This window comes from Massilia genomosp. 1 (assembly GCF_011682185.1).
Taxonomy (GTDB): Bacteria; Pseudomonadota; Gammaproteobacteria; order Burkholderiales; family Burkholderiaceae_D; genus Telluria_A; species Telluria_A rubra.
Genome location: NZ_WHJF01000009.1, coordinates 1 through 57,671, shown reverse-complemented (window position 1 = coordinate 57,671; position 57,671 = coordinate 1). Strand labels below are relative to the sequence as shown.

The window sequence follows — 57,671 nt, the reverse complement described above, 5'->3', positions numbered from 1 at the left end:
GCGTTGGTGATCATCCCTTTGAACGGGCTTCGATCAGTTCCCATTTTTCCAGCGCATCGCTCAGAAGCTGATCGATGTCGGCAAAGCGCGTATTGAGGCGCTTGGCGTCGGCTGGGTTGGTCCTGTAAAAGTCCGGTGCATTGAGTTGCTGCGTGATGGCCGATTGCTCGTCCTCCAGGCTGGCTATCAATAATGGCAGCTCTTCGAGCTCGCGCTGTTCCTTGTTACTTAATTTTACCTTTTTGGCAACGGGAATGCCAGGAATTGTTGCAGTAACTTTAACAGGGGCCTTGGCCGCCGCGGCCGGGCTCTGGGATTTCACGCGTTCCCAGTCGGTATAGCCGCCGACGAACTCGCGCCACATGCCCTCGCCTTCGGCGACGACCACCTGGGTGACGACATTGTCGAGGAAGGTACGATCGTGACTGACCAGGAACACGGTGCCGGTGTAGTCTTCCAACAACTCTTCGAGCAATTCGAGGGTGTCGATGTCCAGATCGTTGGTCGGCTCATCGAGCACCAGGCAGTTGGCCGGCTTGGCAAACAGGCGCGCCAGCAGCAGGCGGTTGCGCTCGCCGCCGGAGAGCGACTTGACCGGCGAACGGGCGCGTTCCGGCGCGAACAGGAAGTCGTTCAGGTAGGTCATGACGTGCTTGCGCGCGCCGTTGACCTCGACCCAGTCGCTGCCCGGGGCGATGGTTTCCATCAGGTTCGCTTCCTCGTTGAGCTGGGCGCGCATCTGGTCGAAATACGCGACCTGCAGCTTGGTGCCGAGGCGTACCGAGCCGCTGTCGGCCTGTTCTTCGCCGAGGATCATTTTCAGCAAGGTGGTCTTGCCGGCGCCGTTGGCGCCGATCAGGCCGACCTTGTCGCCGCGCATGATGGTGCCGCTGAAGTCCTTGACGATGACTTTGTCGCCGTAGGACTTGTTGACGTTTTCCAGGTCCGCCACGATCTTGCCCGAGCGTTCGCCCGAGGACACTTCGAGCTTGACCTGGCCTTGCTGGTCGCGGCGGGCGGCGCGCAAGAGACGCAACGCTTCCAGGCGGCGCACGCGGCCTTCGTCGCGCACGCGGCGCGCCTTGACGCCCTTGCGGATCCAGACTTCTTCCTGGGCCAGGAATTTATCGAACTTGGCCGCTTCGACTTCTTCGACTTCCAGCTGTTCGGCCTTGCGCGTCTGGTAGGCGGTGAAATTGCCCGGGTAAGAGAGCAGCTTGCCGCGGTCGAGTTCGATGATGCGGGTGGCGACGTTGTCGAGGAAACTGCGATCGTGGGTGATGAACAGGACCGAGCCCTTGAAGTCGCGCAGCAGGCTTTCCAGCCACAGGATGGAGCGGAAGTCGAGGTGATTGGTCGGCTCGTCGAGCAGCAGCACGTCGGGCGCGGAAACCAGCGCCACGGCCAGGGCGACGCGCTTTTGCATCCCGCCCGACAAGGTGCCCATGAGCGACTCGCCTGCCAGGCTGAGGCGGTCGAGGGTGGTGTCGACCTTGTTTTGCATGCTCCAGCCATCGGTCGCATCGAGCTGCACTTGCAGTTCGTGCATGCGTTCCATCAGCGCATCATCGTCGCCCTGGCCGAACTGGCCGGTCAATTCTTCGTATTCGGCCAGCATGGCGGCCTGGCCGCCCATGCCGGCGGCGACGGCGTCGAACACCGACATGGCGGGATCGAAGGTCGGCTCCTGCTCGACATAGGCGATTTTGATGCCTTGTTGCATGACCAACAGGCCATCATCGAGCTTGAACTTGCCCGAGATGGTTTTCAGCAGCGAGGACTTGCCGGTGCCGTTACGCCCGATCAAGCCGACGCGCTCGGTGGTTTCAAGGGAAAATTCCGCGTGATCGAGCAACGCGACGTGGCCGAACGCAAGTTGCGCCGACGAGAGAGAAATGACAGCCATAGAGGATAAGTGCGCAGGCAGGAAAACCGGCCGGATGAATGAATGAAGCACGCATTGTACCGACTTGGGACAGCGATCACCCAATTTGCGCCATTTAGGGCACAAACCTCGGCTATAATTGCGGTCGATTCACGACACCGGGCCGGCCAAGGCGGGCGCCGATCGCCGAATCACAGCGTCCTCTCCGTAGCACAATGGATAGTGCACATGCCTCCTAAGCGTGGGATACAAGTTCGATTCTTGTCGGAGGGACCATTTTTCAGCCCGTCCATTCCCGCCTGGCTTTTTCAGCCCGCCTTAAACACACTTGAATGCAATCTCGGCCGATGAGGTGCGCGCGAACGGAATGGCGTTCTTGCCCTCGCCGCTGATCAGTTCGAGCGTTTTGCCGTTTTTGGCGCAGAAAGCCACACCCTCCTGTATCAGGTCGGCCTTGACCGTGGCGCCCGAAACGAACATGCCGCCGCCACTTGTTTTGGCAATCATATAGGTATCCTTGCCGGTTTGAACCGGACCGGAGGAGGCGCAACCGCCCAGGAAGGCAGCCGTTACGATGAAAATCAGGGATGTGCGCATGACGTCTTTCGAAAGAACATCGATGGCCTCGCGGCCAAGCGATTGGATGTAGGGCGCTGGAAACTGCGGGCAAGCACACCCACACCCCCAACAATATTTCATTTAGGAAATATGTATTATATCTTAAGATAGCCGCTGGTGGCAGACGCGCTGGCTCGCTTGAAACCATGCAAGCCGGGCCCAGGCAAGCCATGCAATCAAGTTTCGACGCCGTTCGAACAACACGCTGCGCGAACGTAGCGCTAAGCACCTGTCCACGTAGCCGCTCCGGCAGTACGCCGGCTTGTCAGGTGCCGGGCCCAGGCCGTTCCCCCTCAACCAGGCGCGCGTAAAGGGACAAAGCGCTTCCACAGCTTGCGCAACTTGGCGCCACCCTGCCCGCCGCGCCCGGCCAGGTAGCCACGTACAAATGCGCTGCCGTCCCTGAGACTGGCATCGACCTCGCTCAACTGCGCCAGCAAGCCGCCGGCCACGCTGGCATCGTTCATCAAGCCCAGTTCATCCTGCAAGCTGGCCAGCGCCCTGAGGTACGGGCGCACGGTGTTGCGCGGATAGAGCGAAGCGAAAAATTCGGCGGCGTAGCGGGTTTTCTTGGCGGCGATACGGACCCGGTGGCGCGCCTCGGGATCGGCATGCTTCAGTTTGCGGCCGCGCTTGAGCAGGCGTTGCTGGTCCTTTTCGAGGATAGCTTTGGCAAAGTCGGCGATGCGCATCTTGAGTCGCACCCGGTCCGCCGGCAACTGCATGGCGCGCCAGCCGCGCTCGTCCAGCCAGCGCTCCAGGTGGCCGATCAGGTCTTGATAGCGTTCGGACGCGACCGCTTCGGCAGCGACGGCATGCAGCGCGTTGGCCCTGTCGGCGGCGGCCAGTTGCACCGGCACCAGCGGCGCCAGCGCATCGACGCTGCCGCGAATCGCCGGCAAGGTCGAGCCGGCCAACACGTCCCAGTCGCGCGCCGGTCCCAGTTGCGCCACCAGCCAGTCGAGCTCCTGGCGCAGCGCCATCGGCAGGCTGAGCACGTCATCGAACATGCCGAGCGCCGAGCGCAGGCGGCGCAGGCCGACCCGCATCTGGTGCAGGCTCTCGATATCGTGGTATTTGATGACCCCGGCTTCATTGGCTTCGATCTGGTCGAGGCAGTTGCGCATGATGGCCTGGAAGGCTTTCTCGACATTCATGCGCGGCGACAGCGTGAGCGCATGCGCCTTGACCGCCTTGGGCGTGGTGGGAAATCTGACTGCGGTATCCATATGGGACGTTCCTCCTTCAGGACATTGTGCGCGCAAACGCCATGCGATGCCATTTCGTTACCGCAGCAAAAAACTATTCAGGACGGCTGCTTGCGCGGCGACACAATATTGTGCAACGCCGCCGCCGGCTTGGCGGGCGCGGCCGGCTTGCCGCTGTCGGGGCGTGGCATCCGTTCGATCAGTACATGGCGCGAGGCGCCGACCGTGGACACGCCCAGTTCCTCGAAAGCCTCCATCGCGGCCAGCAAAATGGCCTGCTGGATATCCATGTAGCGACCGTAGGAAGGATCGAGCACATGGAACACCACATCGAACTCGAGCGCTTCCTGGGTCACGCTTTTCAGGTGGACGCGGTCGTAGCGCACGCCTTCCTGGCGTTCGATAATGGCGCGCAGCACGCCCGGCACCTGGGCCGCCTGGGCCCGGGTGGTCGAGGGATTGGCGCGCAGCGAAAACTGTACGCGCCGGGTCGACATGCGCTTAAAGTTGCGCAAGGTGTTTTTCAGCAGCTCGGCGTTGGCGATCACGATCTGCTCGCCGCTGTCGGAGCGGATGCGGGTCGTCTTCAGGCCCACGTGTTCGACATTGCCGGAGAACCCGGCCACGCTGATCGCATCGCCCACTTCGAAGGGCTTGTCGACGGCGATCGACAGCGAGGCGAACAGGTCGCCCAGCACATTTTGCACCGCCAGCGCGACGGCAATGCCGCCGATGCCCAGGCTGGCCACCAGGGTCGACACATCGATGCCCACATTCGACAGCACCGCCAGTAAAAACACCACCCACAGCACGGTTTTCAGCACCCACACCATGAGCGTATTGGCCACGGTGGCGGGCGCGTCCGGCGCGCTGGCGCGGCTGCGGAAATAGCGCTGCGCGCCGACGCTGAGCGCGCGGTCCAGATACAGCGCCAACTGGGCGCCAAGGGCGATGAACCACAAGTGGCGCACGCGCCCGTCCCACGGCGCGCCGAGGTCGAGCACGGTCAGCCCCAGCAACAGGGCGGTGACCATCAGCGCCAGCTTGCTGGTGCGCGCCAGGGTCGCCTTGAGCAATTCGGCGGCGGGCCGGTCGGCCCTTCCCTGCTCGCTCAGCCTGGCCAGGTGGCGGCGGAACAGGACCACGGCCCCGTGCAGGATGACATAGCTGCCCACGGCCACGGCTGCCGCCAGCAGCCAGTTGGTGGGGTCGATCCCGGCCAGCGGGGAGGTAAAGGTGCGCATATCCAAATCTGGTCTCCTTCGAATGCGATGGTCGGCTGTTAAGTAAGTGCGCAAGCCGCCCGAAAGCCGCAGCCTACAAGCTCAGCATGAATGTTGTCGCACATTTCGATAAAGAAACCCCCAGCAGCGGCATGCTTTGCGCTCCGGCGCAATCACGCGTGCTCGCACTCCCCCACCCTGATTTTCCCACGGAACAGGCGGTACGCTGGCATCATGCGGCCAGAACAGCGATGACTGCGGACGGTCAGGCGCGCGCCGCGCCACCAGGCTCAGGCCGGAACGATCGCCGTCACCTCGATTTCCACGCGCGCCCGGTCCTCGATCAAGCCGGCCACCTGCACCGCCGTCATGGCCGGAAAATGCCTGCCGATCACCTCGCGATACGCCGCCCCGACTTCCTTGTGCGCACCCAGATATTCATGCTTGTCGAGCACATACCACGTCATGCGCACGATATGCTCCGGCCGCGCACCGGCCTCGGCCAGCACATCGGCCACATTCTGCAGCGCTTGCCTGACCTGTCCGGCGAAGTCATCCGTGTGAAACACGCCCTGCCCGTCCCAGCCGATCATGCCGCTCACGCACACCGTGCGTCCGCTGGCCGCCACCCCGTTCGAATAGCCGCGCGCGCGCGCCCAGCCCGGCGGTTGTAGAAATTTCATGCTATGCCTTCCCTTCCAGCGCCGGCGCCGCGTCGCGCAGCAGCTCGCGCGCAATGATCAACTGCTGCACTTCGGTGGCGCCCTCGTAAATGCGCAACGCCCGGATTTCGCGGTACAGCCGCTCCACCGGATGTTCGCTGACCACGCCCATCGCGCCGAACATCTGCAGCGCCGCGTCGATGACTTTCTGCGCCGTTTCAGTGGCCGTCATCTTGGCCATCGCTGCCTCTTTGGTAACCTTGCGGCCCTGGTCGCGCTGCCACGCCGCCCGGTATGTCAGCAGCGCCGCCGCGTCGATCCCGGTCGCCATCTCGGCCAGCTTGGCCTGCGTGAGCTGGAAGTCGGCCAGCGTTTGCCCGAACATCCTGCGCGTGCTGGCATGCGCGATCGCCTCGTCGAACGCGCGCCGCGCAAAGCCCAGCGCCGCCGCCGCGACCGAGGTGCGGAACACATCGAGCGTCGCCATCGCCACCTTGAAGCCCTGCCCCGCTTCGCCAAGGCGCTGCGAGCCTGGTACGCGGCAGCCATCGAAGCGCAAGCGCGCCAGCGGATGCGGGGCGATCACCTCGATCCGTTCGGCCACCGACAAGCCCGGCGTATCGGCATCGACGATAAACGCGCTGATGCCGCGCGCGCCGGGCGCCTCGCCGGTGCGCGCAAACACCACGTAAAAGTCGGCGATGCCGCCGTTCGAGATCCAGGTCTTCTCGCCAGTCAAGACATACCCGTCGCCGTCCGGCACGGCCGCGCACTGCAGCGCCGCCACGTCCGAACCGGCCTGCGGCTCGGACAACGCGAAAGCCGCAATCGCCTCGCCCCGGGCCACGCGCGGCAGGTAGCGCTCCTTGTTGGCGGCGCTGCCGAACAGCGAAATCGCGCCCGATCCCAGGCCCTGCATGGCGAACGCAAAGTCGGCCAGGCCATCGTGGCGGGCCAGCGTTTCGCGGATCAGGCAAATGGCGCGCGTGTCGATCGCGCCCACCGCATGATCGAGCCAGCCGCCGTCGCCCAACTGGCGCACCAGCGTGCGGCAGGCGCCGTCGACATCGCGTCCGTGGGTGGCATTGATGTTGGCGCCGGCCCAGGCATCGAGCGCCTGCTCCAGCGCGCCGTGCGCGGGTTCGAAAAACGGCCAGTCCAGGTAGGTTTTGTCAGCCATCTCAATCTCCCTCGAACACAGGCCGCTGTTTGGCCACGAAAGCGTGATAGGCGCGATGAAAGTCGTTGGTCGCCATGCAGATGGCCTGGGCCTGCGCTTCCGCCTCGATGGCTTCGTCCACGCCCATGTTCCACTCCTGTTGCAGCATTTTCTTGGTCATGCCATGCGCGAAGGTCGGCCCGGTAGCGAGCGATGCGGCCAGCGCCTGCGCGTCGGCCAGCAGCGTTGCGGGCTCGCTGACGCTGTTGAAAAAGCCCCAGCGTTCGGCCTCGATGCCCGACATCGAGCGCCCCGTGTACAGCAGTTCGGCGGCGCGGCCCTGCCCGATCACGCGCGGCAGCAGCGCGCAGGCGCCCATGTCGCAGCCGGCCAGGCCGACCCGTGTGAACAAGAACGCCGTCTTGCTGCGCGCAGTCCCCAGCCGCAGGTCCGACGACAGCGCCAGGATCGCGCCGGCGCCGGCGCAGATGCCATCGACCGCGCTGATCACCGGCTGCGGGCAGGCGCGCATCGCCTTGACCAGGTCGCCCGTCATGCGCGTGAACGCCAGCAGGCCGGGCATGTCGAGCTGCGTCAACGGCCCGATGATGTCATGCACATCGCCGCCCGAACAAAAATTCTCGCCCGCCCCGGTGATGACCACCGCCTTCACATCGTCGGCATGCGCCAGTGCGCGAAACAGGTCGCGCAGCTCGGCGTAGGAGTCGAAGGTGAGCGGATTTTTGCGCTCCGGGCGGTTCAGGGTCAGGGTCGCCACCGCGCCCTCGACCTCGAAACGGAAATGACTGGCCTGGTACGACGCCAGCGCGCTGCGGTTGCCGGGCAGTTGCTGTGCCTGGCCTGGGAGGTAACGCATGGTATTCCTTATTGAAGATGCTGTTTCATTTGCGAGAGCAGCGCGATGAGCCGCCCTTTATCGTCGGGCGATATATCCTTGAGCAGGTCGGCGATCCACTCCTCATGCACCACCGCCATCCTGGCGAAGGCGATATGCCCTTCGCGCGTGAGTTTGACGCTGTAGGCGCGCCGGTCTTTCGGGTCGGGCACGCGCACTACCAGCGCTTCCTGTTCCAGCTGGTCGGTGATGCCGGTGATGTTCCCGCCGGTGACCATCATGCGCTTGGACAGCTCGCCCATGCGCAGCCCGTCCGGATGGCGCTCGAGCTGCGCCATCAAGTCGAAGCGCGGCAGGGTGATGTCGAAGGTCGTGCGCAGGCGGCTGCGGATTTCGTTCTCGATGCGCACCGTGCATGAGAGCATGCGCAGCCACAGCTTGAGCGACTGGTGATGGTCTTGCGTCAGGCGGCTGGCCAGGTCCAGCCTTGCACCGTCGTCGTGGGTAATCTCGTCCATCAGCCCTCCAACAGCTTGGCCGCGACCTGCTGCGGGCTCAGGCCGGCGCCTGCGGCGACCAGCTGGCGTTCGCGTTCCAGGTTGCGTTCCAGCTGCTGCTTGGCCGGCCGGTACGGCTTGGGCCACGCGATCGCCGAAAAACCGATTCTCGCCGTCTCGCTCAATGTCCACGCCGGGTTGGCCAGGTGCGGCCGCCCCACCGCGCACAAGTCGGCGCGGCCGGCGGCGATGATGCTGTTGGCGTGATCGGCCTCGAAAATCGAGCCGACCGCCATCGTCGGGATCTTCGCTTCATTGCGCACGCGGTCCGCAAACGGGGTCTGGAACATGCGACCGTACACCGGCTTTTCGCGCTTGCTCACCTGCCCCGACGAGCAGTCGATCATGTCGGCGCCGGCTTCCTTGAACAGGCGCGCGATCAACACCGCGTCAATGGGCGTGATGCCGCCTTCGACCCAGTCGTGCGCCGAGATGCGCACGCTGATCGGTTTGTCCACCGGCCAGGCGGCGCGCACCGCCCGGAACACCCGCAGCGGATAGCGGCAGCGGTTTTCCAGCGTGCCGCCGAAGTCGTCGTCACGCCGGTTGGTCAGCGGGGAAATGAACGACGACAGCAGGTAGCCGTGCGCGCAGTGCAGCTCGAGCCAATCGAAACCCGCGTCGGCTGCCGCCCGCGTGGCGCGCACAAAATCGGCTTCGATGCGGTCCATGTCGGCCATCGTGGCGGCGCGCGCGGTCTGCGAGACGCCCTCCAGATACTGTTCATCGGACGCCGCCACCAGCGGCCAGTTGCCGTTCTCGAGCGGCTGGTCGATCCCGTCCCACATGGCGCGGGTCGATCCTTTCGGGCCCGCGTGGCCCAGTTGCAGCGCGATTTTGGCGTCCGAACCGGCATGCACGAAGTCGACGATGCGCTTCCACGCCGCCGTGTGCTCCGGGGCGTACATGCCGGGGCAGTTCGGGGTAATGCGCGCATCGGCCGACACGCACGTCATCTCGGCAAACACCAGCGCCGCGCCACCCAGGGCGCGCGCGCCCAGATGCACCAGGTGATAGTCGCCGGCCACGCCGTCAATCGCCGAATACTGCGCCATGGGCGAGACCACGATGCGGTTCTTCAGCGTCACGCCGCGCAGCTTGAAGGGGGTGAGCATCGGCGGCACGCGCGCGCAAAGCGGGGCCTCGACGCCCGCCTGCTCGCAGGCACGGCGCGCGATCCAGGCTTCGAAACCGGCGATGTACTCCGGGTCGCGCAAGCGCAGGTTTTCGTGCGACAGGCGCTGGCTGCGCGTGAGCATCGAATACGCGAACTGCGGCGCCTCCATGGCGGTGTAGCGCTCCACGTTCTCGAACCATTCCATCGAATTGCGCGCCGCGCTTTGCAGCTTGAGCACTTCGACCGCGCGCACTTCCTGGTAGGCCGCCAGCGCCTGCGCCGCATCGGCGTGCGCGCCGAAACAGCGCGCCAGCTCGATCGCGTCTTCCAGCGCCAGCTTGGTGCCGGAACCGATCGAGTAGTGCGCCGAGTGGGCGGCGTCGCCCATCAGCACAACGGGTACAGCCCCATTCCAATGCACCCACTGCGCGCACACCACGCGCGGAAAAGTGATCCACATGGCCGAACCACGCAGGTGCGGCGAATTGGACATCAGCGCATGCCCGTCCAGCTGGTCGGCGAACAGGCGCTCGCAGTAGGCAATGCTCTCTTCCTGCGTCATCTGGTCAAGGCCGGCGCGGCGCCACACCTCTTGCGGCGTTTCGATAATGAAGGTCGAGGTATCGCCATCGTACTGATAGATATGCGCCTGGAACCAGCCGTGCTCCGTCTCCTTGAAAGCGAAGGTGAACGCATCGAACTTCTTGCGCGTGCCGAGCCACACGAAGCGGCAGCGGCGCGCCTCGATCTCTGGTTGATAGGTGGCGGCGTAGCGCTTGCGGGTACGGCTGTTCAAGCCGTCCGAGGCGATCACCAGGTCGGCGCCATATTGGGCGGCCAGCGCCTGGTCGTCATCGACGTCGCTCTCGAACACCAGGCGCACGCCCAGCTCCTCGCAGCGCTGCTGCAGGATGTTGAGCAGGCGCTTGCGCCCGATCCCGCAAAAGCCATGCCCGCCCGAAGTGATTTTTTCGCCCTTGAAGAAGATGTCGATATCGTCCCAGTGATTGAACGACTGAAGGATCGCGCGCGCGGTCAGTTCATCGGCGTTCACCAGGTTGCCCAGGGTCTGGTCCGAAAACACCACGCCCCAGCCGAAGGTATCGTACGGGCGGTTGCGTTCGACCACGGTGATCTGGTGCGAGGGGTCCTGCTTTTTCATGAGCAGGCTGAAATACAGTCCGGCGGGGCCGCCGCCGATACATACAATATTCATGGGCTTGGTCTTGTGTTTAGATAGCGAGCCAGGCGAGGCGCCAGGCGAGGCGCTAGGCGAGGCGCAGCTTGAAGCGCTGCAGCTTGCCGGTTTCGGTACGCGGCAGTTTGTCGATGAACCTGAGCGAACGGGGATACTTATATGGCGCGATCTGCAGCTTGACGAAGTCCTGCAACTGCGCGGCCAGCTCCTCGCTCGGATCGAAGCCGGGTTTGAGCACCACATGCGCCTCCACCACCTGCCCGCGTTCCTCGCACGGGCGCCCGACCACGCCGCATTCGGCCACCGCCTCGTGGCGCAGCAGGGCCTCTTCGACTTCGGCGCCGGCGATGTTGTAGCCGGCCGAGATGATCATGTCGTCGGTGCGCGAGCGGTAGTAAAAATAGCCGTCGGCGTCCATCTCGTAGGCGTCGCCGGTGAGGTTCCAGCCATCGATCACATAATCGTTCTGGCGTTCGTCGGCCAGGTAGCGGCAGCCGGTCGGGCCTTTTACCGCCAGCCGGCCGATCACGCCCGGCCCCACCTGGCGGCCGCCCGCATCGAGAATGCAGGCCTGGTAGCCCGGCACCGGTTTACCGGTCGCACCTGGCCGGATCGCGTCGCCCGCGGCCGAAATGAAGATGTGCAGCAGTTCGGTCGCGCCGATGCCGTCGATCATGCGCAGCCCGGTCGCCGCCTGCCACGAGTCGCGCGTGGCCAGCGGCAGCGCTTCGCCGGCCGACACGGTGCGGGTCAGGCTCGTCAAATCGTAATTGGCGGCCAGCGGCGCCATCTGGCGATAAAAGGTCGGCGCGGTAAAGCACACCGTGGCGCGGTATTTGTCGATGGCGGCCAGCAGCGTGTCGGGCGTGAGCTTTTCGAGCAGCACGCCGGCCGCGCCAAAGCGCATCGGGAACAGCAGCAGCCCGCCCAGGCCGAAGGTGAACGCCAGCGGTGGCGTGCCGATGAAAACATCGTCCTGGCGCGCTTGCAAGACATGACGCGGGAAGCAGTCGCAAATGGCCAGCACGTCGCGGTGGAAATGCATCGTGCCCTTCGGGACGCCGGTCGTGCCCGAGGTAAAACTGATCAGGCATACATCGTCGGCGGCGCTGGCATGCGCGGCGAACGGCACCGGGTGGCGCGCCATCATGGCCTCGATGGAGGCCGGGTTACCGGGATCGTTGAACGTCACCACATGGCGCGGCAAGGCGGAAACGGCGTCGATCTCGCCGCGCAAGGTGGCGGCGCACAGCACCGCGTCCACATTGGCCTTGTCGACGATGGCGCTCAGTTCGCGCGCGCGCAGCAGCGGCATGGTGGGCACGGCGATCAGGCCGGCTTTTAACACCGCCAGCAGGCAGGCCGCCATCATCGGGTTGTTCGCGCCGCGCAGCAGCACACGGTTGCCGGTGACCAGTCCCAGGTCGGCGCGCAGCACGTAGGCGATGCGGTCGACCCGGCGCTGCAGTTGCGCGTAGGTCCAGCTTTCGTGCTGGCCGACGATGGCGATGCGCTCGCCCGCCCCGCGCGCCACCGCCGCGTCGAGCAGTTCGGCGGCGCAGTTCAGGCGTTGCGGGTACTGGAGTTCGGGCAGGTCGAACAGGAAGGCGGGCCACTGGCCCGGCGGCGGCAGGTGTTCGCGCGCAAAGCCGTCCTGGTAGGCCGAAGCGCTCAATGCCGATGCCGTCGAATGTGTCATGGTCGTCCCGGGAAAGTGTCAGTCGTTCGCCGAGAGGTACTTTAGACCTAAACTATCGCAACATCAAGCGCTTTCGCGCAGCGCCGTCAGGAAGATGCGCCGCTCCGTTTCAGCGCTTCGCTCTGGTGCATCGCCGAGCGCACCACCTCGGCCAGCGCCAGCTTGACCTGGGCCGGATCGAGCGCGCCGGGCGGCAGCGACTTGAGGGTGTCGGCCGCGCCGTTCAGGCCCAGGGTGAGGCAGCCGGCGCGCAGGCGTTCGATGCGCACGCGGGCCGCGCCATCGTCGCCGCGTTCGAGCAGGTCGGCGATGTCGGCGCCGGCCGCGGCCACCTGCGATTGCAGCCCGCCCAGGTAGACCATCAGGCGCTCGGCCCCGATCCCCAGGCGCAGCAGGGTCGCCTGCACTTTTTCGGCGCGCGGCGCCACCGCGATCGGATCGCGCCCGGTCAGGCCGGCCATGTGCTCGCGCACCTGCTCGCCCTGGAACGGCTTGACGATATAGCCCGACGCGCCAAGGCCGCTGGCCTGGTCGACCGTATCGCGGTCGGTGGCCGAGGAAACCAGCACGAACGGCATCGTGCCCAGGGCGCCGTCGGCGCGCACGCGCTGCAGCAGATCCATGCCGGACAGGCGCGGCATGCGCAGGTCGCAAAAACAGATCGCCGGGCGCAAGCCCTGTTCCAGCTGGTCCCAGGCGTCGGCGCCGTCTTCCGCTTCGAGGATTTCGTATTTACCGCAGGCGTCGATCAGGTGCATCAGCACCATGCGCGATACGATGTCGTCATCCACCACCAGAACCTTCATTTGGCCACCTCCCGTACGCAGCAACGCCACAAAACCTCCCCGATCACGTTCAGGCGAATATTACAGCATATGCATGACGGGTCGGCGCTTGACCGGCTACAAGTTGTCGTAGGCGGACAGCAGTTCGCGCAGGCGCGGCATGGCCGCCGCGATCGCGTCCCAGCGGCGCGCGTCGGCCGCTTCTTCCATTTCGCCCGACAACTGGTGCAGTTCGGCCGCTTCCAGGTAGGACGAGCTGCCCTTGAAACCGTGCAGCAGGCGTCCCGCCGTGTCGGCGTCGTGCCGGGCGATGGCTTGTTCCAGCTCGGCGCGGCGGCCCGGCAGGTCGCTGGCAAAGGCGGCCCGCATGCGCGCTTTCAGGTCGCTGGCGCGCCGTCCGGCGTTGTGCGCGGCCGGCCCCGCCAGCGGCGCCGGCCCCGTGTCGACCCCGAACATGGCGTCCAGCTCCGAGGTGCTCGGCGCGCGCTCCACGCGCGGCTGCGGCATCGGCGCCAGGCTGATGCCGCGCTGGAGCTGGCGCTCGATGGCGCGACTCAGGTGATGATGCAGGGCCGCTTCGTCGATCGGCTTGGTCAGGAAGTCGTCCATGCCGCACGCGAGGTAGCGGCTGCGGTCTTCCTCGCTGGCGTTGGCGGTCAGGGCCACGATCATCAGTTCCTGGTCGCGCACCGGCGCTTCGGGCGGACCGCCGGCGCGGATCAGGCGCGTGGCCGACGCGCCGTCCATCTCGGGCATGCGCCCGTCCATCAGGATCAGGTCGTAGCGGGTACGCGCGCACGCCGCCACCGCCAGCAAGCCATTGTCGGCGATATCGACCTTGTGCCCCAGGTCTTCCAGCATCATGCGGATGATGATCTGGTTGGTCGGGAAGTCTTCCGCGCACAGCACCTTCAGGCGGTGGCTGTGCGGCTCGCGCGGCACGTGCGGCACCATCGGCGGGGCCACGCCGTCGGCCAGCGGCAGCAGCACGCTGAAGGTGCTGCCCACGCCCTCAAGGCTCTCGACGCTGATCGAGCCGCCCATCAGATCGACCAGCTGGCGGCAGATCGCCAGCCCCAAGCCGGTGCCGCCGTAGCGTCGCGTGGTGGTGCTGTCGGCCTGCTCGAACTTCTGGAACAAGCGCTCGAGCGCGTCCGGGGCGATGCCGATGCCGGTGTCGCTGACCGAGAAGCGGATGACGTTCACCCCCGCCGCGCCGCCCTCGCCCGGGGCCGCCCGTTCGACCGCCAGGCGCACCGCGCCGTCGTTGGTGAACTTGAAGGCATTGCCGACCAGGTTGACCAGCACCTGGCGCAGGCGGGTCGGGTCGCCCACCACGAAGCGCGGCAGGTCCTCGGCCAGCGCCACGTTAAAGCCCACGCTCTGGGCGGCGGCCTGCTCCTCGAACAGGCTGACCACGTTCTCGACGGCGGCGGTGAGCGCGAAATCGATGTTTTCGATGGTCAGCTTGCCCGCCTCGATCTTGGAAAAATCGAGCAGGTCGTTGATGATGGTCAGCAGCGACTGGGCGTTGGCCTGCCCGCGCAGGATCTGCTCGCGCGTGCTTTCCTGCAGGTGGCCGTCGCGCAGGGCAAACCCCAGCATGCCGATCACGCCGGCCAGCGGGGTGCGCATTTCGTGGCTCATATTGGCCAAAAATTCGGACTTCTGGCGCGTGGCGTCTTCGGCCTTTTGCTTGGCCAGGCGCAGCCGTTCATCGTTTTCCTGGAGCGCGCGGTTGGCCAGCGCCAGTTCGTCCGTGTTCAGGCGCACCTGGCGTTCCTGCTCGACCAGGCGCGCCTGGGTTTCTTCCAGCTCGCGGTAGGCGCGCGCGTTATCGAGCGCCACCGCCGCGTGCGCGGCCAGCGTCTTGAGCATGTCCAGGTGTACGCGGTGATACGCATTGACCTCCACGCTCTGCACGCACAGTACGCCCATCATGCGTTCCTTGACGATCAGGGGCACGTACATCATCGCCACCGGCAGCGAGCGCGGCGTGCCGTCCACCCGCAGCGGCGGGATCGGCACGGCGCTCTGCTCGGCGTCCAGGTAGCGCATGTATTCGACCTCGAGGTTGTTGATGAACACTTCGCGCCGGTGCTTCAGGCACCACACCGCAAACTGGTGCGGATCGTCCAGCGGGCGCGTATAAAACTGGCTGCGCACGCCCTGGTCCATCGCGAACGGAAACTCGATCACGCCCGCATCCTCGCGGTAAAAGCCGATGCCGAAGATGCGCGCATCCATCAGGTGATGCACGTGGCGGTACACCGTACTCATGATGGTTTCCATGTCGAGCGTGGCGGTCAGCTCGCGCCCGATCTCCGACAGCACCGAGATGTTGCGGTGCGCCAGCTCCACGTTCTCTTTCTGGCGCTCGACTTCTTCCTTCTGGCGTTCGGCGTCGAAGCGGCGCTGCTCGGCCTCGGCGCGCTGGTTGTCGGCGTCCAGGCGCTGCGCTTCGAGCTCGCGCTTCTGGCGCTCCAGCAGGCGGTTCTGCTGCTCGACTTCGACCGTGCGCGCGCCGACCTGGGTTTCCAGCAGATCCTTCTGGCGCCGCAGTCCCGACAGGCGCGCGCGGTAGGCCCAGTAGGCGCTGCCCAGCACCAGCAGCGCCGACAGGGTGCGGAACCACCAGGTCTTCCACAGCGGCGGCAGGATCGTGATGACCATGCTGGCGCTGTCGTCGCTCCACACGCCATCCTTGTTGGCGGCGCGCACGCGGAAGGTGTAGGTGCCCGGATCGAGGTTGGTGTAGGTGGCGAAGCGGCGGCTGGCGTCGGTGTTGACCCAGTTCTGGTCGAAGCCCTCGAGCCGGTACGAAAACAGGTTGCGCTGCGGGGCGGCGTAATGCAGGGCCGAGAACTCGAGCGAAAACACCGAATCGGCCGCGCCCAGGGTGACTGCGCGGGTCGACTCGATCGGCCCCTTGAACAGGCCGGGACGCGCCAGCGCGGCCGGCTTGTTGAAGATCTGGAAACCGGTGATGACCGGGCGCGGGGCGATCAGGTTGTCGCTGATGGCCTTGGGATTGAAGGCGGTGACGCCATTGAAGCCGCCGAAGTACATGGTGCCGTCCGGCGCGCGCAGGGCCGAGCCGTCGAAGTAGGCGCCTTCGATGGTGCCGTCGCCGGCGCTGTAGTTGCGGAAGGTGCCGGTGGCCGGATCGAAGCGCGCGATGCCGGTGTTGGTGCTCACCCACAGTTTGCCCTCGTTGTCTTCCAGGATGGCGGCAATCGCATCGTCGGCCACGCCGTCGGCCACGGTGTAGCGGCGGAAGGTCACCGCGCCGGCGGCGCCCGGGCCGATCGTCATCTTGTTCAGCCCGGCTGCGGTGCCGACCCACAGCGTGCCCTTCTTGTCTTCGTGCAGATAATGCACTTCGTCGTGACTGAGGCTGGCCGGGTTGGCCGGATCGTGGCGGAAGTGGCGGAATTTGCCGCTCGCGCGATCAAGCATGTCGAGCCCATCGAAGGTGCCGATCCACAGCTGGCCGCGCCGGTCTTCGAGCAGCGGGCGCACCACGTTGTCGGCCAGGCTGGAACTGTCGGCCGCGTCGTGGCGGTAGGTGACGACGGCGCGCGTGGCCGGGTCGAGCCGGTGCAGGCCGCCGCGCGAGGCGATCCACATCATGCCGGCGCGGTCGGACAGCATGCCGCGGATATGGTTGCCGTCCGGGTCGCCCTCGGCGAACGACTGGCGCGTGAAATTGCCGCTGGCGGCATCGAAACGCGCCACCCCCGAATGGCTGCCGATCCACAGCATGCCGTCCTGGTCGTGCGCCAGCGCGCTGGCCGGGATGCCGGCCAGGCTGTTCGGATTATCGGGATCGTGGCGGTACAGGCGCGCCTGGCCGCTCTCGGGGTCGAGCCGGTTCAAGCCGCTGTTGGCGCCGATCCACAGGTCGCCCCCGGGCGCGGCGGCGATCGCGCGCACCTTGTTGTCGGACAGGGTATCGGCAATTTCGGCGTGGCGCGCAATGCGCGCAAAGCCGCCGCTGTTCAAGTCGACCCGGCTCACGCCGGCGTACCAGGTGCCGACCCAGAAGGTGCCGACGCGGTCGCGGTACATGGCCGAAATCTGGTTGTCGGCCACACTGTGCTGGTCGCCCGGCAGGTGACGGTAGTTGGCGAAACGGCGCGTGGACGGCTGCCAGCGATACAGGCCGTCGGTATGGCTGCCGACCCACAGGTTGCGGTCCTGGTCCTGGTACAGGGTGGTGATGTAGCCCGAACGCAGTCCGTCCGGCGCGCCCAGGCGCCGCCGCTGTGCGCCAGCGCTGCCGATCTTCCAGTTTTCCAGGCCGCCCAGGCTGCCGATCCAGAGGGTCTGGTCGGCGTCGACCAGCAAGGCCTGCACCATATTGTTCTTGTGGTCCAGGCCAGGGGCCGGATGGTGCTCGAAGGCGCGCGCGCCGACCGCCAGGCTGTCCACGCCGGACGAGGTGCCGACCCAGACGCGCCCGCCGGCATCGACCGCCAGCGCGTTGACCTGGTCGTCGGCCAGGCTGCCTTCCTCGCCCGCCACGTGGTGCCACACCTTGAAGCGCCCGCTCACCATGTCGAAGTGCTGCAGGCCGTCGCTGGTGCCCAGCCACAGGCCCTGGCGGCCGTCGCCGGCGATCGCGCGCACGTGCAGGTTGCCGTTGCCGCGCTTGACCGGTTCATCCGGCGCGTAATGGATGAAGGTCTGGGTGACCGGATCGAAGCGGTCAAGCCCGCCGTCGGTGCCGATCCACAGGCGCCCGCCGTGGTCCACGTGCAGCACGCGCACCCAGTTGTTGACCAGGCTGCGCGGATTGCTGACCATATTGCGCCAGGTGGTGACACGGTAGCCGTCGAAGCGCGACAGGCCGGCCTGGCTGCCGAACCACATGAAGCCGTCGGCGTCCTGGGCCACCGCCAGCACCGATTCCTGGGCCAGCCCCTGTTCCACGCTCAGGTGCTCGAAGCGCAAGGTGCGCGCGGGTGCGGCCTGGCTGCCGGCGAAAGGCAGGCAGCACAGCACCAGGAACAGCGCACACAGGGCGCGCAGGCGGCGGATCGGGTTCAGGCAAGCACTCCTTCATCGGGCATGCCGGCGCGCAGGCGGCTCAACTGGAGCCGCACCGACTCGCTCACTTCGCCCAGCACCAGGGCCACGGTGCGGGCGTCGGGCAAGCCGCGGCGCGCGCTGTCGAGCTGCGAAGCCACGTGCCACAGGCCGAGCGTCATGCAGCCGGTATGCACCGAATCGATGCGCAGGCGGGCGTCGGCGCCCTCGCCGGCGTCGAGCAGCGCAACGATGTCGACGCGCCCGGCCAGCAACTGCTCGGCGAACGCGGCCAGGTAGGCGGCCAGCCGGTCCGGCCCGATGTTCAGGCGGCGCATGGTGGTGGCCGGGTCTTCGGCCAGTTTGTCGAGCGTGATGCGGAAGATTTTCTCCAGGTGCGCGCGCGCTTCGGCCGCGTGCAGCGGTTTGAGGATGTAGCCGACCGCGCCCAGGGTCACCGCCTGCAGCACGGTGTCGCGGTCGGAAGCCGACGACACCAGCACGAACGGCACCTGGGCCAGGTGCGGGTCGCCCTTCATGCGCTCCAACAAGGCGATGCCGGACATGCGCGGCATGCGCACATCGCAAAACACGATCACCGGATGCAGGCCCGCTGCCAGCAGGTCCCAGGCGGCGGCGCCGTCTTCGGCTTCGACCAGGTCGAAAATGCCGTACACCGACAGCAGGTCCATCAGGGCAATGCGCGAGACGACGTCGTCGTCGACAATCAGTGCTTTCATGACGTTCTCCGTGGCAGTGGGCCGCATCAACGGCTCAGGAGCCAAAAAAGGCCAGCACATCGGCGCGGCGCGCGTGCGTGTCGCGCTGGCCGAGCTGGATCAGTTCACAGGTGTAGCTCGATTCGAACAGCAGGTACGAGGCCAGCGCCGAGCCGCGCGCCTCGGTCGCGCCGATCCCCGAGAGCATGGTGCGGATCGGCGCCGGCAGGCTGGCCGTGTGGCGGCTGGCGATCACGTCGAGCCGTTCGGACGGGGCGATCACCAGCAGCTCCACCGGTTTCAACGGCATCTTGCTGCGGTACTCCTCGGGCAGCAGCGACAGGGTCAGGTTGATGCGGTTCAGGCGCTCGATGTCGACCGCCAGGCTGTCGAGGAAAATCGAGGACATGGCGTGGCCGGCGATCTGCGCCAGGCTCGGATAGCGCGCCTGGCCGGGCGTGTCGCGGTTCGGCTCGGACAGGCGACCGGCGCCCACCACCAGCACCTTCGACGCCCCCAGGTGGATCGCCGGCGAAATCGGCGCGAGCTGGCGCATCGAGCCGTCGCCGCAAAACTCGCGGTGGCTGCCCAGGTACAGCGGCACGGCCGGAAAGATGAAGGGAATCGCCGACGACGCCAGCAAATGCTCGACCCCGATCTGGTCCTGCAAGGCGATGCGCTGCATGCGCACCCACGGCGCGATGTCGGCGGCGGTCTGGTAAAAGGTGATGTGGTTGCCGGCGGTGTAGGACGAGGCGGTCACCGCCAGCGCATGCAGCAGGCCGTCGGACATGGCCGCGTCCAGGCGCGGCAGGTCGAGCATGCGGTGCAACAGGCCCACCAGCGGGGTGTTGTCCAGCAGCGAGGCGGGCGGCGCGGCGCGCCATTTGCGCAGCAGCCAGCCGAACGAGAGCAGCGAGAGCCAGCGCGCGCCCGAGCGCAGCACACCCAGCGAATCGGCGCGGTAGACCTGCTCGACGCGGAAGTTTTCCCACACGTCGAGCAGCTTTTGGACGCCCTCGCCGAAATTATCGGCGCGGCAGGCCAGGGCCACGGCGTTGATCGCGCCGGCCGAGGTGCCGCAGATGATATCGAAGGGATTGCGCGCGGGACGCCAGCCGGCCTCCCACAAAATGTGCGAGATCGCCTGCAGCACCCCCACCTGGTAGGCGGCGCGCGCGCCACCGCCGGTGAGGATCAAGCCCGTTTTTGGTTCTGTTTCCATCCGCCAAGCGTATCAGGGTCTGCCCGCCTTGCGGGAGAAACTTCGGGCTTGTACACTTTTTACAATAGCTTGACTTTCACCCTCAGTCGCCCTTGGCCACGCCTTCGCGGCGCGGATCGGCCCCGCCGAACCACCACGGTTCGCCGTGGATCAGGATGCGCTGCACGCCGTGCAGGCCGGACGTCATCTCGTAGCTGCGCAGGGTATGGCCGCGCACCTTGAGTTGCTCCTGGACGGCGGGAGAAAAACGCCCGGTTTCCAGCTCGGTCGGGCCGTTGCGGCTGCCGAAGTTCGGCAGGCTGATGGCCTGCTGCACGTTCAGGCCCCAGTCCAGGGTGCCGACCAGGGTCTTGGCCACGTAGTTGATGATGGCCGGCCCGCCGGGCGAGCCGATCGCCAGCACCAGTTTGCCGCTCTGGCGGTCGAATACGACGGTGGGCGACATGGCGCTGCGCGGGCGTTTTCCGGCCTGCACCCGGTTCGCCACCGGCCCGCTCGCGTCGACCGAATCGAAGGAAAAATCGGTGAGCTGGTTATTCAGGATGAAGCCATCGACCATCTGGCGCGACCCGAAGGCGTCTTCCACCGTGGTCGTCATCGACAGGCCGGCGCCTTTGCCGTCCACCACCACGAAGTGCGAGGTCGAGGGCGTTTCGATCGCGTTGTCCAGCCCCCACGCCACGTCCATGCCCGGCGGCGTGCCGGCACTAGCGGTGCCCATCGATTTGTCGCCGATCAGCGAGGCGCGCTGGCGCAGGTAGGCTTTGTCGATCAGGCTGGGAATGCCGCGTCCCGGCAGCGGCACGAAATCGGTGTCGGCCGCGTAGCGATTGCGGTCGGCGTAGGCCAGGCGCCCGGCTTCGGTGAACACATGCACGGCCTCAGACCCGAGCACCCCGTCAACCGGCGCGTAGGCGCGCATGTCGCGGGTTTCCAGCATGCCCAGCATCTGCGCCACGGCAATGCCGCCCGACGATGGCGGCGGCATGCCGCACACCGTGTAGGCGCGGTAGTCGCTGCACACCGGCGCGCGCACCTTGGGCTGGTAGCCGGCGATATCGGCCGCCGTCAACAGGCCGGGATTGGTCGGGTGCCCCGCCACCTTGGCCGCGATGTCTTTGGCGATGCGGCCCTTGTAGAAAGCATCGGCGCCGCCGGCGGCGATCTCGCGCAAGGTGGCCGCCAGCGCCGGGTTGCGCAGATGGTGGCCGATCGGCCAGGGCTTGCCATCCTTGTCATAGAAATAGGCGGCCGCCACCGGGTCCTTGCGCAGGTGCTGATCGAACATCAGCATGCCATTCAAGCGCTGGCTGACCGGAAAACCCTTGTCGGCCATGGCAATGGCCGGCGCGAACAGCGCCTTCCAGGGCAGCTTGCCGTGCTGGCGGTGCGCCATCTCGAGCATGCGCAGCACGCCGGGGGCGCCGACCGAACGGCCGCCCACCACGCCGGCGGTGCGCGCGAGCGGCGTGCCATCCTTGTTCTGGAACAGGTGCTCGTCGGCGGCGGCGGGCGCGGTTTCGCGGCCGTCGAAGGCTTGCACGTTCTTGCCGTCGTAGTGCATCAAAAAGGCGCCGCCGCCGATGCCGGACGATTGCGGCTCGACCAGGGTGAGCATCAACTGGGTGGCAATCGCCGCGTCGATGGCGCTGCCGCCACGGCGCAATATCTGGTAGCCGGCGTCGACCGCCAGCGGATTGGCTGCGGCGACCATGAATTTCCTGGCGGCCCAGCCGGCCTTGTCGGCATAGCCGGTGTGGATTTCGGGCGCCTCGGCCGGGCGCACGGCGCCGTCCTGGGCGAATACGGGGGCGCCGGACAACAGCAGCGCGAACGGAAGGTACTTCAAGCTGAGCATGGATTCTCCAATGAGAAACGCGCGACTCCTGCACTGGAGCCGCGCGTTCGATCCCGCTATCGTACAGTAAATGAATTACTTGGGCTGCATGCGGATCGCGCCGTCAAGACGGATGGTTTCGCCATTGAGCATGGTGTTTTCGATGATGGCGCGGGCCAGGTGCGCGTATTCGGCGGGACGGCCGAGACGCTGCGGGAACGGCACCATGTTGCCCAGCGCGCCGCGCACCTCGTCCGGCATCCCCATCAGCATCGGGGTTTCGAAAATGCCGGGGGCGATGGTCATCACGCGCACGCCGCTGCGGGCCAGGTCGCGCGCCATCGGCAAGGTCATGCCGGCCACCGCCGCCTTGGACGAGGCGTAGGCCGCCTGGCCGATCTGGCCGTCGAACGCCGCCACCGACGCGGTATTGATGATGATGCCGCGCTCGCCCGAATCGAGCGCTTCGGTCTTGCCCATGGCGTCAGCGGCCAGGCGCGCCATATTGAAGGTGCCGACCAGGTTGATGTTGACGGTGCGCTGGAACACTTCCAGCGGATGCGGGCCGTCCTTGCCCACGGTCTTGACCGCGGGGGCGACGCCGGCGCAGTTGACCAGGCCACGCAGGGTGCCCATGGCGAGCGCGGCGGCGACGACAGCCTGGCCGTCGGCCTCCAGCGTGACGTCGCACTTGACGAACTTGCCCTTCAGTTCAGCGGCCAGCGCTTCGCCCGCCTCGACCTGCACGTCGGCCAGCACTACTTTGCCGCCGGCCTCGGTGATCATGCGCGCCGTCGCCGCGCCCAGACCCGATGCGCCGCCCGTGATGATGAATACATTGTCCTGAATTTGCATGGTGTCCTCTTTCTCTTATCGGTTCTTTTGACGTTTACGTAAACGTCAAGTACCCGGATTGTAGCGAACTTTTCGCGCAAAACACCAGTCGCGCCGCATTAAAAGCACTGAACCACAACGCCATTGTTGGTGCAGGAGCGTCCTTGCGGACCGATCACGCTGTTGCCGGCGGCGCCGTTGTAGCGGACCCCATTCACATCGGTGCAGCCGCCGGCGTCGCAGCCGCTGATGACGGCCGGCGGCGGCGCGATGGCCGGCGGCGCCAGCGTCGACGGCAGCGGCCGGGGGCCCGGCGGCAGCGCCGGCGGCGCATCCAGGCGCGGGCCGTGGGCGGGCATGCCGTCGACGATCTGGCGCACGGCGCGTCGCTTGGGCGGCGCAGGCCTGGGCAGCGCGCTCTTGCCCGGGTGAGCCTTGATCCGGGCCGCGGGCGAGAGCGGCGCGACATCTTTCTGCGCCACCGCGTCGCCGGCGGCCAGGAATGCCGCCAGCAGCACGGCAATTTTCAGCATAAACATGATGTCACCTCGCATGAGGTTCATTGATGCGGCCAGACTACCATTTTTGACAGGATCATGGCGCCCGCCGGGCGTGCCGGCGCCGGCACGCTTTATGTATATCGAAGCAATATTTATTATTGACCAGTAGTGTTATTAAGACGATAATTGACGGTTCCCTTCCGACCGCACAACCGGCATACCACACATGAATATCCTCAGCGCCAGCCAGCTCGACGCCTACCTCGACCAGACCGAAGCCGCCCTCGAACAGCAGGTGGAGGCCGAGCTCGACCCGGAATTGATCGGCGCCGGCCTGAAAACCGCGCTCGAGAGCCAGCACTTCCATGCCGACACCATGGGTGGCGTGCGCCGCCTGTTCCGCTTGTGGATACGCGCGCGCGACCCGGCGGCCGGCCTGCGCCTGCTCGACGGCGACGGCCGCGCGGTGCTGGCCGCCCTGCCGGGCGCCGAACGGCCCGCATGGCAGGTCAGCGCGGCCATCTGGCGCGTGGAAGCGCGGATCGCGCAGGGCGATCGCGGCGCCGTCCAGGCCGCCTTCGAGGATGTGCTGGCGCTGCTGGTATCGTTGCCGGAATCGCTAGCATACGACCGCGCCTGGGCATACCTGGAAGAGGAAAGCGCGGGCTTCGGCGTACACGCCGTCACGCGCCGCTGCGCCGAAGCGCGCAACGCCTTGCAGCGCGCCGACCCGGAGCGCGCGGCTTACCGCGCCTGGGACGATGCGCAACTGGCCATCCGCCAGTCGCACAGCTTCGCGCTGGAAGGCGACGCGACCTTGGCGCGGCAGGCCGGCGAACGCGCCATCGGCATCCTGGCCGGGGCCGCGCCGGACCAGGATATCGACCATCACGACTGGCTGCGCGCCGGCAATGCGCTGGTGGGGGTCCTGCCCGACGCGGTCGCGGGCATCGTGGCGCAGGTGCGCGCGCGCATCCCGGCGGCGACCGTGTTTTTCCCGCGCCGCAATATCGATGTGCGCATCGCGCGCCTGGAAGCGCGCGCCCTGCACCAGCAAGGCGCGCTCGACCAGGCGCTGGCCAGGCTGGAACTGGGGCGTGTCACCCTGCTCGACGATGAGGGCGATCACATCGGCGCCCTCATGCTCGACTGGCTGCTGGAAGCGGGGCGGCACGACGTGGCGGCGCGCCTGGCCTTCGAATCGGTCTTGTACGAGCGCCGGATATCAGCGCCGCATGCGGCAGGCGCGGCGCTGCGCGCCGCCGCCGACGGCACGCCGCACCAGCCATACTGGCATCTGGCACTGGCCTGCGCCGCCATGTCCGACGCCACCAGCGGGGTGCGCGGCAACGAAGACCAGGGCGGCTACATCGGCCGCCATCTGGCGCTGGCACGCGCCGGGGGCGGCGCGCCCCCCGCCGCCGACGCGGTCGAAGCACTGTGGCTGATCGCATCGGCGCAAGACTACCCGCGCGCCTTGCCCTTGCTGGAATCGGCGGCGCGCGACCCGTCGCTGATGCAGTCGAGCGTCGTCTTCAAGCTCATCGTGGCGCGCATCCGCGTGCATGGCGTCCAGGCCGCGCTGGCCATGCCGTTCGTGCCGGCGTCGAACGGCCTGTCCTGCTACAACATCGGCGTGATGCTCGGCTCCGAGCTCGACGATGCGCTGCCCGAGGACCTGACGGTACCGCAACAACAGGCGAAGGCGCTCGGCGCGCGCTACTACCAGGCCGGCCTGGCATGCTTCGAAGCGTTTGTCGCCAGCGGCCAAGGCCATCCGGGCGACGGGGACGCGCACGTCTACTCGATGTTGTGCAATAACCTGGCGATCCACTACCGCTACCACAAATCCGATGCCGCCGCGGCGCTGGCCCTGCACCACAAAGGCATCGCCGCCAGCCCGTTTTCGGAACACTTCGAGGGCGTGATGCGCAGCCACCAGAAGCTCGGCAACGACAGCGCCGTGGTCGACAGCGCCGAGCATCTGTGGCACTTCTCGGCGGACCACGGCTACAGCCGGCACGATCCGACCGACTACGTGGACGATGCCGCCGCCGCCCTGCACCGGCTCGGGCGCGACACCGACATCGCCATCTGGCTGCAGCGCCTGGACGACTGGTGGGCCGGCGTCGGCCAGGACGAGCGCGCGGACAACCAGAACAACTACACGCGCGCGCTGGTCTCGGTGCTGTACTACATGGCGCAGACGCAGCCGGACGACGCCGTGCTGCGCCTGGAAAGCGTGCTGCCGTCGGTGCCTGGCGCCGGCTCGCCCTACACCAGCCGCATCGCGGCCGACACGCTGCGCAGCCTGGGCCAGTTCGAACGCTCGCAAGCGATGTACCGGGATGGCCTGCGCTACATCAAGTCGGGCGACGACTGGCATGAGTCGCAGCGCGCGGCGATCCTCCAGAACCTCGAAGAATGCAAGCGCCTGCAACGCGAGGCCAAGCCCTGGTGGAAGCTCTGGTAAGCTGACACATGACCATTCTCAGCGCCACCGGGCTCGACGCCTACCTCGACCAGACCGAAGCCGCCCTCGAACAGCAGGCCAGGGCCGGACCCGGCCCGGAACTGATCGACGCGGGCCTCAAGAGCGCCATGCGGCGCCAGCGCTTGCGCGCCGACAGCATGGGCAGCGTCCACCGCCTGTTCCAGCTGTGGCTGCGCGCGCGCAACCCGCTTGCCGGACTGCGCCTGCTTGAAGGCGACGGGCGCGATGTGGTCGCCGCGATGCCGCAGGCCGAACAGGCGCAATGGCATATCAGCCTGGCCATGTGGGGCATCGATGCGCACATCGCGCAGGGTGACGCCGCCGCCCTGCACGCGGCGCTCGACGCCGCCGTGACCTTGCTGGCGTCACTGCCGGACTCGCCGAATCACGTCAGCGCCTGGGCACATCTCGACGAGAAAATACGGGAAGCGGGCGCGTACGCGCTGGTGCGCCGCAGTGCCGAGGCCTGGCACGCCCGCGTCGCCGCCGACCCCACACGGGCTACCCAGCACGCCTGGAACGACGCCAGGCTTGCACGGCGCCAGGCCGTCAGCTTCTGGCACGAAGGCGGCCAGGCGCGCGCCAGGCTGGCCGCGCGGCGCGCCATCGACAGCCGCGCCGGCGCCGACCAGCATATCGACCACGATGAATGGATCCGGCTCGGCTACCTGCTCGCAGAGATCGTACCGGACGCCGTCGCCGGCATCGTGGCGCAGGCGCGCGCGCGCATTCCGGCAGACAGTGGGGTGTTCAGGCTGCGCGAGATCGACGTGCTCATCGCGCGCCTCGACGCACTGGGCCTGCACCACCTGGGCCAGTTCGCCCAGGCGCTTGCCAGGATGCGGCTGGGACGGATCGTCCTGGCCGAGGACACGGATGACCGTTGCAACGCCGCCCTGCTCGACTGGCTGCAGAAGGCGCAACGCCGATATCGCCATCTGGCTGCAGCGGCTCGACGAGTGGTGGGCCCGCCTGGACCACAAGCAGCGCTCCACGCATCAGCAGACCTGCATGGGGGCCCTGGTATCGGTGCTCTCTTTCATGGCGCATACGCAGCCGGGCGACGCCATGCTGCGCCTTGACCCCATGCTGCCGGCAGTGGCGGCGGCCTGTCCGATCATGTGCGGCACAGCGGCGCATGCCCTGCGCAGCGCCGGCCAGCTCGCGCGCGCCGAACCGCTGTACCTGGAGGCGCTCGCTCACGTGGTCGCGGGCAATGCCTGGCACGAAGCGCAGCGCGCGTCGATCCTCGCGGGACTCGACCAGTGCCGGCGCCCGGACGGCCAGGCCAAGCCCTGGTGGAAGGTGTGGTGATGGCGACGCCCCAATCGAAAACCAGCGCCTACGGCGCGCGCGACGTGGTCAACGCCCCGGCGCTCAAAGACGCCATCGCCCGACGCAGCGCGCAGCGCGGCGATACGCCCGAGGTGGCCGAGTGGCTGGCCAATCACTTCTTCCGCTACGCGGTCGGCAATCTGGAGGCGCCCGAACCGGCGCTGGCGCGCATCGCTTCAAGCGAGCAGGCGCGCGCCCTGTTCGCACCGGCCGCCGTGCCCCAATGGGTGACGGCGCGCCTGGGCAAGGACGCGGGCGAGGCCATGTGGTGGCTCGCGCCCGACGGCCCCGAGCTGCTTGCGATGGAAGCGAAGCTGGTCGAATTTTTGGGTGCGCGCCAGGGCACCGCGCTCGAGGGCAAGCTACAGCGCGTCAACTGCCGCCAGGCCTTGGCGCTGTGGAGCGCCGAACACGCCGCGTTCGAAGCGAAGAGCGCGGCCGGCTGGCGCGAACACCAGCCGGCCGCGGTGGCCACGCGCTGGCAGGGCGAAGCCGGCAGCGTGGTCGAGCTGCTGCCATCGAGCCCGCAGTTGCGCGAAGAGATGGCCTTCGAAAGCCAGGTGATGCGCCACTGCCTGGGCCAGTTCAGCGACCGGCGCAGCCTGCGCGGCGGCTACGGCGAACACTACGCGGCGGCCTGCGAAGCGGGCCAGATGCGCCTGTTCAGCTACCGCAGCGGCAACGGCCATGCGCATATCACCATCAGCGCCCACGTCGTCGATGACGGCCGCCTGCGCTTCGACCAGATCAAGGGCAAGCTCAATCGGCCGCCGGTGGAGCGTTTCCACGGCGAGCTGCTGGCGTTTTTGCGTGGTGTCGACAGCGACATCCATACGCCGCCGGACGCGCTCTCGATGGGCATGGTGCGCCTGCCCTCGGGCTGGGCGATGGTGGACGATGCGCGCGACGAGGCCGACCAGTTGTTCGTCGCCCAGCACTTCCCCGCCCTGTTCCCGCGCCTGGCGGCGCCGTCGGTGCTGGCCCAGTGGATCGCCGCCGCGCGCGCGCCCGAGCAATTGCAGGGTCTCGCGCTGCACCCGGGCGTGGCGCACGCGCTCAGGAGCGCGCGATGATCACGCTGGCCTTCGTTGCCCTGTTCGGGTGGGCGATCTACGCCGGGATCGCACACCTGTTTACAAGCCGCCCGCCCAAAAAACCGGGCAGCGTCAAGCTGCGCTACAAGTTCGACGCGCGCCAGAACCGCGCGCTGGCGCTGGCGCACCCGATTGCGCAGGCGCGCGACATGGCCGCCTACGCCAACCCGAAAGCGCCGGCGCCCACGCCGCAGCAGGCGCAAGTACTGCGCGCCAGCCTGCTGCACATCCTCGGCCTGCGCGCCAACATCGACGACGCCACGATCCGCGCCGCGCTGCCCGACCTGCTGCGGCGGCAGTGGTTCCGCATCGATCTCGATCGCCTGCGCCTCGATGACGATCCGCGCGCGGCGATGGCGTTCGCCTCGGCACGGGTGGCCTTTGCGGTGCGCAGCGCAACCTTGCTCGGCTGGCTCGACCCGGCGCTGCAATGGGAAGTGCTGTACCAGAACGCGCAGCGCGCCAGCGATTGCTTCGGCAGCTGGCAGGAGTTCGGCGTCGCACTCGCGCGCGGGCGCCAGCAATGGATCGCCGGCGCGCGCGCCGACAGTCTCGGCGTGGCATTCGACGAGGCCAAACTCGCGCAGTGGCTGGGCTCGCGCAGCCACCCGTGGCGCCGCATGCCTTGGCACGGCCCGGTGCTGTTCGAGGCGCCGGCCACGCCATGACCATCTATTACAATCCGATGAAATGCACCGGCTGCGCGCAGGAGTTTGCGTTTCCGCCGCTCGCGCGCTCGTACACCGATTTGCCGGAGGCCGGGGGGCGTTCCACCATCCATTTCAGCGAGATGCTGCTGCTGCCCGCCTGGTGTCACGACTGCAATAGCGCGTCCTGGATCGAGCGCATTCCCAGTCGACGCGAGTTCGATACGGCCGCCAGCTTGCGGCGCAGGGCCAATCGCAGCGGCTCCCTGGGCATCGAGGACGACTTGCTGGACATCGAAGAAGACGATTTCCGCTGGCTTTACCATAAGCTCTCCAATCGCAAAACACCACCCCGATGCCTGGTATGCGCAAGCACCCGGTTTACGCCGATCGACCCGAATCAATGGCAAACGCCGATCGTGCACGACGCCTGTTGGGACAGCCCGATTGAATTTCAGGGCTTTCCGATCGGCAGCGGCTGGCATTCCGGGCGCTCCCACGTATATCGATTTCACAATGCGGAGGGTGATTTCGCATGGGCCGAACTGTGGACCCTGAACTCTCGCATGGCAGCGCTTTACGCCATGCTTCACGCCAGGCGGCAGGATCCCGATCATGCCACGCTCGCTGCAGCCATCGATCTGATCATCAACCGGGCAATCGACAAAGCACTCGCCGTGCTGACGCCCCTGGCTGCGGCACACAGCGCTGCCGCGCTCGGACTTCTGGGCGCGCTGCATTACCTCGGCCAAGGCGTGCAACACAGCGGCAACGAGGCCGTCATTTTGCTGGAAAAAGCCAAAGTCCTCGGCGACGCCTGCGCGGCGCACAACCTGGCGTCGGTGTACGCCACCGGTGCGCCGGGCGTCGCCAAAGACATCGCGCGCGCCCGCCAGTTGTTCGCCGAAGCCCGCGCAATGGGCGGGCAGTACGAGCGCGACGACTTCTATGCGCAGGACGATTTTACCGTGGCGAACGGTGCCTTTTATCATCCAATCTGATGTCGATACCATGAGCAGTCATCCCGATGCCATCAGCGCCAGCCGTCTGGACGCTTTCCTGGACCAGGCCGAAGCCGCGCTCGCGCAGCAGCAGGAAGCCGGGATCGATCCCGCGCTGATCCGCGCCAGCCTCAAGTCCATGATGGACGCGGGGCGCTACCGCGCCGACACGCTGTCCAACGTACGCCGCCTGTACAGCCTGTGGCTGGGCGCGGGCGAACCGCTCGCGGCCCTGCGCGTGATCGACACCGATGGCGTCCAGCTGGCCGAAGCGCTGCCCGAGGACGAACGTGGCAGATGGCCGCTGAACCTGGCTTTCTTTCGCATGGAGCCGCTGCACGCGCTGGGCGAGCATGCCGCGTTTTGCGCCGGCCTGGAAGCCGCGTATGCGCTGCTGTCCGCCCTGCCCGCCGGCCTGCAGTACGAACAGGCCTGGGGACAGCTGGCCGACCAAAGCGTGGACGCCGGCGCATACGAGCTGGCGCGCCGCTGCGCGCTGGGACGTCATGCGCTGGCGCGGGCCAACCCGGCACGTGCGCGCTTGCAGGCCTGGGACGACACGCTGCTGGCCATCAGCACCGCGCACAGCTTCACGCTGGAAGGTCGTGAGGAGGAGGCCAGGCAGTTCGGTACGCGCGCCATCGAGGTCCTGGCCAGCGCCGGCGCCGACCAGGAGATCGCTCATGGTGATTGGCTAAGCCTCGGTCACTCACTGGTCGAGATCGTACCCGAGGCGATCGACGCCATCGTGCGCCAGGCGCGCGCGCGCATTCCCGCTGACCTGGTGATGTTCGCCCGGCGCGACATCGATGTGCGCGTCGCCCGGCTCGAAGCACTGGCACTGCGGCGCCAGGGTGCGCTAGCGCAGGCGCTCGACAAGATGGCCCTGGCGCGCACCGTCATCACGGGCGACAAGGACGACCGCTACAGCGGCCTCATGCTCGAATGGCTGTTCGAGGCGGGCCGCCACGCCGACGCCGCCAGGCTCGCTTTCGATATCGTCTACCATGAACTAGAGAGCACCGGGACGCACGCCCTGGGCGCGACCAGGCAGGCGCTCGCCGAAGGCCTGGACGGCCAGCCTTACTGGCAGCTTGCGCTGGCCTGCGCCGGCATGACCGAGGCCGGCGCCGGCGTGCGCGAAGGCGAGGACGAGGCCCCGTATGTGGGCCGCCAGCTGGCGCTGGCGCGCGCGCTCGCACCGGCGCATCCGGCCATCGACGCGGTCGAAGGCTTGTACCTGCTCAAAGCGGCGGGCGACTCCCGGCGCGCCGTGCCGCTGCTGGAAGCGGCTGTGCGCGACGCCTCGCTGGCGAAATTGGATCTGGTGGTCAAGCTGTCGCTGGCGCGCATCCACCTGCACGGCGCGCTGGCCGCGCTGGCGATGCCGTTCGTGCCGGCGGCGGGCGCGCACGCCTGCTACGAGACCGGCGTGCATCTCGAGAGCCTGTTCGGCGAACATCTGCAGGGACAGGTACACAATCCCAAGGAAGCGGCGGCGGCGTTTGCCGCCCGCTACTACAACCTGGGACTGGCGCGCTTCGACGCCTACCTCGCCGGCGCCACCGGCCATAGCGGCGATGGCTTCGCGCCCGCCTGTGCAATGCTGTGCAATAACCTGGCCGTTTACTACCGCGACAACCTGGGCGACACTGCGGGCGCGCTCGCGCTGCATTACAAAGGGATTGACGCCAGTGCGCTGCCGCACCACTACGACGGCATCCTGAGCTGCCACCGGATGGACCGCAACGATGCGGGCGTCGTCGACAGCGCCGAGATGCTGTGGCACAGCGCGGCCGAGAATGGCGACACCCAGCACCACCCGGCCATGTACGTGGGCGCTGTCTGCGCGGCCCTGCACCGCCTGGGGCGCGAGGCCGATATTCCCATCTGGCTCGAGCGGCTGGAACAATGGTGGCGCGATGCGCACGCGCAGACCCGCGCCATGCTCGAAAAAGCCTACCTGGGCACGCTGGTCGAGGTATTGTCGTCGATGATGCATACGCAACCGGCAGACGCCTTGCCGCGCCTGGACGCCTTGCTGCCGGCGGTACGGGCGGCCGCCGTGGCCGGCACCAGCCGGATTGCGGCGCACGCGCTGCACACCGCCGGCCAGCCCGAACGCGCGCACGCGCTGTACATGGAGGCGCTGGACCAGCTCGCGGCAAGTGAAGCACGCCACACGGCGAGCGGCACGATGGCGCAGTTCGAACGCTTCCAGGCCAATCTGTCGCGCACGGCGCACCATATCCGGCCGGGCCTGACGTGGCATGCTTCGCTGCGTGCGGACATCGTTGACGGCATCGCCACATGCGCCAGCGCGGCGGCCACCGCGCGGCCGTGGTGGAAGCGCTGGTGACGATGGCGCCGACCGTGCGCTCGCTCGAAGCGGCCGCCGATGCGCTCACGCGCACGCCGCAGTACCGCGACGTGGACGAGCGCTGGCAGCGCCTGATCGACCAGGGCGGCGAGGCTGGCGCGTTCGCACTCCAGCGCCGCTGCCTGGACGCGCAGTACGCGCTGCGCCTGGCCGATCCGCAACGCGCCCAATTTCGCGCCTGGGACGGCGCGCAGCTGGCCATCCTGCGCGGACGCAGTTATCTGCGCGAGGGCGACAGCGGGCAGGCCCAGGCCGAAGGGATGGCGGCGCTGCGCCAGATGCTCGACGACGGCGGCGCGCTGGCATGGAACGATTGCCTGACGCTGGCGCGCGACCTGGCGCGCCTGGCGCCGGAGTGCATGGATGTCGTGGCGGCGCATATCCGCGCGCTGCGGCCGGCCGGCATGGCGCCAGCGAACCGGCGCGATCTCGAGATCCGCATCGCGCGGCTCGAAGCGAATGCGCAATTCCGGCTCGGCCGGCTCGAGCTTGCCATCGCCTGGGCACAACAAGGCCGCTACGGCACCTACACCGACAACGACGACAGTAGCAACGCCGTGCTGCTCGACTGGCTGATGGACGCCGGCCGCACCGACGAGGCGGCGGCGCTGGCGTTCGAGTCGGTCTTCAACGAGCGCCCGGCCTCGTCCGTGCGCGGCCGCTCGCTGGCGCAGGAGCAGGTCGACCTGGGGAGTTCGCCCAGCCCGTACTGGCCGCTGAGCCTGGCCTATGCCGCCGGCCGCGACGCGCCGTCGGCCGCACATGCCGCGTACCTGCAACTGGCGCGCGAGCGCGCGCCAGGCCACCCGGCCATCGACGCGGTGCAGGGCCTGCACCTGTTCGCGCAAGAGGACGCGGCGCGCGCCCTGCCCCTGCTGGAAGCGGCGGTGCGCGATCCGGCCCTGGCCAATTCGGATGTGGTGCCGAAGCTGTGGCTGTGCCGCATGCGCGTGCATGGCGCGGCGCAGGCGCTGGCCCTGCCCTTCATCGATTCGCCCAGCGCCGGCTGGTGCTGCGGCATCGCCATGCAGCTGACGCAAGAGACGCAACAGCAGTTGCCGGCGCACGAACCCTGGCCGCATGATGTGGTCGCGGCGCTGGCCACGCGCTACGACGAACAGGCGCTGGTGCAGTTCGAGCGTTTTTTCGGGACCGGCGCCGGCATGTTCCGCGACGCCGACATCCGTCTTTACGCCATCCTGTGCTGCAAGCTGGCGAACCGGTACCGCGCGCTGGACCCGCTTGACGCGCGCATCCCGCTGCTGCACGAAAAAGGCCTGGCGGTGATCCCGTTCGGGGAGCAGCATGAAGGCCTGCTGCAATACCATCTCGACGCCGCCGACGGCGCCGGCATCGTCGACGCCGCGCAGCGCCTGTGGGACTTTGCGGGCAGCCATCCCTCGCTTGACCGGCCGGCCGGCTACCTCGGGCGCGTGGCCGACGCCCTGCGCGCGCTTGGCCGCGACGACGAAGCCGGGCGCTGGCGCGCGCGCCTGGAGTAAGCGCTTGGTCAGTTTCCTGCGGTACTATTCACGCATAAAAAGGAGACAAGCATGCAAACCCCGCACCAGCTTTACCAGCAAAAGCTCACCACGCCCCTTGATGCCCTGCGCCTCGTGCGCGACGGCGACATGATCGTCGTGCCGACCGGCGTGGGCGAACCGCCCGCCCTGCTGACCGCCTTGTCGAGCCAGCGCCAGCAATTTTCCGACGTAAAAGTGGCGCAGATCCTGGCCATGCGCACATTCGGCTACTTCGACCAGGATACGGCGCATCACGTGCGCCACGCCTCGCTGTTTTTCGGCGGCGCCTCGCGCGCGTCCGGCCAGGGCGGCTGGTGCGACTTCATCCCGAATTACTTTTCCGAGCTGCCCGGCCTGTTCGAGCAGGGCCTCACGCCGGCCGACGTGGTCTTCGCCATGGCCTCGCCGATGAATGAACATGGCTTCTTTTCACTGAGCCTGGCGGTCGACTACACAATGGCGGCCATCGCCAAGGCGCGCGCGATCGTCCTCGAAGTCAATCCCAACGTGCCGTTCGCGCACGGCCAGTGCCACGTGCATGTGTCGCAGGTGACGGCGCTGGTCGAAAGCATTGATCCGATCCTGGAAGTGGGTTTGCCGAAGATCGGCGCAGTGCAGGAAGCGATCGGCAAGTACGTGGCCGACATGATCGACGACGGCGCGACCCTGCAGATCGGCTACGGCGGCATTCCGGACGCGGTGGTGATGCAGCTGACCTCCAAGCACGACCTGGGCATCCACACCGAAATGATCGGCGACGGCATCCTGACCCTGATCGAAGCGGGCGCGGTCACCAACCGCAAGAAGACGTTCATGCCGGGCAAAATGGTGGCGACCTTCGCGCTCGGCTCGCAGAAGCTGTACAAATTCTTGCATCACAATCCGATGATCGAGATGCATCCGTCGAACTTCACCAACGACCCGTACCTGGCAGCGCAAAACGACAATCTGATGACCATCAATGCGACCTTGCAGATCGACCTGCTGGGCCAGTGCGGCTCGGAGAGCATCGCCCACCTGCCCTATTCCGGCACCGGCGGCCAGGTCGACTTCGTGCGCGCCGGGAACCGTTCGCGCGGCGGCAAGTCGTTCATCGTGCTGCCCTCGACGGCCAGGGACAACACGATTTCGCGCATCGTCTCCACGCTCACGCCCGGCACGCACGCCACCACCAGCAAGAACGACATCAATTATGTGGTGACCGAGTATGGCGTGGCGCAGTTGCGCGGCAAGTCGGCCAAGCAGCGCGCGCACGCGCTCATTGCGATCGCCCATCCGGACTTCCGCGCGTCGCTGCGCGCGGAAGCGAACCGGATGTGCGTGCTGTAGGCAGGCCTTACGCGGCGCGGCGGCGACGGCGCGCCAGGCCGATCACCGCCATGCCGGCCAGCAGCATGCCATAGGTTTCCGGCTCCGGCACGGCCGAGGTGTAGATGGTCAGGGTCGGCTTGAGTACTTGCATGGTCGCCAGGGGGTACACTTCCCTGCCCGGAGGGCCATCCGGATGGCCGGGCAGGTAGTAGGGATAGGAATTCACGTTCACCATAGTCCACGTCGACAAGTTGATCGTGCCCGTCACCGACAGCGGCTCACTTGCCAGCACAAACGGCAGCTTGCCGTCAACCATGCTGTAATCGGCGTGCATGGCGCTGACCGTGCCGCCCTCCGGCCTGTAGGCCTCAAACTGCAGCTTCATCGCGTTCTTGGTAGTGCCTTCGCCGGGCAGGCCACCCGGCGTGGTGATTTCGCCGAGCCCGCCGAACATGGTGCCGGACACCGAAAACCCCGTCATCCGGTAGCCGGGACGCAAGGTGATGGTATACATGCCGTTGTAGCCGTTGCCGTTCTCGCCCAAGGTGGTGGAGGTCTTGGCCATGTCCGCGGCATCGGTCATGCTGATCCGGGTAACGCCGTTGGCGTCCGACGCGATGACATCGGTATTGTAGGCCCATCTGCTGTCGATCGAAAAATGGGACGCTTCGAGCGTGGTCGGCCCTTCTGCATGGACGGGAGCGCTGGCAAGCGCGAGTGCGAACAATGCGGCATGGGGGAGGTAAAAATTCATCAGCTTCTTTCAGTGAGTGCTACGTTGATGTATTAACAAGGTAGATCATACTGACAATATTGCAAATAATCTATCTTTTTACGCATCGCGACCGATCCCACGACACCGAGCCCGGCCAGCAGCATCGCCACACGGTCCGGCTCCGGCACGGCCGAGGTGTAGATGGTAAAAACAGGATCGCGCACGCGCAGGCTGGCAAAGGAATCGATGCCGGCCGGATGGTCTGGCGTGGTGGTCGGGTAGGCCGACACCAGGACCATGCCTTGCAGCGACAAATTGAAATCGGTGGCCAGGGATAATTCTCCGCTCGCCATCGTGAGCGGGATGGCGCCGTCGAGCATGTCGACGCGCTGGGCATGCTCGCCATAAAAAATCCCGTACGGACGCGAACCGGCGCTCAATTCGATGTAGCCGGAATTGTAGGCGAAGCCGTCGCCGGGCGTGCCGTCCGGCTTGGGCGGCACGTAGAGCACACCTTCAAAGGTGCCGGAGAACGAAAATCCGGTGACCCGGTAGCCGGCGTTCACGGTCACTTCGAACAGGCCGCCATAGAAATTGCCATCCAGGTAGCGCGCGGTGTCGGCGCTCAGGCTGGCGCTCGCGGTATTGAGGCCGATGCGGGTGACGCCGTTGGTGTCCGACAGCAGCGTGTCGGGCGCATCGCCCCACTGGTTCACCATGGAAAAGGCAGCGGTATCGATGCGCACAGGCGTTTGCGCAGGGGCGGAAGCGGCGCTCAGAGCGAGCGCTGCAATAAGGAGCAGCGGTGTCGTCGAGTTCATCGTTCATCCTTGTGGTCACTGTGGAAAGCGGCCAGGCATCGGCCGGGATGCGTCGTCCCGGCGGAAAGGAGTACGTGCGCGTCAAGGACGACGAACGGAAATAGTACGTTGAGCTTGCAAAATAACCATCATGGCGGCGATGATTTTTTGCAAGCGTGGCGCAAAAACGCCAGCTTCGCATTGCCATGACAGCGTAGCCGTCCAGTCGGGCGACCGGACGGCGGCCTTGCCCGCTTTATGGCAAGACCAGCTTGAGGACGCGGCCGTTGCCGCTCACGTACAGCGCGCCGGCGGCGTCCGTCGCCAGCCCGGCCGGCTGGGTGATCCAGGCGGCGCTCTTGAAACGGGCGTCGCTGCCGTTCGGATCGGCCGCCACCGTCACCTTGCCGTCCGGGGCGATCTTGCCGATGGCGTTGGCAGGCCACGGACTCTGGCGGCCGCTGAACGGCTCGGTGGCGAAGTACAGCTTGCCGCCGGCGTCGAGCGCGATGGCTTTGATGAAGGCCTGGTCGGTCCCCACCAGGGTGGTCTTGACGCCGGACGCGTCGACCTTCTGGATGCCTTTGTCGTTGACCACAAACAGGTTGCCGTTCTTGTCCACGGCCATGTCGGTCACGCCGCCCATCACGGACGAGCCCAGGCTTTCCAGCACGATGCTCACCGATCCATCCTTGGCGAACCTGCGCACGATGGCGCGCTTGAAACAGGAGCTGCACTCCGGCTCGCCGGGACGCGCCACTTCGCTGGCCACGTACACAGTGCCGGCGCCATCGGCCGCAATCGCGGTAACGACCGGCGGCACGATCACGCCGCTGGCGAGGGCCGGGTCGCCGAGCGTGGCGCCGGTGGGGAGTACACTGATCACATTGTCGGCCGCAATCTTGAAGGCGTAAATGGAAGGCGACTCGTTGATGCCGTCGGTAACGTAGGTCACGCCGTTGAGGCCGGCGGCGATATCACGCGGGAACTGCAGCGCCGGGGTGGTCTTCGGTCCGGCGATGGGGGTGCTGACCACGCCCGCAGGGCTGATCTTGCGCACCGACTTGTTCTGTGTATCGACCAGCAACAGGTTGCCGGCGCCGTCGTTGGCGATCGCGCCGGCGGCGAGGAAGTAAGCCTGCTTGCCCACCCCATCAAGCTGGGCGCGGCCCGGGACGATGGCGCCGCCGGCCAGCACGCGCGCGCCGACGCCCTCGACCTGCAGGGCCACGGCATTGCTGGTGACGGCGCCGGCGTCGTTACGCACGGCGACGCTGAACACATCGCCACTGTCGGCCAGGGTCACTGCCGTCGTGGTGTAACTGGCGTTGGTGGCGCCCGCAATCTCGACGCCGTTGCGCCACCATTGGTACTTCAGCGGGCCCGAGCCGCTGGCCGCCACCGAAAAGGTGGCGCTCTGGCCGGCCGCAAGCGATTGCGTCGTCGGCTGGGCGCCGATAAGCGCCGCCGCCTGCGCCACCATGTCAGGCGGTTTCACGGGCGCCGTGTCGTCGTCGCCGCCGCAGGCGGTGATGCCGGCCAGGCAAAGCAAGCCGCTGGCTAAGGCGCCACCGCGGATGAAACGGGTTGTCAAATTGTTCATCGCATCCTTCCTTCAACTTTAGAAATATTAGTAAAGAATGAACATTACGATGTTTACAAATTCGAAACCAGTAATCATTTGTCACAACAAAATTACATGTGAACACATGCGAATCGCTCAGCGCGCGGGCGCCTCGGCCAGGGTGGCCGGGATGGCCTGAGCCACCGGACCCGGCGCCACCGTATTGACGGGTGGATGGCCCGGCGGCACGGTCACCGCGATCCAGCCGGTCACCGGCAGCAAGGGCACCAGCAGCAGGGCGACGATGTTGATGATCTTGATCAGCGGATTGACGGCCGGGCCGGCGGTGTCCTTGTACGGGTCGCCCACGGTGTCGCCGGTGACGGCGGCCTTGTGCGCCTCCGACCCTTTGCCGCCGAAGTGGCCATCCTCGATGTATTTCTTGGCGTTGTCCCAGGCGCCGCCGCCGGTGGTCATGGAAATGGCGACGAACAGGCCCGTGACGATGGTGCCCATCAGCAGCCCGCCCAGCGCGGCCGGCCCGAGCAGCATGCCGACCACCACCGGCACCACCACCGGCAGCAAGGACGGCAGGATCATTTCGCGGATCGCCGAGGCGGTCAGCATGTCGACCGCCTTGTCGTATTCCGGCTTGCCGGTGCCATCCATGATGCCCTTGATGTCGCGGAACTGGCGCCGCACCTCGACCACCACGGCGCCGGCGGCGCGCCCCACCGCTTCCATCGCCATGGCGCCGAACAGGTAGGGAATCAGGCCGCCGATGAACAGGCCGACGATCACCATCGGGTTCGACAGGTCGAACGACACCTGCTTGCCGACCGATTCGAGGGCGTGGGTGTAGTCGGCGAACAGCACCAGCGCGGCAAGGCCGGCCGAACCGATGGCGTAGCCCTTGGTGACGGCCTTGGTGGTGTTGCCGACCGCGTCCAGCGGATCGGTAATGGCGCGCACCGATTCGGGCATGCCCGACATTTCGGCGATGCCGCCGGCGTTATCGGTAATCGGGCCGTAGGCGTCGAGCGCGACCACGATGCCGGCCATCGACAGCATGGAGGTGGCGGCAATCGCGATGCCGTACAACTGCCCCATCTGGTACGAGGCAAGGATGGCGGCGCACACCGCCAGCACCGGGTAGGCGGTCGACTTCATCGACACGCCCAGGCCGGCGATGATGTTGGTGCCGTGGCCGGTGGTGGACGCCTCGGCGATGTGCTTGACCGGTTTGAAGTCGGTGCCGGTGTAGTACTCGGTGATGTAGACCATCAGGCCGGTCAGGACGATGCCGACCAGCGCACAGCCCATCATTTTCATGCGCATCGTGTCGTCGCCCCAGACCATCCAGGTCACGCCGGCGAAGCCGATCAGCGACAGGCCGGCGGCCCACCACAGGCCCGTGTACAGGGCCGACATGATTTTCTTGCCCGGCCTGGCCTTGACCAGCGAGCAGCCGACGATCGATCCGATGATCGACACCGCCCCCAGCAACAGCGGATAGATGACCGCTTCGCCGCCCGGCGTGGCCATCATCAGCGCGCCCAGCAGCATGGTGGCGATCAGGGTGACGACATAGGTTTCGAACAGGTCGGCGGCCATGCCGGCGCAGTCGCCGACGTTGTCGCCCACATTGTCGGCGATCACGGCCGGGTTGCGCGGATCGTCCTCGGGAATGCCGGCTTCGACCTTGCCGACCAGGTCGGCGCCGACGTCGGCGCCCTTGGTGAAGATGCCGCCGCCGAGGCGGGCGAAAATGGAAATGAGCGAGGCGCCGAAGGCCAGCCCGATGAGCGGCTTGATGACGTCATGCTGGGTGGCGCTGCCGCCGGCGGCCTGGGCGGTGAGCATCCAGTAGAACAGGGTCACGCCGAGCAGGCCCAGGCCGACCACCAGCATGCCGGTGATGGCGCCGCCCTTGAAGGCGACGTCGAGCGCTTCGTTCATGCCTTTTGTGGCGGCCTGCGCGGTGCGCACATTGGCGCGCACCGACACATTCATGCCGATGAAGCCGCAGGCGCCGGAGAGCACCGCGCCGATCAGGAAACCGATCGCGGTATTCAGGTCGAGCAGCACGCCGATGGCGATGAGCAGCACCACGCCGACCATGCCGATGGTGCGGTACTGGCGCCCGAGGTAGGCGGCGGCGCCTTCCTGGATGGCCTGGGCGATGGCCTGCATGCGGGCATTGCCCGGGTCCTGGCGCAAGATCCAGCTGCGCGTCACCAATCCATAAATCACGGCAATGACGCCGCACACAACTGCAAAGACAAGAAATCTTGCTGTCATATCGTCCCCTCGCTTTTTTATCAAGTAACACAACAACACATTCGAAAGACCGCTCCAACCACATGTGTGAAAGAGATGGGCCAAGCTCACTGCGTACTGCAAAACCTTGAATACAAAAAATCCGGGAACGCCGGCCGCGGAGCGCGGCCAAGGCAGACAAACTGGTGATGCTTTGATTACCGCACGGCTCTGACAGCATTAATCAACAAGAGTTCACCGCAAAAACCCAGCTCCGTCATTCCCGCGCAGGCGGGAATGACGGAGCTTAATTTAACGGCTTACGCACACGGCGCGGCCATCAAAAAAGCGGACCGAAGTCCGCTCTTGTGTTCTCGCTACATTTATTCCGACAGCGCCGCGAAGGCCGCCTCGCGGATTTGCTCCACAGGGCCGATGCCGGAGATGCGGCGGTACTTCGGCGCGCCGGGCAAGCCCGATTGCGCCCACTGGTTGTAGTAACCCAGCAGCACTTCGGTCTGGTTATGGTAGACCGACAGGCGCTGCTTGACGATCTCTTCCTTGTCGTCGTCGCGCTGGATCAGCGCTTCGCCGGTGATATCGTCCACGTTGTCCACTTTTGGCGGATTGTTCGTGATGTGGTACACGCGCCCCGAACCCGGATGGGAACGGCGCCCGCTCATGCGCTCGACGATGAATTCGTCGGGCACGTTAATTTCGAGTACGTAATCGACGTCGATGCCGGCATCCTTCATGGCGTCGGCCTGCGCGATGGTGCGCGGGAAACCGTCGAACAGGTAACCGTTCTGGCAATCGGATTCCTTGAGGCGATTCTTGACCAGGCCGATCATGATGTCATCGGACACCAAACCGCCCGCATCCATCACTTTTTTAGCCGCAATGCCCAGCTCGGTGCCGGCCTTGATCGCGGCACGCAGCATGTCGCCGGTCGAGATTTGCGGGATATTGTATTTTTCCTTGATGAAGTTAGCTTGGGTGCCTTTGCCGGCTCCAGGAGCTCCTAACAGAATCAGACGCATGAACATTCCTAAAACAGATTTTAAAATTGGTGGCGATGCATACTTGACTACCTTGGTACGAAACTTACCACAAAAGTGCCGGAAAACGCCAATCCGAGGGCGTATTCGCCATTTTTTTGCTTGATCTGGCGCAAGCTATGCGTCGGTTACGGATGAGAACCGAGCCGATGCTGCGCTGTAGCAAAGCTAACTCGGGTAATGCAGGCGCACCCGTTCAAGATCTTCAGGGGTGTCGACCCCGGCCGCCGGTGCGCTCTTGGTGACATGCACGGCGATGGGGAAACCGTGCCACAGCACGCGCAACTGCTCGAGTGCTTCGACCGCTTCGAGCGGCGCCGGCTCCAGGCTTGGATAGGTTTGCAGGAAGGCATTCGTGTACGCATACAGACCGATATGACGCAGCGCAACATAGGCCGCCGGCAGATTGCCCTTCGACTGCGCGAAGCCGTCGCGGTGCCACGGAATGGTGGCGCGCGAAAAATACATGGCGCGGCCAAGCTTGTCGAGCACCACCTTGACCACGTTCGGATTGAAGGCGTCGGCGGCCTCGTGCAGCGGATGGGCGCAGGTGGCCATCGGCACGTCGGGCCCGACCAGGGCGGCGCTGGCGGCCAGCAAGGCCGGGTCGATCAGCGGCTCGTCGCCTTGCAGGTTGACCACCACCGCGTCCGGCGCGAGGTTCAGGCTGCGCGCCACTTCGGCGATGCGGTCGGTGCCGGACGGATGGTCGGCGCGGGTCATGCACACCTCCACCCCATGCGCGCGGCAGGCGCTAGCGATGGCCTCATGGTCGGTGGCCACGATGATCCGTTCGGCGCCTGAGGCGGCCGCGCGTTCGGCCACGCGCACCACCATCGGTTTGCCGCCCAGGTCGGCCAGCGGTTTGTCCGGCAGCCGGGTCGAGGCCATGCGCGCCGGGATGATGACGATGAAGCCCATGCCTAGGCCGCTTCGATCTTGCGCGCCTGGTCGGCCCACATGATCGGAATGCCGTCGCGGATCGGAAACGCCAGGCGGTCGCCGCGGCAGATCAGTTCCTGGGCCTTTTTGTCCAGTTCGAGCGGGCCTTTGCATACAGGGCAGACCAGGATATCAAGCAGTCGAGCATCCACGACATTTCTCCACAATTTGTTGGGCCAGCGCGGCGTCTAACTGCGCCGTCACCGGTACGACCCACAGTCTCGGGTCATGTTTGAGATTTTCAATTTGCGCACATTTTACTGCATCCTTCTCGGTGATCAGGATGATGTCCGCATCGACGGCCGCAAAAGGCTGGTCCAGGAAATCGTGATGGTCCGGCAGCGCCAGTTCACGCACCTCCAGGCCGGCGCCGCGCAGCAAGGTAAAGAAGCGCTGCGGATTGCCGATGCCGCAGGCGGCGACGATACGCCGGCCGCGCAGGCTGGCCAGCGCCACGCGCTCGCCGGGATCGATCAAGCGTTGGGCGAACTGGCCGCTAAGGCGCATGCGGAACGGCATGCCGCCGACCGCCTGGCGCAAGGCGGGCGTCAATTCGGGCGCGTTGACGATAGTGAAGTCGCGCCGGCGCGAGGGCGCCTCGCGCAAGGGACCGGCCGGCAGCAGCCAGCCGTTGCCGGCGCCGCGTCCGTCGAACAGCATGATTTCGATATCGCGCCGCAAGGCGTAGTGCTGCAAGCCGTCGTCGGTGAGGATCACATCGACGTGGGGATGGGCAGCCAGCAAGGCGCGCCCGGCGGCGCCGCGGTCGCGCCCCACGACAACCGGGCAGCCGGTGCGGCGCGCGATCAGGAGCGGCTCGTCGCCGACCTCGCGCGCGCTTGAATCCGGCGTGACCTGGCGCGCGGCGCTGTCGCTGCCGCCATGCCCGCGCGAGATGATGCCGGGATTGAAACCGGCCGCGCGCAAGGCTTCGGCCAGCCAGATTGTCAGCGGCGTCTTGCCGGTGCCGCCGATAAAGATATTGCCGACAACGATGACCGGCACCGGCAGCCGGGTCGAGGTGAGCACGCCGGCCCGGAACAGCAGCGCGCGCAGGCCGCTGACGGCGCGAAACAGCAAGGAGAGCGGCCACAGCGCGCAAGCGAGCGGGCCGCGCCGCAGCCAGGCGCGGGTGAGGGTCGTTTCGAGGGAGGAGGAAGAGGAGGAAGGCACGAAGTGGAAGACAGGGAGGCGGCAGGCGAATCGCTTCGCCTGCGCTGGTGTTACTTCTTCTCGCCGGTCTGGGCGGCGAACGTCAGCTTGTCGTAGCCTGCCATGCGCGCCGCTTCCATCACGTTGATGACCATCTGGTGCATCGCGAACTGGTCGGCGTTGATGACCACCACCGGGCTCTTCTCGCCGCTGGCAGCGGCCTGGCCGGCCGCGGCGGCCGCTTTCAGGTCGGACGCCAGGTTGGCGACGTTGGAAAACGACACCGGCTGGTTGTTGATCGTGTAGTTACCCTTGGCATCGACTGTGACGTTCAGTTCGAACGGCTTTTCCAAGGCCTTTTCGGCGTCGGCGGTCGGCAAGGTAATCTTCAACTCGGTAAACTTGCTGTAGGTGGTCGTGACCATCAGGAAAATCAGCACCACCAGCAGCACATCGATGAAGGGGATCAGGTTGATCTCTGGATCTTCACGTTTCTGGCCGCGGCGAAAGTTCATCATTTGCGGGCACCGTGTACGACATCGACGAACTTCACTGCCTGCAATTCCATGTCGATGATGAAGCTGTCGACCAGGGCGCGGAAATGGCGATACGCAATCAGGGCCGGCATGGCGATGGCGATACCGAAGGCGGTGTTGTACAGCGCCACCGAAATACCGTGAGCCAGCTGGGCCGGGTTGGCGCCGGTCGCATTGGTCGAGCCGAAAATCTCGATCATCCCGACCACCGTGCCGAACAGACCCATCAGCGGGGCCAGCGAGGCGATGGTGCCGATCGTGGTCAGGAAGCGTTCCAGCACGTGGGCCACGCCGCGGCCGGCTTCTTCGATCGATTCTTTCATGACGTCGCGCGGGGCGTCGACATTGCGCAGGGCGGCGGCGAGCACGGTGCCGAGCGGGGAATTCTTTTCCAGCGAGTCGATCACATCCTTGGTGATTTTGCCGTTGTGATAGACGCGCACCACTTCATCAAGCAACTGCGGTGGCAGGATTTTGGCGCGGCGCAGATAAATAATGCGCTCGACGATCAACGCTAAAGCGACGAGAGAGGCGATCAGCAACGGCCAGATTGGCCAACCTGCAGCTTGAAGAATGGGCAGCAAAACAAACTCCTGAGTGAATGGTGATTCTTGATAAGAACGAACCCCGGCAATGTAACGTGTTTGCCCGTCACTCGGCAAGTCCACTTCTGCACACCTTCTGTGGATAAGATTGTGCGCAAGCAGGCCCAAGCAAGCCGATGCCCTTGATTTTAAAGGAAAAATTTGCAATGCGTAAAAACTAAGCATGTGGAAAATTAAAAATTGCAGCGATGTTTTGAACAAAAACTGTGGATAAGATTGTTAGCAATGCCGGGGGTGGGCAGTCAAGTGCCTGATTCGAAAGGAAAAATGATGTAAGCGTAAAAATATGGCAGGCTGGCGCGAACATCTTCTGCACACCTTTTGTGGATAAGATTGTGAGCAAAGCCGCCGATTGCGCCCCAAGTCTTTGCTTTCATTGAAGAAAATGACTTTGCACAATTATGATGCAAGTGGGGATAAACAGGGTTGCGGGCACCCAAAATGGCCTTGCAGGTGCCCGTTTTCGCCTTGATACGGCGCGCTGGACAAGTCCGCGCGTTCTGCACACCTTTTGTGGACAACATTGTGAGCAAGCCGCTTGACTCAGTGTCAAGTCATTGATTTCATGAAGTAAAGCGCTCGCGCTTAAATTGCAGGCAGGGGTGGCGCGGGGGCCGCGCAGTGGAGAAGCCCGGCAGTTCTGCACAGCTTCTGTGGACAAGATTGTGTGCAATGTCGTTTGCAAGCACGCAAGTGCTTGATTACAAAGAGATAGCAAGCCGGTGCGCAAGTTTGAGGCAGGCCTTCCACTGTCAGTACGCAAAAACTTCCACACAATTTCTGTGGATAACTTTGTGAGCAACTCCCGACGGGATCGTCAAAGTGCTTGATTTAACAGGCTTTTCGGGCATTGCACTGAAAACCGGCAGCGCGGCTTTTTCTTTTAGAATCATCGACTTAGAAAAAACTCTTGTTGTTTTGGGCGATATGTGACATAAGCATGACCGCTTTAAAATTTTGTGGACAGTTATTCCGGAACTCTTCCCATGCAAACCGATTTCGACCAAGATCCGCCATTTTTTGCCGCACCCGCCGCGTCGCCTAGCGCCTCGCCTGGCGCGCCGCCCGTGCTGACCGTCAGCGCGCTCAACGCCCAGGTGGCGCGCCTGCTCGAGCGCTCCTTTCCCCTGACCTGGATCAGCGGTGAAGTGTCCAACTTCACCAAGGCCAGTTCCGGCCACTGGTATTTCACGCTCAAGGACGACGCGGCCCAGGTGCGCGCGGTGATGTTCCGCGGCCGCGCCCAGTACGCCGGCTTCATCCCGCGCGAAGGCGACAAGGTCGAGGTGCGCGCGCTGGTGACCCTGTACGGCGCGCGCGGCGACTACCAGATCAATGTGGAGGCGATCCGGCGCGCCGGCGTGGGGGCGCTGTACGAAGCCTTCCTGCGCCTGAAAGACAAACTCGGCGCGCAAGGCCTGTTCGACCAGGAACGCAAGCGTCCCCTGCCCTTGTTCACGCGCAGCGTCGGCATCGTCACCAGCCCGCAGGCGGCGGCGCTGCGCGACATCCTCTCCGCGCTCAAGCGGCGCGCGCCGCACGTGCGCATCGTGCTCTACCCGGCGCCGGTGCAGGGCCAGGGCGCAGCCGAGAAGATCGCCGGCGCGATTCAAACGGCTTCGCGCCGGGCCGAGGTCGACGTGCTGCTGGTGTGCCGTGGCGGCGGCTCGATCGAAGACCTGTGGAGTTTTAACGAAGAAGTGGTCGCGCACGCGATCGCCGCTTGCAGCATGCCGGTCATCGCCGGGGTCGGCCACGAGACCGATTTCACCATCGCCGACTTTGCCGCCGACCTGCGCGCGGCCACCCCGACCGCCGCCGCCGAACTGGCCGCCACGCCGCGCGCGGACTGGGTCGCGTCGCTGGCGGCCGATGCCGGCGACCTGCGCCGCGCCATGCGCCATGCCCTGAACGATGCGCACCAGGGCCTGGACAACTGGCAACGCCGCTTGCTCAGCCCGTCGGCGCGCATCGGCCACCAGCGCCTCGAGCTGGTGGCGCTGTCGACCGCGATGACGCACGCGCTGCGCGCGCCGCTGCAGCGCCAGGGCTATGTGCTGGCGCAACTGCGCGCGCGCTGGGCCAGCCATCGGCCCGATGTGCGCAGCTTGCGCAGCGAAATTGCCTCGCAGCAGCGCCGCTACGGCACCGCCCTGGCCAGCCAGCTGGGCCAGAAGCGCGATGCGCTCGGCGCGCTGGCGGCACAGCTCGAACTGCTCAACCCGCAGCGCACGCTCGAACGCGGCTACGCCATCGTGCGCGACGCCAAGGGCGCCGTGCTGCGCTCGCCGGCGCAGATCAAGCCGGGCCAGCCGCTCACGGTGCGCCTGGCCGAGGGCAGCGCCGAGGTCGGTGTGGCCAGCGTGCAAGCCCAGCTTGAATAATCGGATGCAAGGCCTTTTGCCGGCGCGAAGCAAATAAGCAACGAAGGCGCATCCGAATTACAATAGGCACCGGTTCAGTATCATCGACGCTTTTCCAAACAAAAAGGACACAACATGGAACACACACTGCCGCCTCTGCCGTATGAAATGGACGCCCTGGCTCCCCACATTTCGAAAGAAACGCTGGAATACCACTATGGCAAGCATCACCAGACCTATGTGACCAACCTGAACAACCTGATCAAGGGTACCGAGTTCGAAAACCTGTCGCTCGAAGAGATCATCAAGACATCCTCCGGCGGCGTGTTCAACAACGCAGCCCAGGTGTGGAACCACACCTTCTACTGGAACGGCATGAAGCCGAACGGTGGCGGCGCGCCAAGCGGCAAAGTGGCCGACGCGATCAACGCCAAGTGGGGTTCGTTCGACAAATTCAAGGAAGAATTCACCAAGTCGTGCGTCGGCAACTTCGGTTCCGGCTGGACCTGGCTGGTGCAAAAAGCCGACGGCGGCGTTGACATCGTCAACACCTCGAACGCCGGCTGCCCGCTGACCACCGGCGACAAGCCGCTGCTGACCTGCGACGTCTGGGAGCACGCTTACTACATCGACTACCGCAACGCCCGCGCCAAGTATGTCGAAACCTTCTGGGGCCTGGTCAACTGGGACTTCGTCGCGCAAAACGCGGCCTGAATGACCGACGCATAAATAACAGCCCGCCCATGCGGGCTGTATTTTTTTGTGGGCCGGCCACCTGCATCACTACAAGGAACAAGGATCAATCATGAAAGCACCGGACTTAACGCCGATCGAAGAACAGCTGTTCGCCCTGTCGCTGGTGTCGATCCGCCAGTTTAGCGACGAGCACCCTGACGAGAGTTTCTATGGCTTCGGCATCGACTGCATGGCCGACTCGGGGATGTTCCTGCTGTGTTTTAACAGCGAGGCGGCATTTGCCGAGACGGCAAAAGAATATATCGAGCGCTTCCAGTACAGCGCAGCCGACCTGGCCGCACTGAAAACCAATTTCGGCGACTGGAAATACCAGGATTTCAACCAGGACCAGCCGCATTGGGAAGCGGGCTGGGGCGCATATCGCGACGCCATCGAAGCCTATACTTTCGCCGACGAGACCGAGATCGAGGAAGCACACGCTTATGTCGAACAGTTAATGCGCTGCGCATGCCGCGTTTTGGTGCGGATCGAACGGTCCGGCGTCTTTGAACGCACCAACATGGACCCCGGATTCACCACCGCGGTGATGGACCATGATGAATCTCTCCAAGAAGCAACAGTCCGATTAAATAGTGTCCGCGCGGAATTTAATGACTGATTGCATTTAGGACAGATGGCAAGGCTTTTGTCAGTCGATTATCGAATTTCACCGCATCATCTCAGGCGTTTCTCTTAAAGAAACGAATATATGTACGGTTTACTAGTGTTGCTTTTCATGCACACAAATGTCCGCAGATCAGTCATAATGTTTGGCAACACGGCTGATTCAGCCCTTCCGAAAACCTTGGCGCACCCGCGCTTTTGACAGGAAAGTGACTTGAGAAGAATGGACGGTGACATGACTACCCCCCACATAGCCTGCTTGTCGCGGACGCGTCGTTCAAGCCCGGGTTTTCCTGCATTGTCGGGCCGTTCGATGGCCATGCTGGCCTTCCCCGCCGCCTTGTTCCTGAGCGGCGCGGTGCAGGCCCAGGCGGTCAATGCGACTACCGCCGCCGTCTTCTCGAGACCAGCCATGATCGGCTTGCAAATGTCGCTCAAGGCTGGCGCGAAACAGGGCAAAGTCACGCCGGAACAGTTGAAATGCGCGCAGGGACTCGATCCGGCCAGTCTGGACGAGGTATTCAAACAATTGCTGGCCTCCAATCTCGACAGCAAGGAATTGTTGCGCACCCAGTCCTTCCTGGCCAAGTCGGTCGGCAGGAAATTCGCCAAGCACGGTTATCTGGGCGTGTTCGCCGCCGCCGGCGAGCCGCTGCCGGAAGCGCTGCCGCGCTTTACCGAAGATGAAATGGTGGACTTCGAACAGTTCCGCACCAGCTCGGCCGGCGAAAAGCTGGTGACCAACAAAGTGCTTGAAACCCCGGCCGCACGGACAATCCTGAACGAGCGGATCGAAAAAGTGCTGGAAACTTGCGTTCCCCAGCAGTAATTTGACAAAGTGTCATCAAAGTGTAGCAAATTGTCCCCGCCGGTCTGCAACTGCCTTTTTTCGTAGTAGCTCTTATACAATGGGCGGCTAGGAGAAAATTCATGTTTCGAGTCATGCTGGTGGAGGACGATGCGCGCCTGGCGCAATTGGTCATGGAGTACCTGGCCGGGTACGAATTTACGGTCGACCTGGTCATGCGCGGCGATGCCGCGCTCGAACGTTTCAAGGCGCTCTCCCCGGATGTGGTCATTCTCGACCTGATGCTGCCCGGCCTGGACGGCATGGTGGTGTGCCGCCAGATCCGCGAACTGAGCGAAACCCCGATCCTGATCCTCACCGCGCGTGAAGATTCCTACGATGAAGTGTCGGTGCTGGAACAGGGCGCGGACGATTTCGTCAACAAGCCGGTCCAGCCGCGCGTGCTGCTGGCGCGCCTGCGCGCCCTGCTGCGGCGCGCCCAGGGCAAGGCTGGCAACGCCGACCCGGCGGCGCTCGAATTCGGCGCCCTGTCGATCATCGCCAGCGACCGCGTGGTGACCTGGCGCGGCGAACATTGCCTTCTCAGCAATACCGAATACAAGCTCTTGCTGGTGCTGGCCGAATCGGCCGGGCGCGTGCTCTCGCGCGACGCCCTGCTGAAAAAGATGCGCGGCATCGAGTTCGATGGACTCGACCGCAGCATCGACAACTGCATCTCCAAGCTGCGCCGCAAGTTCGACGATGTCGATTCCGAAAAGATCAAGACCGTGTGGGGCGAAGGCTACCTGTTTTCGCCATCGGCCTGGGCTTGACGGGACGCGGCGCGCAACGCGCGGGTCAGCGATAGAACATGATCTGCGACACGAATTCGACCGGTTCGTCGGACTTCTCCAGCACCACCATCACCAGCGGGCGCGGCCCGAAAGCGGACGGAATCAGCTGGCTGTGGCGTCCCAGTGTGCGCTCCTCGGTCGTCACGCGCAAGCTGCCCCCGATGCGCTCGATACTGCCGATCCCGATACTGAAGGAACCATCGCCGCGACTGCCGAGGAAGGCGGCCACCACCATCTGCTTGCTGAAGTCCACGCCCGGTAGCGGCCCCGGCGGATTATATTCCTTCCACAGTGCGGCCAGCGACTGGGCATCCTTGATGACCAGCTGGCGCGCTTCGCTGCAGCGAGCGCAGGCCGACCTTGTGACAGGCGCCGCCAGCGCCGCCGAACAGGGCAATCACCATCTCGTGGTCGAAAAAGACTTTTGGCGCCGGAGCCACGTTGACCCTGCCGGCGTGATGCTCGGCCCACACCGTGGCCAGCGTGGCGGCATCGCGGATCATCATCTGGCGCGGCGCCTCGATGCCCGTTGCTGTGTCATTGGCCAGCAGGCTCAGTGCCATGCGACTGCCTTCCTTGGGCAGGAAAAAACGTCCTTCATCCTCGTGCCCAGGGGATCGAACAGCGCCGTTGGGGGGGGCCATACAAGCAATTAAATAGTGGAAACCCGGCAGGATCGGCGCAGTCCGATTCGATGCGCACGGCACCACGCTCGTCCGAACAGAACAAGGCGGAGGGCGTGGCGCCATACAAGGCGTGCCGGCGGTTCCTGCCAAAGCAGGAACCGTACGTGTCCGACAACACATACTTTCCGTCGATCACGAACAAACGGTTGTGATAGTCAGCGCACGCATTGTCCCGCGCGCTCAATGAACGGGGTCATGTTGATGCCGGTGATGTCGGGAGGCGTTGGCGTTGGCGTTGGCGTTGGCGGCGCGGAATCGCCGCCGCCACATGCGGCCAGCATCAGCAAACCGGCCATGGGAAGAATCAGGTGCAAGCGCTTCGGTGTGGACATGGAAACCTCTCAAGAAGACGAACACGCGCGAGCTCGCAAGCTCGTGCGTAAACACAGCCGGTCCGGCATTGCGTACGGCCAGCGCCGAGGCGCAATGCGCGGATCAGCGGGAATACGATATCTGCGTCACGAATTCGACCGGGGCGTCGGACTTGTCAAACACCGCGATCGCCACCGGCAAAGCCGATTCCATGGCCGGAAAATTCTCGCTGTTGCGCCCCAGGGTGCTCACCACCGTGGTCACGCGCAGCTTGCCGCCAATGCGCTCGATACTGCCAATATCGATGCTGAACCCGCCATTCTCCGGTTGGCCGAGAAAGGACGCCACCACCATCTGCTTGCTGAAGTCCACGGTCGGATACGCCGCCCATGAGAATGTATCCTTCAACAGCGCGGCCAGGGACGCGGCATCCTTGACCAGCACCTGGCGAGGCTCTTTCTGCAAAGGCGCCCTCCGCTCGAAAGAGAGGAACGCGACCTCGTCAGGCTGGACGGATTCGAACACGACCGCGGCATCGCTACGGTCGATCACCACCATTTCCATCGGCGACGCAGGCGCGCCGGTGCAGGCTGCGCCGGGCGTAGCAGCGTCGCCTTGTTGATACGCGGCCAACAGTTTGTCGCCGCTGACCCGCACCGAGCGCAGGCCGACCTTGCGGCAGACACCACCGGCGCCACCGAACAGGGCAATCACCATTTCATTCTTGAAAACTACTTTTGGCAACGGAGCGGGACTGGCCTTGCCGGCGTTATGCTCGGCCCATACTGCGGCAAGCGTGGCGGCGTCGCGGATCACCATCTGACGGGGCGCCTGCACGCCTGAGACGTTCTCCTTGGCCAGCGGACTGAGGGGCATGAGGCTACCGTCCCTGGGCAGGAACAGGAATTCCTGCACGCTGATGCCATCCAAAGAATCAGGCGCGGACTTTTGCGCAAAGGTCATCCTTTGGAACAAGGGCAGCATCGCAGGATCGGTGCAGGTGTGGGTGAAGCGCGCGTCCGTACCCGAGCACACGACGACATCGGGCGTAGCGCCATACAGCGTGTATCGGCCCAGATTCAAGGGATTGTCTGGCATGCGGCAGATTCCCCTCACGGCCGAGAGCACATACTTCCGATCGAACACGACCAGACGGTTAAAATACTGAACGCACTCCATTTCCCGCGCACGCTGCACGAACGGGGCCATGTTGACGCCCGTACTCTCAGGGGGCGTTGGCGTTGGCATTGGCGTTGGCATTGGCGTTGGCGTCGGCACGGAGGTCGGCGTGGAATCGCTGCCGCCACCACAGGCGGCCAGCAGCAGCAAGCCCGCCGTGGGAAGATCCAGGCGCAGGCACTCAAGTCGGATCATGGATATCTTTCAAGAATTCGGGCGGGCGAGCGGACTGCCAGCACATGGAAATATTAATTGAATAGAAATGTTTTATGGGCGAATAGTAAACGCTTCCCCGGCAGCCGTCCATGCCGGCACGAAGCGAACTCATCGAAAAATGCGGAGAGCGGCGCGCCGTGCCACGTGCATTCGCGGGGGCGCCGAGAACACGTATTTTTTGTTGGCGACAAACAGACGGTTCGCATAGTGACCTCACGCGCTTTCGCGTGCGCGCTGCACGAACGGCGCCACCGTGATACCCCCACCACGGCATTGGGCGTGGGGTCCTTGGGGTACGTTTTCACGATCTGGGGCGTGCCTGGCAGGATGATGAGCTCGCCCGGCTTCGACAGCGGAGACTCCACCGGCGGCAGCGGCGCCTGGACTGGCGGCGCCGCCGGCGCGGGCAAGCCGGCGCGGGCAAGCCGGCGCGGGCAAGCCGGCGCGGGCAAGCTGGCGCGGGCAAGCCGCGCCGGCTTATTCGAGCAGCGGCGCGATCGCCAGCGGCGCGCTGTGGGTCACCAGCTGGCCTTTGTCGGCATGCTCGCCGAAACGGTAATTGACGACCCGGAAGCCCTCGTTGTTGTCGTCGCCAAAGGTGGCGCCATCGGCCACCGTCAGCAGGGCCACGTCGCCGCTGCCGTTGCGCAGCTTGACCACCGGATCGGCGCCCTTGCGCTGATAGCTCAGGCGCACGCCGGCGCAGCGCCGCGTGCGCGCCGAGGAATCGACGTGGCGCAGGTAAATCAATGCTTGCTCGCAGGCGGCGCGCAGGTCGCTCGTTTCGTACACGCCGTCCGAGCGCACCACGATCGAGACGCGCGCGCGGAACACGTACTGGCTCACGTTGCTGGTCAGGGTCAGGGCGGCGTTATCGTCGTAGGCTGCTTTGAGCAGGGGAAAGACGGCGCGCCCGGTCGGGTCCAGCGGCAGGCTCAGGCTGCTGGCCTTGCTGAGCAAGCTCAGTTGCAGGCCGGCGCCCAGCACGCCCTTCTCTTTCAACATCACCTGTAGGTGGTTCTGCAAAAAATTCTTGGGCCTGCCGTATTTTTCGAACACCACCATCGCGCGGTAAGCGTCGCGATAGCTGAGCCACTCCCCGGCTGCTTCATTGGCCGTCGTGCTGCCTGCAGTCAACAGCAAGGCAAGCATGGCGGAAACGTTGCGGAAAAATGGCATGATCAGAATCGGTAAGCAAGTCCGGTGGACACAGTGATATTGTTGGCGCGCTCGACCAGCGGGCTGCGCCGTGCATCACCCTGCAGGCGCGCCGCGCGCACCGCGCTGCTGACCATCCAGCCCGGCGACAACGCCAGGTTCCAGCGCGCGCTGACGGCCACGTCGCGCACCCCGCCGCCAGGCGCGTACGGCATGTTGCCGCTGTACATGGTGTCGCCCAAGCTTACCCCGAAATAACTTTCATTGTAGCTGCGATTGACCAAGGTCAAGTCCGCCGCCAGCGACACGCTGTTGTGCGGCGCGAGCGCGCGCGTCACATGCTGCAAACCCACGGTCCAGCTGGCGCCATGGCGGTCGCGCCCTGAGCCTGCCAGCAAGTTATTGGTTAAGCGCAAGGACGGAGTCAGATAGTAGTTAACAAACACGCCAGCCTGGAGGCGCGCACCGATGGTTTCGGTGCCGGCCAGGCGGTTGCCGCCACGTTGCCAGGTCGGCGCCGCCTTTTCCTCGAGCGGGGGCGGTGCCACGCTTGGATGGCTGGGCGTGCCGCCGGCCGGGGTGGCCGGCTTGTTCTGGGTACCGGTCAGGTCGAGGCTGGCGTACGGCGCACCCAGCACATCGTGGCTGCCCCCGCTGCCGCGGCGCGCCAGCACGGCCACCATCGGACCATACTCGAGCACCGGGTTGGACGACAGATGCAAGCCCGCACTCATGCCCGAGATAAAAATCCCGTTGCTCCACTCAATTTGCACAAGCGGCAAGGCAATGACCCGCTGCTCGCCCGACCCCTGATAGCGCGGGGCCGAGACGGCGCCGAGCCCGACATACATGTCGCTGCTGCCATCCGGCATCGGATTGCTTGCGGGAGTCTGGGCCCAGGCGGCAGGAACTGCGCCAGCCAGGGCAAGGGCAAAAAGGGTTCTCATGAATATCGCCGAAAAGATGATCAGCCGCCATTTTACGGCCTGCCGCCAACATCGCCGAAATTGCTGAGTTTTCGTCACGGCCGCGCGCGTTGCGGCGCCCCACGATGCGCCGATGGCGGGCGCCGTCGCGCGGCCCGCTGCATCGCCATCATGCTGGTACTACGAATAAAAAAAGCCCACGACACCGGAGCATCGAGGGCGAACGGAAAACCCGATGCGCATAGCTTAGATGCTAACGGTTTGCCTTTCCGCCTCGACATGTCTGGCAATTGTCGTAAATATGTATTCGACATCGCCCCACCGTTCGGCCCCGCCGTTCGGCCACGCCGTTCGGCCACGCCGTTCGGCCCCGCCGTTCGGCCCCGCCGTTCGGCCGCGCCGTACGGCCCGCTATTCGATCAGCGGCGCGATCGCCAGCGGCGGGCTGGCCGCGAGCACCTGGCCGGCGGCGTCGGCGAAGCGGTAGTTGACGACGCGGTAGGCGCCATGCTCGTCGCCGGGAAAGGCGGCCCCCAGCGCTACCGGCAACAGCGCCGCCTGCCCGTTGCCGCGCACGCGCAACTGCGGCGCCGGCCCGTCGAGCGGGTACACGAAGCGCACCCCGACGCAGGCGCTGGCGTGTGCGCTGGCACCGGTGTAGCGCTGGTAGTCGAGCGCCTGGGCGCAGGCGGCGCGCAGTTCGGCGCTGTCGTACACGCCGTCGGCGCGCGACATGATCGAGATGCGCGCGCGAAAACTGACCGGCCCGGCCCCGCCGTCGATCAGCAGCGGCGCGTTCTCGTCGAACGCGACCTTGAGCACCGGAAACACCGCGCGCCCGATGGCGTCGAGCGGCAGGTGTACGGTGCTGTCCTTGAGCTGCAAGCTCAGCTCGATATCCTCGGGCAGCGCACGCTTGCGCGCCGGCACCAGCTGGATCTGGTTCTGCAGATAATTTTTCGGCCGGCCATATTTCTCGAACACGATCATGGTGCGGTAGGCATCCCGGTAACTGAGCCATTCCGCCGCGGCGGCGCGCGTGCTGGCGCTGCCGGCCGCGGACAGCAGTGCGAGCAACAGGGCGAGATGGCGTGGCGCGTTCATGATCAGAACCGGTAAGCGAGGGCGGTGGACACGACAAAACCGTTGGGACGTTCCACCAGCGGGCTCTTGCGCGCGTCGCCCAGCACGCGGGTTGCTTGCAGGTTGTTAATCAGCAGCCAGGACGGCGTCAGCGACCAGTGCCAGCGCACCCCGGCGCTGGCGCCGTTGATGCCGGCGCCGGGCGCATATGCGCGGTTGCCGCTACGGAGCGACTCGTCCGGCGTGACGCCGAAAAAACTGCTGTTGTAGCTGCGGTTGACCACGCTCACGCCGGCCGCCAGCGCCACCCGGTGATGCGGCGACGATTGCACCATCACGCGCTGGATGCCCAGGTTCCAGACGACGCCGTTGGAACCCTTGCCGGCGCCGAGCAGGACATTGTTCGTCAGGCGCACATCGGGACTGAGATAGACATTCACGAAGCCGCCCAGCTGCAGGCGCGCGTCGACCACATCCATGCCGGACAGGCGGTTGGGGCCGGGGTGGCGCGTGTTCTTGCCGGGCTGGTCCGGGGTCGGCTCCCCCTCCGGCGCCAGCGAGGAGGTGTTCACGATCATGGAATTGAGCGACGCGCCGCCGAGCGCGCCCCCGTTGCCCGATTCGCTGCGCCGCGCCTGGACCGCCAGCAGCGGCCCGAATTCGAGCGAGGGCTGATCCGACAGGTGGATTCCGGCATTCATACCGGAAAGGAAGACGCCATTGCTCCATTCGCCCTGCAGCACCGGCACCGCCATGCGGCGCGGGCGGCGCGCGCCGTCGTATGCCGGGGCCGACACGAAGCCGATCCCGATGTACATGTCGCGGCTGCCGTCCGGCATGGGATTGACGGCCGGGGTGCGCGCATGGACGGGGGCGCAAGCCGCGCCGAGCAGGAAGGTCAACAGGATTTTCATACATGGGTCCGGCCCGGCGGCACGCTGGTGCGCGCCGCCGGGGAGCGGAAACGGCCTAGAGGTAGCGCGACTGGCTGGAAAACACCACCGGTTCATCCGAGCGCGGGATCTTGACCAGGTGGACCGGGTTGGTGAACGCCGCGGTACAGGCCGCCGCGAAGGTCGGCCCCGGCGAATAGTTCACGCTGCTCACGTGCAGCTTGCCGCCTTCGCGGTAGACGCTCTCGATCTTGCTGGAGAAACAACCGCTGTAACCGCCTACGCCAAACACGGCCACGACCATGTCCTTGGTGAAATCGACCAGCGGCGGCGCTTCACCGGTGGTGACCTTGCGCCAGATGGTGGACATGGTGCCGGCATCCTTGATCACGTAGTTTTGCAGCCCCTGGGTGTTGGCATAGTCGGTCCGGTAGACTTCGGTGAACGGCACTTCCAGGGTCGTGATCTTGACGAAGTCGACCACGGCGTTGACGCGCGGCACCACGATCATCTGCATCGGGTTGGCCACCACGGCGATGCACATCATGGCCGGATCGGGATCCTTGCGCTCGTAATAGATCACCAGGTGCTCGTCGACGGCGGCGGCGCGGCGCACGCCGAAGCTGGCGCAGGCTGAGTCATTGCCACCGAACAAGGCGATCACCATCTCGGTCCTGAAGTCGACCTTGGGAACGGCCGGGGCCGGACTGCGGGTTGCGCTGTGCTCGGCCCACAGGGCCTCCAGCGCGGCCTGGTCGCGCACCACCACGTTGCGCGCGGTGGCGACGCCAGAGAAGCGGTCGCTGGCGATGGTCTTGAAATCCACGCTCAGTCCATTTGCCGGAAGGAATTTAACTTCTTGAGCGACATGACCACGGCCGATATTGTCGACAAAGCCCCAACTACCGGCGCTGTTGGCCATGAACTTGAAATCGTCCACCATGGCCGGGTTCGCGCATTCGGTTTTGAGGCCGGCGATCGTCGACGTACTGCTGCAGATTTTCGCGCCGGACGCCAGGCTGGTCAGTTCAATACGCGTGCCATTGTCCGGGCAGTCACCCGACTGGACCGTCAACACATCTTTCTTGTCGATCAAGTAGATCGCGTTGCTCATATTGGCGCAGGTGGCCGTCTGGGCGCGCTTGATGAACGGCTCGATCCCGACGATCGGTTCCACCAGCGGCGTCGGCGTTGGCGTCGGCGTCGGCGTCGGCGTCGGCGTTGGTGTCGGTGTAGGTGTCGGTGTAGCTGTCGATATAAGTCTAAGTCAACGAGTAAAGGATAGCGTTGGCGTTGGCGATGGCGGTGGCGTTGGCGGAGGCGGTG

The 57,671-nt window shown here is 65.6% G+C and carries 51 protein-coding genes, 1 tRNA gene and 1 pseudogene; 16 read left to right on the top strand and 37 right to left on the bottom strand.

Going from position 1 to position 57,671, the window contains the following annotated elements:
* Positions 1-10: 10 nt before the first annotated feature.
* Complete coding sequence (locus F1735_RS05400) at positions 11-1,906, bottom strand: ATP-binding cassette domain-containing protein (protein WP_167235970.1); 1,896 nt, start codon at positions 1,904-1,906, stop codon at positions 11-13.
* Between the two features lie 180 nt (positions 1,907-2,086).
* Here F1735_RS05400 and F1735_RS05395 point away from each other — a divergent pair.
* Positions 2,087-2,161, top strand: a tRNA-Arg gene (locus F1735_RS05395).
* A 42-nt stretch (positions 2,162-2,203) separates the two neighbouring features.
* Here the strand turns inward: F1735_RS05395 and F1735_RS05390 are convergent.
* From F1735_RS05390 to F1735_RS05315, 16 genes are all read right to left on the bottom strand, one after another.
* The gene (locus F1735_RS05390) at positions 2,204-2,482 is read right to left on the bottom strand and encodes a hypothetical protein (protein WP_167235969.1); all 279 of its coding nucleotides are present in this window, start codon (positions 2,480-2,482) and stop codon (positions 2,204-2,206) included.
* A 314-nt stretch (positions 2,483-2,796) separates the two neighbouring features.
* Positions 2,797-3,732, bottom strand: a complete 936-nt coding sequence (locus F1735_RS05385; RefSeq protein ID WP_167235968.1) for a CHAD domain-containing protein — start codon at positions 3,730-3,732, stop codon at positions 2,797-2,799.
* 77 nt (positions 3,733-3,809) lie between these two features.
* Entirely contained in the window at positions 3,810-4,955 is a 1,146-nt protein-coding gene (locus F1735_RS05380; protein WP_229505642.1) for a mechanosensitive ion channel family protein, read from the bottom strand.
* A 269-nt stretch (positions 4,956-5,224) separates the two neighbouring features.
* Positions 5,225-5,617: a RidA family protein gene (locus tag F1735_RS05375; RefSeq protein WP_167235966.1), complete on the bottom strand. Its 393-nt coding sequence runs from the start codon at positions 5,615-5,617 to the stop codon at positions 5,225-5,227.
* 1 nt (position 5,618) lies between these two features.
* Positions 5,619-6,776, bottom strand: coding sequence for an acyl-CoA dehydrogenase family protein (locus F1735_RS05370; protein ID WP_167235965.1), 1,158 nt, complete (start codon positions 6,774-6,776; stop codon positions 5,619-5,621).
* A 1-nt stretch (position 6,777) separates the two neighbouring features.
* The gene (locus F1735_RS05365; RefSeq protein WP_167235964.1) at positions 6,778-7,632 is read right to left on the bottom strand and encodes an enoyl-CoA hydratase family protein; all 855 of its coding nucleotides are present in this window, start codon (positions 7,630-7,632) and stop codon (positions 6,778-6,780) included.
* Between the two features lie 8 nt (positions 7,633-7,640).
* Positions 7,641-8,129, bottom strand: a complete 489-nt coding sequence (locus tag F1735_RS05360) for a MarR family winged helix-turn-helix transcriptional regulator (RefSeq protein ID WP_167235963.1) — start codon at positions 8,127-8,129, stop codon at positions 7,641-7,643.
* Entirely contained in the window at positions 8,129-10,501 is a 2,373-nt protein-coding gene (locus F1735_RS05355) for a bifunctional salicylyl-CoA 5-hydroxylase/oxidoreductase (protein ID WP_167235962.1), read from the bottom strand. Before F1735_RS05355 ends, F1735_RS05360 begins: the two co-directional genes overlap by 1 nt.
* 52 nt (positions 10,502-10,553) lie before the next feature.
* Positions 10,554-12,182 carry an AMP-binding protein gene (locus F1735_RS05350; protein ID WP_229505636.1) on the bottom strand — a complete coding sequence of 543 codons (1,629 nt, stop codon included), beginning with the start codon at positions 12,180-12,182 and terminating at the stop codon, positions 10,554-10,556.
* An 86-nt stretch (positions 12,183-12,268) separates the two neighbouring features.
* A complete protein-coding gene (locus tag F1735_RS05345; RefSeq protein WP_167235961.1) occupies positions 12,269-12,988 on the bottom strand; it encodes a response regulator in 720 nt (239 codons plus the stop codon).
* Positions 12,989-13,084: 96 nt separating this feature from the next.
* On the bottom strand, positions 13,085-17,974 hold the full coding sequence (locus F1735_RS05340; RefSeq protein WP_373888475.1) for a two-component regulator propeller domain-containing protein: 4,890 nt from the start codon (positions 17,972-17,974) through the stop codon (positions 13,085-13,087).
* A 41-nt stretch (positions 17,975-18,015) separates the two neighbouring features.
* Positions 18,016-18,738 (bottom strand): response regulator, encoded by a 723-nt coding sequence (locus F1735_RS05335; protein WP_167235960.1) that lies wholly within the window; start codon positions 18,736-18,738, stop codon positions 18,016-18,018.
* A gap of 34 nt (positions 18,739-18,772) precedes the next feature.
* The gene (locus F1735_RS05330) at positions 18,773-19,942 is read right to left on the bottom strand and encodes a patatin-like phospholipase family protein (RefSeq protein ID WP_167235959.1); all 1,170 of its coding nucleotides are present in this window, start codon (positions 19,940-19,942) and stop codon (positions 18,773-18,775) included.
* Between the two features lie 82 nt (positions 19,943-20,024).
* Positions 20,025-21,800 carry a gamma-glutamyltransferase gene (gene ggt / locus F1735_RS05325; RefSeq protein ID WP_167235958.1) on the bottom strand — a complete coding sequence of 592 codons (1,776 nt, stop codon included), beginning with the start codon at positions 21,798-21,800 and terminating at the stop codon, positions 20,025-20,027.
* A gap of 75 nt (positions 21,801-21,875) precedes the next feature.
* Entirely contained in the window at positions 21,876-22,634 is a 759-nt protein-coding gene (locus tag F1735_RS05320; RefSeq protein WP_167235957.1) for a 3-hydroxyacyl-CoA dehydrogenase, read from the bottom strand.
* Positions 22,635-22,732: 98 nt separating this feature from the next.
* Complete coding sequence (locus tag F1735_RS05315; protein WP_167235956.1) at positions 22,733-23,152, bottom strand: hypothetical protein; 420 nt, start codon at positions 23,150-23,152, stop codon at positions 22,733-22,735.
* 187 nt (positions 23,153-23,339) lie between these two features.
* On the opposite strand from F1735_RS05315, the gene F1735_RS05310 reads away from it, so the two are divergent.
* Genes F1735_RS05310 through F1735_RS05270 form a run of 9 tightly spaced genes read left to right on the top strand, consistent with a single transcriptional unit; the run spans position 23,340 to position 34,916 of the window.
* A complete protein-coding gene (locus F1735_RS05310) occupies positions 23,340-25,586 on the top strand; it encodes a hypothetical protein (RefSeq protein WP_167235955.1) in 2,247 nt (748 codons plus the stop codon).
* An 8-nt stretch (positions 25,587-25,594) separates the two neighbouring features.
* Positions 25,595-26,689, top strand: a complete 1,095-nt coding sequence (locus tag F1735_RS05305; RefSeq protein WP_167235954.1) for a hypothetical protein — start codon at positions 25,595-25,597, stop codon at positions 26,687-26,689.
* Complete coding sequence (locus F1735_RS05300) at positions 26,676-26,921, top strand: hypothetical protein (protein ID WP_167235953.1); 246 nt, start codon at positions 26,676-26,678, stop codon at positions 26,919-26,921. Before F1735_RS05305 ends, F1735_RS05300 begins: the two co-directional genes overlap by 14 nt.
* Positions 26,921-28,015 carry a hypothetical protein gene (locus tag F1735_RS05295; RefSeq protein ID WP_167235952.1) on the top strand — a complete coding sequence of 365 codons (1,095 nt, stop codon included), beginning with the start codon at positions 26,921-26,923 and terminating at the stop codon, positions 28,013-28,015. Before F1735_RS05300 ends, F1735_RS05295 begins: the two co-directional genes overlap by 1 nt.
* The gene (locus tag F1735_RS05290) at positions 28,012-28,704 is read left to right on the top strand and encodes a DUF1266 domain-containing protein (RefSeq protein ID WP_167235951.1); all 693 of its coding nucleotides are present in this window, start codon (positions 28,012-28,014) and stop codon (positions 28,702-28,704) included. Before F1735_RS05295 ends, F1735_RS05290 begins: the two co-directional genes overlap by 4 nt.
* Positions 28,701-29,684, top strand: a complete 984-nt coding sequence (locus F1735_RS05285; protein ID WP_167235950.1) for a hypothetical protein — start codon at positions 28,701-28,703, stop codon at positions 29,682-29,684. The genes F1735_RS05290 and F1735_RS05285 overlap by 4 nt, the downstream gene beginning before the upstream one ends.
* A gap of 10 nt (positions 29,685-29,694) precedes the next feature.
* On the top strand, positions 29,695-32,043 hold the full coding sequence (locus F1735_RS05280) for a hypothetical protein (RefSeq protein WP_167235949.1): 2,349 nt from the start codon (positions 29,695-29,697) through the stop codon (positions 32,041-32,043).
* On the top strand, positions 31,995-33,566 hold the full coding sequence (locus F1735_RS05275; RefSeq protein ID WP_167235948.1) for a hypothetical protein: 1,572 nt from the start codon (positions 31,995-31,997) through the stop codon (positions 33,564-33,566). The genes F1735_RS05280 and F1735_RS05275 overlap by 49 nt, the downstream gene beginning before the upstream one ends.
* A 51-nt stretch (positions 33,567-33,617) precedes the next feature.
* Positions 33,618-34,916 (top strand): acetyl-CoA hydrolase/transferase family protein, encoded by a 1,299-nt coding sequence (locus F1735_RS05270; protein ID WP_167235947.1) that lies wholly within the window; start codon positions 33,618-33,620, stop codon positions 34,914-34,916.
* A 7-nt stretch (positions 34,917-34,923) separates the two neighbouring features.
* Here F1735_RS05270 and F1735_RS05265 read toward each other — a convergent pair whose 3' ends face one another.
* The 11 genes from F1735_RS05265 to F1735_RS05215 all read right to left on the bottom strand — a co-directional run bounded on the left by F1735_RS05265 (position 34,924) and on the right by F1735_RS05215 (position 45,053).
* On the bottom strand, positions 34,924-35,652 hold the full coding sequence (locus F1735_RS05265) for a PEP-CTERM sorting domain-containing protein (RefSeq protein ID WP_229505635.1): 729 nt from the start codon (positions 35,650-35,652) through the stop codon (positions 34,924-34,926).
* A 32-nt stretch (positions 35,653-35,684) separates the two neighbouring features.
* Positions 35,685-36,434, bottom strand: coding sequence for a hypothetical protein (locus F1735_RS05260; protein ID WP_167235946.1), 750 nt, complete (start codon positions 36,432-36,434; stop codon positions 35,685-35,687).
* A gap of 235 nt (positions 36,435-36,669) precedes the next feature.
* Positions 36,670-38,016, bottom strand: coding sequence for a hypothetical protein (locus F1735_RS05255; protein ID WP_167235945.1), 1,347 nt, complete (start codon positions 38,014-38,016; stop codon positions 36,670-36,672).
* A 117-nt stretch (positions 38,017-38,133) separates the two neighbouring features.
* The gene (locus F1735_RS05250) at positions 38,134-40,278 is read right to left on the bottom strand and encodes a sodium-translocating pyrophosphatase (protein WP_167235944.1); all 2,145 of its coding nucleotides are present in this window, start codon (positions 40,276-40,278) and stop codon (positions 38,134-38,136) included.
* Between the two features lie 341 nt (positions 40,279-40,619).
* The gene (gene adk, locus F1735_RS05245; RefSeq protein WP_167235943.1) at positions 40,620-41,276 is read right to left on the bottom strand and encodes an adenylate kinase; all 657 of its coding nucleotides are present in this window, start codon (positions 41,274-41,276) and stop codon (positions 40,620-40,622) included.
* 186 nt (positions 41,277-41,462) lie between these two features.
* A complete protein-coding gene (gene kdsB, locus F1735_RS05240) occupies positions 41,463-42,215 on the bottom strand; it encodes a 3-deoxy-manno-octulosonate cytidylyltransferase (RefSeq protein ID WP_167235942.1) in 753 nt (250 codons plus the stop codon).
* Positions 42,216-42,217: 2 nt separating this feature from the next.
* Positions 42,218-42,388 (bottom strand): Trm112 family protein, encoded by a 171-nt coding sequence (locus tag F1735_RS05235; protein WP_167235941.1) that lies wholly within the window; start codon positions 42,386-42,388, stop codon positions 42,218-42,220.
* On the bottom strand, positions 42,369-43,409 hold the full coding sequence (gene lpxK, locus F1735_RS05230; protein ID WP_167235940.1) for a tetraacyldisaccharide 4'-kinase: 1,041 nt from the start codon (positions 43,407-43,409) through the stop codon (positions 42,369-42,371). The genes F1735_RS05235 and lpxK overlap by 20 nt, the downstream gene beginning before the upstream one ends.
* 50 nt (positions 43,410-43,459) lie before the next feature.
* On the bottom strand, positions 43,460-43,903 hold the full coding sequence (locus F1735_RS05225; RefSeq protein WP_167236011.1) for an ExbD/TolR family protein: 444 nt from the start codon (positions 43,901-43,903) through the stop codon (positions 43,460-43,462).
* Entirely contained in the window at positions 43,903-44,508 is a 606-nt protein-coding gene (locus tag F1735_RS05220; RefSeq protein ID WP_167236010.1) for a MotA/TolQ/ExbB proton channel family protein, read from the bottom strand. Before F1735_RS05220 ends, F1735_RS05225 begins: the two co-directional genes overlap by 1 nt.
* Positions 44,509-44,771: 263 nt before the next feature.
* Positions 44,772-45,053: a hypothetical protein gene (locus F1735_RS05215; protein WP_167235939.1), complete on the bottom strand. Its 282-nt coding sequence runs from the start codon at positions 45,051-45,053 to the stop codon at positions 44,772-44,774.
* Between the two features lie 462 nt (positions 45,054-45,515).
* On the opposite strand from F1735_RS05215, the gene xseA reads away from it, so the two are divergent.
* The 5 genes from xseA to F1735_RS05190 all read left to right on the top strand — a co-directional run bounded on the left by xseA (position 45,516) and on the right by F1735_RS05190 (position 49,871).
* Positions 45,516-46,913, top strand: coding sequence for an exodeoxyribonuclease VII large subunit (xseA, locus tag F1735_RS05210; RefSeq protein WP_167235938.1), 1,398 nt, complete (start codon positions 45,516-45,518; stop codon positions 46,911-46,913).
* 114 nt (positions 46,914-47,027) lie between these two features.
* The gene (gene sodB / locus F1735_RS05205) at positions 47,028-47,606 is read left to right on the top strand and encodes a superoxide dismutase [Fe] (protein ID WP_167235937.1); all 579 of its coding nucleotides are present in this window, start codon (positions 47,028-47,030) and stop codon (positions 47,604-47,606) included.
* A 91-nt stretch (positions 47,607-47,697) separates the two neighbouring features.
* Positions 47,698-48,246 (top strand): DUF4303 domain-containing protein, encoded by a 549-nt coding sequence (locus F1735_RS05200; protein WP_167235936.1) that lies wholly within the window; start codon positions 47,698-47,700, stop codon positions 48,244-48,246.
* Between the two features lie 324 nt (positions 48,247-48,570).
* Complete coding sequence (locus tag F1735_RS05195) at positions 48,571-49,080, top strand: hypothetical protein (protein WP_167235935.1); 510 nt, start codon at positions 48,571-48,573, stop codon at positions 49,078-49,080.
* 101 nt (positions 49,081-49,181) lie between these two features.
* Entirely contained in the window at positions 49,182-49,871 is a 690-nt protein-coding gene (locus F1735_RS05190; protein ID WP_167235934.1) for a response regulator, read from the top strand.
* Positions 49,872-49,896: 25 nt separating this feature from the next.
* On the opposite strand, the gene F1735_RS05185 is transcribed toward F1735_RS05190, so the two are convergent.
* From F1735_RS05185 to F1735_RS05145, 9 genes are all read right to left on the bottom strand, one after another.
* Positions 49,897-50,145: a hypothetical protein gene (locus F1735_RS05185; RefSeq protein ID WP_167235933.1), complete on the bottom strand. Its 249-nt coding sequence runs from the start codon at positions 50,143-50,145 to the stop codon at positions 49,897-49,899.
* Between the two features lie 22 nt (positions 50,146-50,167).
* On the bottom strand, positions 50,168-50,455 hold the full coding sequence (locus F1735_RS05180; RefSeq protein WP_167235932.1) for a hypothetical protein: 288 nt from the start codon (positions 50,453-50,455) through the stop codon (positions 50,168-50,170).
* Positions 50,456-50,733: 278 nt separating this feature from the next.
* On the bottom strand, positions 50,734-50,910 hold the full coding sequence (locus tag F1735_RS35600; RefSeq protein WP_222852947.1) for a hypothetical protein: 177 nt from the start codon (positions 50,908-50,910) through the stop codon (positions 50,734-50,736).
* A 103-nt stretch (positions 50,911-51,013) separates the two neighbouring features.
* Positions 51,014-52,264, bottom strand: coding sequence for a hypothetical protein (locus F1735_RS05170; protein ID WP_167235928.1), 1,251 nt, complete (start codon positions 52,262-52,264; stop codon positions 51,014-51,016).
* Positions 52,265-52,762: 498 nt separating this feature from the next.
* Complete coding sequence (locus F1735_RS05165) at positions 52,763-53,464, bottom strand: hypothetical protein (protein ID WP_229505634.1); 702 nt, start codon at positions 53,462-53,464, stop codon at positions 52,763-52,765.
* 2 nt (positions 53,465-53,466) lie between these two features.
* Entirely contained in the window at positions 53,467-54,390 is a 924-nt protein-coding gene (locus F1735_RS05160; RefSeq protein WP_167235931.1) for a MipA/OmpV family protein, read from the bottom strand.
* A gap of 390 nt (positions 54,391-54,780) precedes the next feature.
* Positions 54,781-55,473: a hypothetical protein gene (locus tag F1735_RS05155; RefSeq protein ID WP_229505633.1), complete on the bottom strand. Its 693-nt coding sequence runs from the start codon at positions 55,471-55,473 to the stop codon at positions 54,781-54,783.
* A gap of 2 nt (positions 55,474-55,475) precedes the next feature.
* Positions 55,476-56,366, bottom strand: coding sequence for a MipA/OmpV family protein (locus F1735_RS05150; protein WP_167235930.1), 891 nt, complete (start codon positions 56,364-56,366; stop codon positions 55,476-55,478).
* A gap of 55 nt (positions 56,367-56,421) precedes the next feature.
* Positions 56,422-57,522 (bottom strand): hypothetical protein, encoded by a 1,101-nt coding sequence (locus F1735_RS05145; RefSeq protein ID WP_167235929.1) that lies wholly within the window; start codon positions 57,520-57,522, stop codon positions 56,422-56,424.
* Between F1735_RS05145 and F1735_RS35595 the strand changes: the two are divergent.
* Positions 57,491-57,671: pseudogene (locus F1735_RS35595) on the top strand (hypothetical protein); the annotation flags it as partial. The gene F1735_RS05145 and the pseudogene F1735_RS35595 overlap by 32 nt on opposite strands.

Bases quoted from the DNA above. Each gene is read 5' to 3' on its own strand.
- F1735_RS05400 (WP_167235970.1), bottom strand. From the start codon at position 1,906: ATGGCTGTCATTTCTCTCTCGTCGGCGCAACTTGCGTTCGGCCACGTC.
- F1735_RS05390 (WP_167235969.1), bottom strand. From the start codon at position 2,482: ATGCGCACATCCCTGATTTTCATCGTAACGGCTGCCTTCCTGGGCGGT.
- F1735_RS05385 (WP_167235968.1), bottom strand. From the start codon at position 3,732: ATGGATACCGCAGTCAGATTTCCCACCACGCCCAAGGCGGTCAAGGCG.
- F1735_RS05380 (WP_229505642.1), bottom strand. From the start codon at position 4,955: ATGCGCACCTTTACCTCCCCGCTGGCCGGGATCGACCCCACCAACTGG.
- F1735_RS05375 (WP_167235966.1), bottom strand. From the start codon at position 5,617: ATGAAATTTCTACAACCGCCGGGCTGGGCGCGCGCGCGCGGCTATTCG.
- F1735_RS05370 (WP_167235965.1), bottom strand. From the start codon at position 6,776: ATGGCTGACAAAACCTACCTGGACTGGCCGTTTTTCGAACCCGCGCAC.
- F1735_RS05365 (WP_167235964.1), bottom strand. From the start codon at position 7,632: ATGCGTTACCTCCCAGGCCAGGCACAGCAACTGCCCGGCAACCGCAGC.
- F1735_RS05360 (WP_167235963.1), bottom strand. From the start codon at position 8,129: ATGGACGAGATTACCCACGACGACGGTGCAAGGCTGGACCTGGCCAGC.
- F1735_RS05355 (WP_167235962.1), bottom strand. From the start codon at position 10,501: ATGAATATTGTATGTATCGGCGGCGGCCCCGCCGGACTGTATTTCAGC.
- F1735_RS05350 (WP_229505636.1), bottom strand. From the start codon at position 12,182: ATGACACATTCGACGGCATCGGCATTGAGCGCTTCGGCCTACCAGGAC.
- F1735_RS05345 (WP_167235961.1), bottom strand. From the start codon at position 12,988: ATGAAGGTTCTGGTGGTGGATGACGACATCGTATCGCGCATGGTGCTG.
- F1735_RS05335 (WP_167235960.1), bottom strand. From the start codon at position 18,738: ATGAAAGCACTGATTGTCGACGACGACGTCGTCTCGCGCATTGCCCTG.
- F1735_RS05330 (WP_167235959.1), bottom strand. From the start codon at position 19,942: ATGGAAACAGAACCAAAAACGGGCTTGATCCTCACCGGCGGTGGCGCG.
- ggt (WP_167235958.1), bottom strand. From the start codon at position 21,800: ATGCTCAGCTTGAAGTACCTTCCGTTCGCGCTGCTGTTGTCCGGCGCC.
- F1735_RS05320 (WP_167235957.1), bottom strand. From the start codon at position 22,634: ATGCAAATTCAGGACAATGTATTCATCATCACGGGCGGCGCATCGGGT.
- F1735_RS05315 (WP_167235956.1), bottom strand. From the start codon at position 23,152: ATGTTTATGCTGAAAATTGCCGTGCTGCTGGCGGCATTCCTGGCCGCC.
- F1735_RS05310 (WP_167235955.1), top strand. From the start codon at position 23,340: ATGAATATCCTCAGCGCCAGCCAGCTCGACGCCTACCTCGACCAGACC.
- F1735_RS05305 (WP_167235954.1), top strand. From the start codon at position 25,595: ATGACCATTCTCAGCGCCACCGGGCTCGACGCCTACCTCGACCAGACC.
- F1735_RS05300 (WP_167235953.1), top strand. From the start codon at position 26,676: ATGCTGCGCCTTGACCCCATGCTGCCGGCAGTGGCGGCGGCCTGTCCG.
- F1735_RS05295 (WP_167235952.1), top strand. From the start codon at position 26,921: ATGGCGACGCCCCAATCGAAAACCAGCGCCTACGGCGCGCGCGACGTG.
- F1735_RS05290 (WP_167235951.1), top strand. From the start codon at position 28,012: ATGATCACGCTGGCCTTCGTTGCCCTGTTCGGGTGGGCGATCTACGCC.
- F1735_RS05285 (WP_167235950.1), top strand. From the start codon at position 28,701: ATGACCATCTATTACAATCCGATGAAATGCACCGGCTGCGCGCAGGAG.
- F1735_RS05280 (WP_167235949.1), top strand. From the start codon at position 29,695: ATGAGCAGTCATCCCGATGCCATCAGCGCCAGCCGTCTGGACGCTTTC.
- F1735_RS05275 (WP_167235948.1), top strand. From the start codon at position 31,995: ATGCGCCAGCGCGGCGGCCACCGCGCGGCCGTGGTGGAAGCGCTGGTG.
- F1735_RS05270 (WP_167235947.1), top strand. From the start codon at position 33,618: ATGCAAACCCCGCACCAGCTTTACCAGCAAAAGCTCACCACGCCCCTT.
- F1735_RS05265 (WP_229505635.1), bottom strand. From the start codon at position 35,652: ATGAATTTTTACCTCCCCCATGCCGCATTGTTCGCACTCGCGCTTGCC.
- F1735_RS05260 (WP_167235946.1), bottom strand. From the start codon at position 36,434: ATGAACTCGACGACACCGCTGCTCCTTATTGCAGCGCTCGCTCTGAGC.
- F1735_RS05255 (WP_167235945.1), bottom strand. From the start codon at position 38,016: ATGAACAATTTGACAACCCGTTTCATCCGCGGTGGCGCCTTAGCCAGC.
- F1735_RS05250 (WP_167235944.1), bottom strand. From the start codon at position 40,278: ATGACAGCAAGATTTCTTGTCTTTGCAGTTGTGTGCGGCGTCATTGCC.
- adk (WP_167235943.1), bottom strand. From the start codon at position 41,276: ATGCGTCTGATTCTGTTAGGAGCTCCTGGAGCCGGCAAAGGCACCCAA.
- kdsB (WP_167235942.1), bottom strand. From the start codon at position 42,215: ATGGGCTTCATCGTCATCATCCCGGCGCGCATGGCCTCGACCCGGCTG.
- F1735_RS05225 (WP_167236011.1), bottom strand. From the start codon at position 43,903: ATGAACTTTCGCCGCGGCCAGAAACGTGAAGATCCAGAGATCAACCTG.
- F1735_RS05215 (WP_167235939.1), bottom strand. From the start codon at position 45,053: ATGTTGTCCACAAAAGGTGTGCAGAACGCGCGGACTTGTCCAGCGCGC.
- xseA (WP_167235938.1), top strand. From the start codon at position 45,516: ATGCAAACCGATTTCGACCAAGATCCGCCATTTTTTGCCGCACCCGCC.
- sodB (WP_167235937.1), top strand. From the start codon at position 47,028: ATGGAACACACACTGCCGCCTCTGCCGTATGAAATGGACGCCCTGGCT.
- F1735_RS05200 (WP_167235936.1), top strand. From the start codon at position 47,698: ATGAAAGCACCGGACTTAACGCCGATCGAAGAACAGCTGTTCGCCCTG.
- F1735_RS05195 (WP_167235935.1), top strand. From the start codon at position 48,571: ATGCTGGCCTTCCCCGCCGCCTTGTTCCTGAGCGGCGCGGTGCAGGCC.
- F1735_RS05190 (WP_167235934.1), top strand. From the start codon at position 49,182: ATGTTTCGAGTCATGCTGGTGGAGGACGATGCGCGCCTGGCGCAATTG.
- F1735_RS05180 (WP_167235932.1), bottom strand. From the start codon at position 50,455: ATGGCACTGAGCCTGCTGGCCAATGACACAGCAACGGGCATCGAGGCG.
- F1735_RS35600 (WP_222852947.1), bottom strand. From the start codon at position 50,910: ATGTCCACACCGAAGCGCTTGCACCTGATTCTTCCCATGGCCGGTTTG.
- F1735_RS05170 (WP_167235928.1), bottom strand. From the start codon at position 52,264: ATGATCCGACTTGAGTGCCTGCGCCTGGATCTTCCCACGGCGGGCTTG.
- F1735_RS05165 (WP_229505634.1), bottom strand. From the start codon at position 53,464: ATGCCATTTTTCCGCAACGTTTCCGCCATGCTTGCCTTGCTGTTGACT.
- F1735_RS05160 (WP_167235931.1), bottom strand. From the start codon at position 54,390: ATGAGAACCCTTTTTGCCCTTGCCCTGGCTGGCGCAGTTCCTGCCGCC.
- F1735_RS05155 (WP_229505633.1), bottom strand. From the start codon at position 55,473: ATGAACGCGCCACGCCATCTCGCCCTGTTGCTCGCACTGCTGTCCGCG.
- F1735_RS05150 (WP_167235930.1), bottom strand. From the start codon at position 56,366: ATGAAAATCCTGTTGACCTTCCTGCTCGGCGCGGCTTGCGCCCCCGTC.